The sequence below is a fragment of the Desulfovibrio sp. genome, from assembly GCF_034006445.1.
In the GTDB taxonomy this organism is placed as follows: Bacteria; Desulfobacterota; Desulfovibrionia; order Desulfovibrionales; family Desulfovibrionaceae; genus Desulfovibrio.
Genome location: NZ_JAVESS010000013.1, coordinates 1 through 57,357, shown reverse-complemented (window position 1 = coordinate 57,357; position 57,357 = coordinate 1). Strand labels below are relative to the sequence as shown.

Genomic DNA, 57,357 nt, shown 5'->3' with positions numbered 1-57,357 from the left:
CGTCAAACGGATATGCAGGCCGCTTTCTGCCGCTGAAGCGGCCAGAACGGCATTGACCTCGTCCTTGATCCAGGCCTGGACGTTTTCATTGCGCAAGGCCAGCAGTACGCCAGCCAGAAAGAACAGCAGCAAAAGCAGCACAAAGATCAGCCCGCGCCAGACCACAGCCCATATGCGGGCAATCCAGACGCGGGCAGCCGGGCCACGGTTGTTCTTGCTTCCGCCAGACCCTTTCGGCGTGCCCGGCCCCGTGTCGGCCACGCCAGAACCAGTCACGCCAGAACCAGTCACGCCAGATGCCGCCGCGCCAGAACCAGCTGCGCCAGAACCAGCTGCGCCAGAACCAACTGCAGCAGACGAACCGGCTCCGGCTCTGGAGCCGTCCGCCGTGGCGTCGGTCTGTGCGGAATGTGTGGGTGCGCTCGTCATCAGAAGGACTGCCCTATGCTCACGTAGATTTGTATGGGAGGATCGCCGTCCCTTGGTCGCAGGGGTGTGGCCACGTCCAGCCGCAGCGGCCCGATGGGCGTGAAATAGCGCAGGCCAATGCCCGCGCCCCAATCCATGTCGCCTATGATGCGTGGCACTTCGTCCCTGTAGACCATGCCGCCGTCCAGAAAGGGCACAATGCCCACATCATCGGTAACCTTGTAGCGCGCCTCAAGGCTGATTTCCTGAAAGGAGCGCCCGCCAAGGGGATCGCCGTTTTTGTCCTCCGGCCCCACGGACTGATAGGGGTAGCCGCGCACCGACCCCGCGCCGCCAGCGTAATAGCGCAGGCTGCCGGGAATGTTGCGCAGGGCCGCGCCGGACATGGCCCCGGCTTCAACCCTGCCCGCCAGGATCAGCTTGTCGTCGGGCCGTCCGTCTTTGTGAAAGGGCGCGTAGTAGCCGCTGGCTTCCAGCGAACCGGCCATGACCGTGAAGCTTTCGCCGTAAAAACCTGTGTTGGGGTTGGCCTTGACGGTGATTTCCGAACCGCTCGTGGGATTGAGGATATTGTTGCGGCTGTCGCGCCGCACGCTGGCCCTGGGGCCTATATATCCGTAAAACTGTTCGGACTTGCCGTTTTCCTTGATGGAGCCGCTCTGGCCTCCGGCACCGAGGCTGGCCCACCAGAAGCGCGAGACGCGCCGCTCCAGCGCGGCGGAGGCGCTGGCTGCCGTGCTTTTGTACGCCTCGGTATTTTCGCGCAGGGCCGAGCCGGACGCCAGCAGACGCTGCTCGCGCACAAGAAAGGCGGGCTTTTCAAAGGCCGCCTTGATGCCTTGAACCTGTGTGGCGATGGGGGCGCTGACCACGAGCTTTTCCCCATTGTCAAAAAGATTGCGGTGCTCCCAGAAACCTTCCACGCCAAGACCCGTATCCGTGTCATACCGGGCGCTGCCGCCCACGGAACGGAAGGGCAGTTCGGCCACGGTCACTTCCAGGGGCAGCACGGGCACGCCGTCCTTGTTTCTGGTGGGCGCGCCGTTGGCAGCGGCGCTATTTTTGGTCAGCAGCTCTTCCTGCGGGCGTATGTCCACAGAGCGGAAAAGCCCCAACCCGCGCAGGTTGTTGGCATAATCATCCACCAGTTCGGCGTCCCACGGCTCCTCGCCGGGAACCCAGAGGGCCAGCCTTTGCAGGTAGGCGGCGTTGACGCCCGCATTGCCCTTCACGTCAATGCGGCCCATGAGGGCTGGCGGGCCGGGATCAAGGGTGATGTCGGCGTTGACCTGGCGTTTTTCGGGGTCAAGCGTATAGCGCGACTGGGTCACTGACGCCAGGGGATAGCCCTGGGTACGCAGTTTTTCGGGCAAATCTTCGACGGCGTTCAACAGGGCGTCGGCCACCACGGGTTTACCCACGGCGACCCCCGGCAGGGTTGTGGGAAAGGACGGCGGCGGCAGGGTTTTGGTTTCCAGACCCCAAAAGCCCACTTCACGCTCGCGGGTCTTGAAATAGCCGGGCACATCGGGCGGCGGATCGTAGGTCACGCTGGCGCGGCCCAGCGTGTAACGCGGCCCGGCCGTAAGGGTGAGGGTCACGCGCACGGGCTTTGTCTCTTCGTCCAGAGCAAAGGCCGCTGTGCCTTCATAATAACATTGGGAGTGCAGAAGTTTGACGGCTGTTTCCACATCGGCGCGGGCGCGGCGTTCCAGGGCCAACGTGCTGTCGGGCGGCTCCTTGGCAAGCTGCTCCAGCTGGCTCACGGACTTCATCTTGCCTTCAAGGGAGGATGGCCCGTCCTTGACCTTGATGCGCAGGGTATAGGGCACAGGGTCGCCACGCCATGCGGCCTCGAGGGATTCCTGCTCTTTTTGCTCGTGGGGATCCTCGGTCTTTGCCGAAAGCAGGCCGCAGCCGGAAAGCTGCAGTAAGAGCAGCAACGCGCAAAGCGCGCGTAGCGGTGCAAGCCAGGGGGCTACGTACTTACCGGGGGAGCTTTGGGCATGGAGGGGCCGTGCGGGCCGCAGGGTTTTTATGCTGAATACACTGCACATACGTAACTATACGCTGTATGGATTTTCTTAGCAAGAAACATTCGCATATTGTATCGTTTTTATGAGTAATATTGCTGGGCTACGATGATATCAGGCCTCTGCGCCGCTTGGCAAAAGGCCTGCCCCCTGCTACTACTTGTACCGTGTGCGGCGTTGTATGAACGCGGCGTCGCCACCTTTGTTTCGGCTGTAATTTTACCGGAGAATGGATATGAACTACAATCTCTGCCTGCACATAGACAGCAAGGAACCCGCCATCCTGAAGCTGGTTCTGATGAATGCGAGCAACTACATCAAGGCCTTGCCCAACGAGAGCTATCAACTTGTGGTGGTGGCCAACGGCCCTTCCGCAATCCAGTTTCACAAGAGCAATGAAGAGTTCCGCGCCTTGGCCGCGCCCTTGCAGGAACAGGGGGTGCGCATCCGGGTTTGCGCCAATGCCTTGGCCAACAACAACATGACGCCCGAAGACCTCTGGCCCGGCTGCGAAGTCGTGCCTGCGGGACTGGTGGAAATAGTGCGTTTGCAGCGTGAGGGTTTTGCCTACATCAAACCCTAGACGGTGTCGTCACGAGCGCCTTTTAGGGAAACGCTGATTTATTCCGTTTGGCGGCGTTGCTTCTCTTTTTTTGAAGCAGTCGAGGACGGAAGAGTCCACTCCTGCTTCAAAAAAAGAGCGCCTTGCCAAACGAAATACCAGCGCGTTTCCAGGAGGCTCTTTAATCAATGCTTCCCCAGAGCAATTTCACGTTGAAATTGCTCTGGGGGATGCGGGCGTCTTGGAAGCATTGAGAATATACATTCTCAAGGGTTGCGGCACGCTCACAACGGGGTTTAAGCGCGCAGGGAATTGCGCAGGTAAATAGTAGTGCTGCCTTCATACATAGCGATGCTGTCCTGCCCCGTAAGGCGGTTCCCGCCAACGGTTCAGGCAAGCCCTGCGGGCAACAGCTGAAGCTACGCTTAGGCCTCCGTGCCCGGCGGCAGGGCGCGTTCAGGGCTGCCGTGGCGTTTTTCGCCCCAGAGCGGCGTATGTTTGCGTATGGAGATCCGGCTGTGGCCGGAAGGAGAAGTGCATGAGATTCTTTGCGGATATTCTGGATACCGTGCGGCGGCGCGGGCCTGTGGTGCACTGCATTACAAACTACGTCACCGTGAACGACTGCGCCAACATGGTTCTTGCCGCTGGCGGGTCGCCCATAATGGCCGACGACATTGCCGAAGTGGAAGATGTGGTGACTCTGGCGCAGGCTCTGGTCATCAATATAGGCACGCTCAACAGCCGCACTGTTGAGGCCATGATTGTGGCGGGCAGGCGCGCCAACAGCCTGGGGCGGCCCGTGGTGCTTGATCCTGTGGGCGCGGGCGCTACGGCCCTGCGTAACAGCGCTTTGCAAAGCCTGTTGCGTGAAGTGCGCTTTGCGGTCATCAAGGGCAATATTTCAGAGATAGGTTTTCTGGCCGGAGAGGACGCCAGGGCCAGAGGCGTGGACGCCGAGGACGCCTCCCTTGTGACCGAGGGCAGCCTCAAGGGCGCGTCCGACATGGCCAGGCGGCTGAGTGACAGCACGGGAGCCGTGGTGGTAATCAGCGGAGCCATAGATATTGTGGCCCATGCCCAGGGGGTGTGGACGGTGCGCAACGGGCATCCGCTCATGGCGCGCATCACGGGTTCGGGTTGCATGTCGGCGGCCGTCATCGGCTGTTGCCTTGGGGCTGCGCCCGAAGAAGCGCCCCAGGCCTGCCTGTGCGCTGTCAGCAGCATGGGCGTGGCAGGAGAAATTGCCGCTGAAGCTATGGTGGTTGGCGTCGGGGGCGGCACAGGCAGCTACCGCTCCCTGCTGATTGACGCCATGAGCATGCTGGACGGGCCAACGCTCACCTGCCGCGCCGACGTGAAAAACGGGTAGCGCAGGGCGGGCAGTGGAACCGCCCACTCGCCTCATGTTTTTTGCGCCTGTGTGCTGTCTACTCCAAGTGCTTTCTGTGCCCGATGTTTTCTTGCCCGATGCTTTCCGGGCCAGTGCACCTCTGGTGAACAATCTTTTACAACCGCCCGCCCGTCCAAAGCTTTGTTACACAAACATGCTCCGGCGAAGCAGCAAGAAATAGCAAAAAACAGCAATGACCAGCAATGAAAGCGGGCCGCCCTGTGGCGGCCCGCTTTCTGTCTGAACGGCATTATATCCGCGTGTCACGCCCGTTACGGCGGGTAGTTACGCAGCCGCTATACCAAGTGATAATAAAAGCTTTAGACAGTATCGTCACGAGATGAATTTCCAGTTATATCAAGGAGAACGAGCCTTTTATGCAGGGAGTGTACTCTGGTGGTACTCGACCGGAATAAAAGGTGAAGTTCGACGCAGAGATACCAGGAAAGGCGCTCGTGACGGCACTGGCTAGAGCATTTAACCTTTGAAAAAGTTAAATGCTCTAACGCTGCGCGAGAGTGCAGCGCGCCACAACGTGGCGTGGATTCTGCCGCAAATCGCATTTCCGGCAGAATGACCCCTTTGAAATGTGTAACATTTCAAAGGTAATCTGGTCTGGGGGGTGTGGGGGAGGAGACCCTTTTGCAAAAGGGTCCCTCCCCCACAAAGCATCTCAACGTGACAGCACTCCGCCGATGCCGGTCGGTTGTGCATCCCGTATTCCCCGCCTAGGCCCACAGGACGAGGCCCGTTTCAAGCGGCGAGGCCAGGTCTTTATGGAAGGGCATGATGCGAACGCCGTAGCGGTACTGTCCGCTGTGCGTGGGTATGTAGGTGGCAGAGTAGGTTTTGCCTCCATTGCCATTGTCCGAGGTGCGGGGTTCAAGCCGCAGTATTTCGGGTTTGTCAATGAAGTTGCCGTCAATGAGCGCGCGGCCGATGACAAGCTGGGCCAGGATTTCTTCGGGCTGCATTTCGCCGATGTCGATATGCAGACGAACGCTCACAGGCTCGCCGCAGATCATTGTATTGTTCTCCACGCCGCTGATGAGCATTTCCTCCACCTTGATGGTGCCGAACCGGGCGGGCAGGTCTTTTGCCCAGGCGGCAAGCTGGCGGCAGGCGGCCCAGTCGTTTTCGGCCAGCATGCTGCGGCGGCGTGCGGCCCGCAAATAGTACTGACGGATGTAGTCATTGAGCATGCGGTTGCTGCTGTACATGGCGGTAAGGCTTTTGAGGGAGCGCTTGGCCATGGCTATCCACTGTGTGGGCAGGCCGTTCTGGCTGCGTTCAAAGTACAGGGGCAGCACGGCATTTTCCAGCAGGCCGTACAGTGATTCGGCATCGATGTAGTCGTTCTGCTCGCTGCTGGGCAGTTCATTGGTGACCACGGGGCCGATGGTCCAGCCGTTTTGCCTGTTGTAGCCCTCGCACCACCAGCCGTCGGAGATGCTCAGGTTCACGCCGCCGTTGACGGGCAGTTTCATGCCGCTGGTGCCCGAAGCCTCGTGGGGGCGGCGGGGCGTGTTGAGCCAGACGTCGCAGCCCTGCGACATGAGCCGCGACACGGACAGGCTGTAGTTTTCGAGAAAGAAGATGCGCCCCAGAAAGCGTTGATCCTGGCACATGCGCATGACTTCCTGGATGAGGTTTATGCCTGCCTCATCCGCAGGGTGCGCCTTGCCGGAAAAGACCAGCACCACAGGGCGGTCGGGATTGTTGAGAATGCGCGCCAGGCGGTCGGGATCGGCAAAAAGCAGGGTGGCGCGCTTGTAGGGCGCAAACCGCCGGGCAAAGCCGATAATGAGTGTTTCCGGCTTGAGCAGGGCCTCCATATTCTTGCGGGTGTCGGGGTCCAGCTTGAAGCGCTGGGCAAAGACGGGAACCCGCTTGCGCAGGGCGTCGAGCAGGGCTTCTTTCTGGTTCTGGCGTGCAGCCCAGAAGGCTTCGTCGGGGATTCCGTCCACCTTGTCCCATGTATCAGCGCCGGGCTGGGACTGCATCCAGCCGGAGCCAAGGTGCTTGAGCAGCAACTCGTGCATCCAGCTGCCCACGTAGGAGGGGGTATGCACGCCGTTGGTGACGTGCCCTATGGGCGTTTCGGCCGTGGGCAGGCCCTTCCACAACTTGTTCCACATGTGGCGGGAAACGATGCCGTGCAGGCGGCTGACGCCGTTGGCCCAGCAGGAAAGGCGCAGGGCCAGCACGGTCATTTCAAAGGACTGGCTGTCGCCGCCCTCGATCTGCCCCAGTTTGACAAACTGCTGCCACGAAAGGTTCAGGCCTTGCGCCATGCCGGTGAAATAGCGGCCCATAAGTTCGAGAGAGAAGGCTTCGTTGCCCGCCGACACGGGGGTATGGGTGGTAAAGAGCGTGTTGGAGCGCACGCGCGTCATGGCTTCGTCATGGTCCATGCCCTGCGTCATGCAGTCGCGTACTCTTTCAAGCGCCATGAAGGCCGAATGCCCTTCGTTCATGTGGTAGACGCTGGGGATGATGTCCAGGGTCCGCAAAAGGCGCATGCCGCCCTGGCCCAGCAGAATTTCCTGCAGCAGCCGGGTTTCGCGGTTGGCCTCGTAGAGGCGGTCTGTGATGCGGCGGTCTTCATCGGTGTTGCGGGGGGTGTCCGTATCCATAAGGAAGAGGGTCACCCGGCCCACCTGCAGCCGCCACACGCGGGCGAAGAGGATGCGCCCCGGCAGTTCAAGCTGCACATAGATGTCTTCGCCAAAGGCATCCTGCATCTGCTTTATGGGCATCTGGGCAAAGTTGTTGATGGGGTACTGGGCCACCTGGCGACCGTTGGAATCGATCTCCTGCATGAAGTAGCCGCTCTTGTAGAGCAGGCCGATGCCTATCAGCGGCAGGGCCATGTCCGAGGCGGATTTGAGGTGGTCGCCGGAAAGAACGCCAAGGCCGCCGGAATAGATGGGTATGGACTCGTTGAGCCCGTATTCCGTGGAAAAGTAGACAATGGGGTGTTCGGGCGTCACGTCCTGACTGAGGGAGCGGATGGGTTCGGCCATATAGGCGTCAAAGCTCTCCATCACCCTGTGGTACATGTCCATGTATTCTTCGTTGGCCATGAGCTCCTTGAAGCGGGCGGGCCATGCCTCTTCAAGCATTCTCAGCGGATTGCGGCAGGCTTCCCACAACTGGGGGTTCAGGGCCATGAACAGGGCCTTGGCGTAGTCGTGCCAGCACCACCAGATGTTCTGGGCGAGTTCGCGCAGGCGGGCAAGCTCGCGGGGCACTTCGGCCACTGCCATGATGGGGCGCAGAAAGGGTGTGGCCGAGCAGGAGGCCGTGAGCACCCGTGTGAGCGCGCCGTGCCCTGCGTCGTGATCGGCGCGGGTTTCGGACTTGGTGAGAGCTATATTGAATGCCTTAACATAGTTATCGAAAAAATAACTCCAGGATGTTTTTTCGGCCAGGGCGCGGGCGTAACCGCGCCAGGAGTGCATGTCCTCGGCAGCGCAGGTGGCGGCAACAAGCACTTTTTCGTGCAGCACTTTGGCGCTCTGCTCAAAGTTCATGCCGCGCCGGGGCATGACGTAGACGCCCCTGTGATCCATGCCCTCTTCCTTCATCTTTTCCCTGGCCCACATGCCGAAGCCCGAAAGGTCGGTGGTGAGCGTGGGCACGGCCCAGGCCGCGCTTTCCTGCGGCGTATAGCCCCATGGCTCGTACCAGGAGGGGAAGAAGCCCACATCGCAGGCGGCCAGGATTTCTTCGTAGGGCATGTTCAAAAATCCGTCATGCCCGTCAAGCATGGCGGGCACAAAGATCACCTTGATGCGTCGCTCAGGACTGTTGTTGAGTCCGAGGCGGCGGCAGGCGCTGATAATGGGATCCTGCGGGGCGTTCCACACATAATGGGTGCAGATGAAGGGCTGGCCGTTGTCCGTTTCAGCCGGGTCGCCGGACACGGCCGCCGGGTTGACGCCCGTGTGGCCGCCCATGACCATGCAGAGCACCAGAATGGAGGTCTCGGTGCCGGACAGGTTGCGGTCGGCCTGGGCCAGGGCGTCCAGAAAGATGTCCACGCCCTTGTTGTGCATCTCGTAGCGGCCTGAAATGATGAAGATACGGGTGTGATCCGGCAGGGGGCCGCGCAAAAAGCGGCCTGCGGCTTCCATTATCTTTGCCCGCGAGGCCGAGGGCACGCTGCGGTCTTCGGAATAGTCGGGTATGACGCGCAGATCAAGACCGTTGGTGGTGATGACGTCGGGCTGGCGGCCCAGAAAGACCGTGGATTCCTCGCCGGTGATGGGGCTGACGGTGGTAAAGGCGTCGGCCTCGCGCGCGGCGGTGCTCTCCATGGACCATTTGGCCGTGATGTTCAGCGCCGCTGCTTCGTTGGCGGGATTGATGTTGCGCATGTTGCTGTAAATGTCGCGTCCGGTGGCGGCCAGGGCGCGGCCCAGCATGGTGGCGTGGGTGGTAAAGACCGTGCCCACCTCCGGCGCGAGCTTTTTGACCATGAGCAGGCCCGCGGCGCACATCCATTCATGAAAAAGGGCCACGCTGTGCCCCTGCATGGGCACCACACGGCTTTCGTGCACGGCGGCGATGACTTCACCGCAGGCCGCGGCGAACATGACGGGCTCAATATAGTCCCACCCGCCGGAGAGGGAATCCACGCCGTAGTTTTTCCACATTTCAAAGAGCAGCTGGTTGCTGGCATAGCGCTTGTCGAACTCCACCAGTATGACCTTGGGGCGTCCGGGTATGTTCCAGCGGCCCAGGCGGCATTTGAGGTCACGGGTGGCAAGACCTATGCGCAGGGAGTCCCAGGCGTGCTCGTCGGTTTCTTCAAAGCCGGGATTCTCTTTCAGGGCCGGGCCCAGAAGAAAGTAGTCTTCGCCGAAGTGCTCCACGGCCTGAAGGGCCTTGCTGGTGACGACAGAGTGAATGCCGCCCACCTTGTTGCAGACTTCCCAGCTCACTTCAAACAGGGTTACCAGGGAGGAATTGAAGTCCATGTCATCTCCTTGCTCAAGATATCAGTAAGGGCCACGACTGTGGGGGGTGGCCCTTTCATGTTGGGGGGCGTTCGAGTGCTGTTTCACTGGCCATATTAGAGCATTTTCGCATTGAGAATATCCATTCCCAATGCTTCCAAGACGCCCGCCCGGCGCGTGAACGCGGGCTGGCGGCAGGATGCGCAGGCGCTTGCCGTGAAGACGCTCACGCGGGACATCCCCGCAGATGAGCGCCGTCACGGGCGTGCCGTGGCCTTTGTGTGCTCTCAAGGTTGATCCGCTCCTGCGGGCGAAGCGGCGGGCTTGTTTTCTTTTGTGGTGGCCGTGCCCTTGGCGGCGGCTTTTTTCTTGCCCGCTGCAGTTTTTGGGTTTGGCTCCGTCTTTTTGGCAGGCTCTGCCTTTTTGGCTGGCACTGCTTTTGCGCCCGTCACGGGCTTTTTGCCCCCTGCTGTTTCCTTGCTGGACGCCTGTGCTTTGCCCGGCGCTTTTTTCGCAGTTTTGGGCTGCGTTTTGGGGCTTTGGCCTGTGCGGCTTTTTGCCGGGCCAGGCTTTACCGGGGCTGTTTTGGCCGGTGCAGCCTTGGCCGGGTCGGGAGCCTTTTGCTGTTCTTCAACGGCCTTGAGGCGCATTTCAAAGTCCGCCAGCACGTTCATGAAGGTGATGTAGGCGTCATAGGGGCTGCCAAAGGGGCTTGGCCTGTCCGGGGCCTCGCTGGAAAACCACTTGGTGGACATGTGGCGGAAGTGGTCGGCGGTCTGCAACCTGTCGAAATCGTGGCGCAGTTCGGCTGATCCGCTGCGATCCACCCGTGAGGCAAGGGCGTAGAGGGCGTGTATGGCGTCTTTTTGCATGTCGTTGCCAAGCCACGCGGTGAGGTCGCCGCTCTCGTCCTCCCAGGATATGAACTGGGGGATGTCCATCTTGCCCACAGGCTTGAATTGTTTGACCGCCATGGCGGGCGTGGCGAAGTGAAAATCATTGTGGGCCAGCAGGGCCTCCGGCAGGGCTTCCAGAAAGTCAAAAATGCCCGATTCCCTGCTGTGACGCAGGCCGAACACATGATAATCGTTGATGATATTGATGACATCGGCCGAATCGGCCAGGCCGTGGCACCAGGAGGCAAAGGTGTCGGCCGTAAGGGGCCATGCGGGCCAGGCCGTGTCGGAAAAACGCAGGCCTATGTCGTTGGAAAGGCTGGTGTTGCGCAGCAGCAGGCCAAGTTCCGGAGCGCTGACGGGCTGGTACAGGTAGTTGGCGCTGCGCCAGCCCAGCACCTGATCCGTGCCTTCGGCCAGCACGGCCTTGAAGCCGAGTTCGGCCACAGCGGCGGCGAGGTCGTTGTTGTACACGCATTCCGTATGCTTGAAGGTCACGGGCTTGACGCCGAAGAGCTTTTTCAGGCGGGACGCCTGTGCCTGCACCTGGCGGTCAAACTCCTGGCGGGAATAGAGAAAGGCCAGGGAATGCGGCGCGGTTTCGGCCACAAATTCCACGCAGCCCGTTTGCGCCAGGGCCGTAAAGCTTTCAAGCACTTCAGGAACGTACTGCTCAAAGAGGTCAAGGACTGTGCCCGAAATGGCGTAGGACACGCGAAAGTCCTTGCCGTAGCGGCGGATGAGCTTGAGCATAAGCTCATTGGCGGGCAGGTAGCACAGGCGTGCCGCGCGCAGCATGGCATCGCAGTTGTGGTCATCGTCTTCATAAATGGAATTCTGACCCATATCAAAAACCGTATAGCGGCGCAGCTGGTAAGGTTCGTGAACCTCATAGCACAGGCATATGGCTGTCATGAGCGACCTCCGTGTACGTTGTGGTAAATGGCCAGCAACTGGTCGGCGGCATTTTCCCAACGGATGGACTTCATTTCTTCGCGGCAGTTTTTCACCAGTTCAGCCGCCAGGCAGGGGTAGCGCAGAACGGCGCAGATTTTGTCGGCCATGTCGCGGGTATCCCAGAAATCGGCTTTAAGGGCGTGTTGCAGCACTTCGGATACGCCCGATTGACGTGAGAGCAGTACAGGAACGTCGTAGAGCATGGCCTCAAGGGGCGTTATGCCGAAGGGTTCGGAAACCGACGGCATGACGTAGAGATCGCTGAGGGCAAACATGCGGTCCACCTCCTCCCCCTGCAGGAAGCCGGCAAAGTGGAAGCGGCTGCCCATGCGCAACTGCCCGGCCCTGCGGATGAGGCGTGGCAGCATGTCGCCGCTGCCAGCCATGAAAAAGCGCACGTTGGGGATTTTTTGCAGCACCAGCCGTGCGGCTTCCATGAAATATTCCGGCCCTTTCTGAAAGGTGACGCGGCCCAGAAACAGCACGCGCTTTTCGTGCCGTATGCGCGGCGGGATGGGATAATGGCGCTGGGCCTCGTGGCGGGCCACGGCGTTGTGTACGACCATGACCTTTTCCGGGGGGATGCCGTAGCGTTCGATGACGGTTTTGCGGGTAAGGCGGCTCACGGCCACCACCACATCGGCGGCCAGCATGCCCGCCCGTTCAATGCCCGCCACCTGCTCGTTGATGTCGCTTCCGCTGCGGTCGTATTCGGTGGCGTGGATATGGACAACAAGGGGTTTGCCCGTGAGGGTTTTGGCCAGCATGCCCGCTGGATAGGTCATCCAGTCATGGGCGTGGATAACGTCAAAGTCTTCTTGAACAGCCAGGGCTGCGGAAAGGCGGCTGTAACGCAGCACCTCGTCCATAAGGCTGGGGCCGTATCCGCCTTGCAGCGAATAGGTGAAGGATCTGGATTGATGGGACTCTTCTTCCCCCGTCTGGCGCGGTGTCAGGCAATACGGCTCTCCCGCGCAGGTGCGGCCGCTGAGGCGGCCCAGTGCGCTGACGTAGTCCTGCGGGGTGAGATAGGGCATGAGCGGACTGTCCACCGGCAGGCAGCGTATGCCGTTGCGCCAGACTTCCTGTTGCGCCCAGTTCATGCGCTGTACCAGGTCTTGAGTGATGGGAGTTCCGGATGCCGAACGCAGACGCAGAAATTCCCCTTTCCCCTTGCTGTCGTCGATACGGGGCAGTACAAAGATTATTTCCGCTCCCCTGCGGGCCAGAGCCTGGGTCATGCCAAAGCAGGCCGTGCCCAGACCTCCGCTGATGTGAGGTGGGAACTCCCAGCCGAACATAAGCACTCGCATGTGTTCTCCCTCATGCGGCGGAGATTCTCCCGCCGGATTCAGCGGCCGTTCCTGTCGGCCGCCACAACTCTTCCCCGCTCCTGTTCGAACATTTCGCTTTAGGAAACGTTGATTTATTCCTTTTGGCGGACTTGCTTCACTTTTTTTGAAACAGTCGAGGACGGAAGAGTCCACTCCTGCTTCAAAAAAGGATCGCGCCTTGCCAAAGGAAATACCAGCTCGTTTCCTGGAGGCCCTTTAATCAGTGCTTCCTTATTGTGCCTGACGGCGAAGCAGTGTGGCCGTGCAGGCATGGTTTGCTATGTTTTTTTACGGTTGTGCTGCGTCCGGCGCGCACGCATGTTGTTTCTTGCAGCCTTCCAAAGCCATGCTCACGCGGCAGACCCCCGCCGTATCGCCAATGACGGGGTGGGCCATGCGGTGCGCCGCCAGTTTTTGCCAGCGCTCGTAGACTGCGGGAGCGGCTTTTTGCAACCGCAGCAAAAGGCGCAGGCATTCGGCCACACTCCAGGCCTGGGCGATGCAGCCATTGGGTTTGTACGGGGGCGAGCCGTCAAACACTTCAGATATGCTGCCAAGGCCCGCCTGGGAAATATGGTCGCAGTAGAGTGGCGTGAGCGTGTCCAGAAGCGCCATGGCCGCGCCGTCCACATCCCAGGCCGTGCGCAGCAGGGCGTCCGCGTAGTGCCCCAGCAGCCAGGGCCAGACCGTGCCCTGGTGGTAGGCCGCATCCCGGCTGGTCGGGCCGCCGTCGTACCGCCCCTTGTAGTGCAGGTCGTCCGGGGCCAGGGTGCGCAGTCCGTAAGGCGTGAGCAGTTTGTTGCGCACGCATTCCACCACCTGTGCCTGATAATCTTCAGCCAGCACGGGATGGGGCAGGGATACCGCGAAAATCTGGTTGGGCCGCACACTGGCGTCGAGTTTGCCGTTTTGCCAGACGTCGCCAAGGTAGCCCCCGCCGCCATAAACCCAGAAGCGCTGGAAAAATGCCGTGCGCATCTGGCGCAGAACCATGTCGCCCGCCAGGGGTTCCTCGCCAAAGCGCGCGGCAAGCTGATCCGCAAAGGCCAGGGTATTGTACCAGAGGGCATTGATTTCAACGGGGCAGCCCTGCCGTGGCGTCACGGGGGCATTGTTGGCCTGAGCGTCCATCCAGGTGAGCTGGGTGTGGGCGTTGCCTGCGTGCAGCAGGCCCTCGGCGTCCACATGAATGTCCAGTTGTCTGGCCCTGCCCTCGCCCGCGCGGTAGCCGGAAATGACCGCCTTGAGCGCGGGCCAGGCGTTTTCACGCACCCAGGCGAGATGCCCGGCGTCCACCTCAAGGCAGCTTTGCAGCGCAAAGGCGTACCACAGGGCGGCGTCCACGGAGTTGTAGGCGTGATCGCCCTGGGGCGAAAGCATGTTGGGGATGAGCCCGTCTTCCACATGCCTGCCCATTTCGGCCAGAACGCGCAGGCCAAAATCCGTACGGCCAGCATGAAAGGTCAGGCCCGGCAGGCTGATCAGCGTGTCGCGGCCCCAGGCGTCAAACCAGTGGTAGCCCGCCAGCACTTCGGGCCGTCCCGCAGGGGATTCGATGCAGAACTGGCGTCCGACCTGTCTCAGGTGCCCGGTGAGTCCGACGTTGGCCTTGTAGGCCTTGGTGCGCTCATGGCTGGCGGCGTCCCACATCTGGTGCAGGTCCTGCTCGCAGTGGCGTGTTCCCACCGCCAGATAGACGCAGCTTTCCGCGCCGTTGGCAAGGGGGGGCATGCCCACGTCCAGCACGCCCGGCATAAAGAGGTCTTCGCTGTAGGGAAAGCCGCGTTCACGCTCTTCAAGGTATTCCACATTACGGCACCAGTCCGGGCGTGGCGCGAAAGAATGCTTCTGGCTTGTCTGGCACTGGATGTAGAGCGTGGGCAGCCCTTCATAGGGAGTGATGCTGAAGCCGTCGGACAGTGGGGTGGTTTCTGCGCGCAGGTCGGGATTGGCGTGGGTAAGCTTGTGAAAATTGCGGTAGGCCAGCAGGGGGCGCAGGCGTAGCGTCAACGGTGGTACGGGGGTTGGCCCGCGCACGCTGAAGCGCATCAGGAGCAGGCTCTCCCCACGGACAAGCTGGATTTCGCGGCACAGGCGCACGTCGCCGACGCGGTAGACGCACTGCGGCCACTGATCCAGGCGGAATGCCTCAAGGTAGTCGTGGCCGTGAGGGTAGAGCGTGCCTGGGTGCTGGCGTGTGGAAAGCGTGAATTCCTTGCCGCCGCCCATGATGGACTCTTCAAGGGCAGAGAGCAGCACATGGCGGCCATAGGGCGTATTGACCGTAAGCAGGCCGTGGTACTTCCGCGTATTGCAGCAAAGGATGGTGCTGCTGGCGTAATCGCCAAGACCATTGGTGAGCAGCCATTCCTTGCGCAACGCCCTGCGGGTGTTCTGGCAGGCAGCCTTGTCAAAGCTGAACCGCATACAGCCTCCGGCGGTACGGGTGCTTATGGGAAGAGCGCTGCGTGAGGCGAGAGGGGGAGGCGAGGTCGCAGCGGGCCTGTATGAGACTGCTGAGGGTGTGGAACCGTGAGGCGGAGAAGGCCGTGCGGTCAGGGCGGAAAGAACACTTGCGGCAGCGCCTTGTCATGCAATGCCTTTGAATCGCCATGAGCAAGTTTCTGCCCGAAGCACGGCTGCGGCACACGCCGCGTACAGGGTGACTGCACCTTTCCTGCCTCTTTGGCATTTATCGTACCGCATGTTTTTATATCTGTCGAGTTTTACAGCTTTGCTTCAGAATTGCGGCAGAATCTGTACAGGCTGGATCGTCACTGGAGACCCGTTTGTTTGCGCGATTTTCGCCCGGAGTGGACAGGTTTTGTGAATATGCATTTGCAATGGTCAAGACACAGTTTTGCAGCGCGTAACAGTACAAATAACTTGTATTTACGCAGTATCAGGCGGCGTCTGCCCGCACAGCGGCCCACGCGCTGCAAAGGGGAAATGCCGGAGGCGCATTGCATGAACAATATATATTCATAAAGGTTGCGCCACGTTACGGTTGTGCAGTGTTATGGTTGTGGGCGCCTGTTACGGTACACGGTTGCGCGGCGCGGGCAGCCCTTTGCTGCTTGCGCGCTTTTACCGCGCAAGGGCTTCACCGTGGGGCTCATCCGCGCAAAGGATTCGATATCTGCCCTGCCAGCCGCGCCGCCGTATGGGCAACGCGCCGCAAGCCACGTCCAGCACGCAACGCCAGGGGAACGCGCCGCCGCCGTGCTCCTTACGGCCACCCCCAGGGGCATCCCTCAAAGCTATCCCCGGCTGTATCCGTAGGAATTGCGGGCAGAAAATCCGGGCTTTTTCTTTGTGACATTTTAGGGTATGCTATTTTGTTACTATCATCATCGCACAACGGACGGGGGATTTTATGAAAGCACTTGGTCGTTTGCTTGGGGCTCTGACCCTCACCCTGCTGGTGCCCGTGGCGGCTCTTGCCGGAGACGTCAAAATCGGTCTCATGTGCCCGCTCACGGGTAAATGGGCCTCTGAAGGGCAGGACATGAAGAACATCGTCAGTCTGCTGGCTGACGAGGTGAATGCCAAGGGCGGCATCAACGGCCGCCAGGTCAAGATTGTGGTGGAAGACGACGCGGGCGATCCGCGTACCGCCGCTCTGGCCGCGCAAAAACTGGCTTCGGCCGGAGTGGTGGCCGTTATCGGCACCTATGGCTCCGCTGTTACCGAAGCAAGCCAGAACATTCTGGACGAAGCCCAGCTGGTGCAGATAGGTACTGGCTCCACCAGCGTGCGCCTGACGGAAAAGGGCCTGCCCCTTTTCTTCCGCACCAGTCCCCGTGACGACGCGCAGGGCCGCGCTGCCGCCGCCGCCATTGTGAAGGGCGGTTACAAGGCTGTGGCGCTTTTGCACGACAATTCCTCCTATGCCAAGGGCCTGGCCGAAGAAACCAAGGCCATCCTGGACAAGGACGGCGTCAAGGTGGTCTTTTATGACGCTCTTACCCCCGGAGAGCGCGATTACACGGCCATTCTGACCAAGCTCAAGTCTGCCAAGCCCGATCTTGTGTTCTTCACCGGCTACTACCCCGAAACGGGCATGTTGCTGCGCCAGAAAAAGGAAATGGGCTGGCCCGTGCCCATGATGGGCGGCGATGCCGCCAACCATCAGGATCTGGTGAAGATTGCGGGCAATGAGGCGGCGGAAGGCTACTTCTTCATCAGCCCGCCCCTGCCGCAGGATATGGACACTGCCGAAGCCAAGGCTTTTCTTGACGCCTTCAAGGCCAAGTACAACACCGTGCCCGTTTCCGTATGGGCCGTGCTGGCTGGCGACGCCTTCAAGGTTATTGAAGCGGCCCTTGCCGCTGGCAATGACAAGCCTGAAGCCATCGCCGCATGGCTGAAAAACCTCAAGGGCATGCCCGGCCTTTCCGGCAGCCTTGGCTTTGACGCCAAGGGCGACCGCGTGGGCGAGTTCTATCGCACCTATGTGGTTGACGGTAAGGGCGTATTTATCTTGCAGCCCAAGTAAACTGGCCGTACAGTGTGCCCCGCGCCTGCGTTTCAGCGGCGCGAAAACAGTCAATACGTCATCAACGCCCGTGGCGGCGGCCCGATTTTTCCGGGCCGCCGCCCGGATGCGCCAATGGGGCCCGACCTGTGCGGCTCCAGCGGCGGAATCGCGCTCTTACCGGCGGGCCTCCCCGGCAACCGGAGCGTGGCAAGGGTACAACGCTTTATGGAACAGTTTTTACAACAGCTTTTGAACGGTCTTGCCGTGGGCGGCATCTATGCCCTGGTGGCCCTGGGGTACACGATGGTGTACGGCGTGCTGAAGCTTATCAACTTCGCGCACGGCGATCTCTTCACCATTGGGGCCTACCTTGGGCTGACCCTGCTTGTGAGCTGCAATTTTTCGGGCATGCTCAGTCCCATGCTGGCTGTGCTGGCCGTCTTTGTCATGGTCGCCCTGCTGGTGGCCATTATCGGCTTTCTTCTGGAGCGTACGGCCTACCGCCCCTTGCGGAACGCCAACCGCCTTTCCGCCGTGGTTTCGGCCCTTGGGGCCTCCATATTTTTTCAGAACGCCATCATGCTCATCTACGGCGCGCGCTTTTACGTCTACCCCGACTACCTCAGGCCCGACTTCACGGTGCATCTGTTCGGCCTGGCCGTTCCCGGCGTGCGCCTGCTGGTCATTGCGGCCAGCGTCATCCTCATGCTTGGCCTATGGGCTTTCATCCAGCGTTCGCGCACCGGCGCGGCCATTCGCGCTGTGGCCATTGACCCCGGCGCGGCCCAGCTTATGGGCATCAACGTGGATCGCATCATCAGCCTGGTCTTTCTTATCGGGCCTGGCCTTGGCGGCGCTGCCGGACTTATGGTGGGCATCTACTACGGGCAGATCGACTTTACCATGGGCTGGACGTACGGCCTCAAAGCCTTTACCGCCGCCATCCTGGGCGGCATAGGCAATATCCCCGGAGCCATGATCGGCGGCCTTCTGCTGGGCGTTATCGAGGCCCTGGCCGCTGGCTATATCGCCATCGCCTGGAAGGACGCCATCGCCTTCTTTGTGCTTATTCTCATTCTTATCATCCGCCCCACGGGCATTCTGGGCGAGCGCACGGCGGACAAGCTATGATGACAGAGCCCATCCGCATTGCCATCCGGGTCGCTCTGGCGGCCGTCATCTGCGCGCTGCCCCTCTTCAGCAACGCCTACTGGACAGACGTGTGCGTGAGCATAGGCCTTTACGCGCTGCTTTCGCTGTCGCTCAACATCATTCTGGGGCAGGCGGGGATCTTTCATATGGGGCACGCGGCCTTTTTTGCCGTGGGCGCGTATGTTACCGCCATACTGAACACCCTCTGCCATTGGCCCATATTCTGGACCATGCCCGTTGCCGGGGCGGCGGCGGCCCTCTTTGCCCTGCTGGTGGCGCGGCCCATCATCCATCTGCGCGGCGACTATCTGCTTATCGTCACCATTGGCATTGTGGAAATTGTGCGCATAGCCCTTATCAACGACGTTTTCGGCCTCACGGGCGGGGCCAACGGCATTTTCGGCATCAGCCGCCCCAGCTTTTTCGGCTTCAAGATAGTCAAGGGCATACAGTTCTACTATCTGGTGTGGGGCATGGTGGCCGTAAGCCTGCTGCTTTTCTACGGCCTGTGGCATTCACGCTTTGGCCGCGCCCTGAACTATATCAAGGAAGACGACGTGGCCGCCGAAGGCTGCGGGGTGAACGTCACCCAGTACAAGCTCATGGCCTTTGTGCTGGGCGCGTTCTGGGCGGGCATGGCCGGTACGCTCTATGCCGCGAAAATGACGACCATTTCACCGGAATCTTTCAGTTTTATGGAGTCCGTCATTATTTTTGCGGTGGTCATTCTTTCGGGCGGCAGCCAGATTGGCGTGCTTATCAGCGCCTTTCTTTTCATCGGCCTGCCGGAACTGCTGCGTGAGTTTTCCAATGCGCGCATGCTTATTTTCGGCCTGGCCATGATGATCATGATGGTGTGGCGTCCCCAGGGGCTGCTGCCCCCGCGCCGCCGTCGCTACCATGTGAAATCACTGATGGAAAACGAAAACGGTGACGGTTCCGGGCCTGGCCCCGGCAGCCCGGAGGCCGGATCTGCCCTTGCCGTTGAAAGCGACGTGCAGGCCGCTGGCGGGAGGCCCGCATGAGTCTTTTGCGCTTGCAGGAAATAACCAAGGTTTTCGGCGGTCTTGTGGCTGTCAACGACCTGACCTTCAGCGTGGAGGCGGGCAGCGTGGTTGGCCTCATCGGCCCCAATGGCGCGGGCAAGACCACGGTATTCAACTGCATCACGGGCAACTACTCGCCGGAGAAAGGGCGGATCTTTTTTGACGGCGAGCCTTTGGCCGGACTACGCCCCCACAAGGTGGTGGAGCTTGGCATAGCCCGCACCTTCCAGAGCATCCGCCTGTTCGGCAAGCTGTCAGTGCTGGAAAACGTCCTGGCCGGGCGGCATTGCCGCATGAAGTCGGGCATGCTGTCCTGTATGCTGCATTTGCCCTGGCAGCGCCGCGAGGAGCGCGCCGCCGTGGCCCGCTGCATGGAGGAACTAAACTTTGTGGGCCTGGCCGACCGCCATGCCGAAGCCGCCGGGGGGCTTTCCTACGGCAACCAGCGGCTGCTCGAAGTCGCCCGCGCCCTGGCCTCCGACCCGCGCCTGCTCATCCTTGACGAGCCCGCTGGCGGCATGAACGACCAGGAAACCGCTGCCCTTGTGGACACCATTGCGGCCATACGCGACAGGGGCATCACCGTGCTGCTCATCGAGCACGACATGCGTCTGGTCATGAAAATCTGTGAAAAACTGGTGGTGCTGGAGCACGGCACCATGATCGCCCAGGGCGAGCCGGAGGCCGTGCGCCGTAATCCGGCCGTGGTTGAAGCCTACCTGGGCGTCGAAGACGAGAAGTGGTAAGCCATGTCCCTGTTGCAACTGTCGAATATACGGGTCAGCTATGGCAGCGTCGAAGTGCTGCACGGCATTGATCTGCGGGTGGAAGAGGGCGAGATTGTCACCATCCTCGGAGCCAACGGCGCTGGCAAAAGCACCACCCTGCTTTCCATCAGCGGCCTTGTGCGGCCCTCGTCGGGCGAGATTCTTTTTGACGGGCAGGATTTGCTGCGTCTGCCAAGCCACAAGGTCGTGGGCCTGGGCATAGCCCAGTCGCCCGAGGGGCGGCGGGTTTTCGGCGTCATGAGCGTGCTTGAAAACCTGCGGCTGGGGGCCTTCTGCATTGAGGACAAAGCCCGCAAGGAACGCACCCTTGAATGGATATTCGATCTTTTTCCGCGTCTGCTTGAGCGCAAGGATCAGCTTGCTGGCACGCTTTCGGGCGGCGAGCAGCAGATGCTGGCCATAGGCCGGGCGCTCATGGCCGAACCGCGCCTTTTGCTGCTTGACGAGCCTTCCCTGGGGCTTGCGCCTTTGCTGGTGCGCTCCATATTTGAGACCGTGCGGGCCATCAACAAGCGCGGCGTCACGGTGCTGCTGGTGGAGCAGAACGCCCGCGCCGCCCTCAAGCTGGCATCGCGCGGCTATGTGCTTGAAGTGGGCAAGGTGGTTATGGAAGACAAGGCCCATAACCTGCTCAACAATGCCAGCGTGCGCGAGGCGTACCTCGGCGGATAAGACTGCGCGCGCATGGTTGCTCGTTGTCGCGTACAGTGCGTGGCGCTTTTTTTTGAAATACTTTGTGGGGGCGGGTTGGAATGCTTTGTGGGGGAGGGACCCTTTTGCAAAAGGGTCTCCTCCCCCACGCCCCCACCCCCTAAAACTTTTATTATGTTTTGGCATATTACAAAGTGCGTCCTGATTTGAGCCGGGGAGGCAGGGGGCGGGTTTTCCAGGCATCGCATCACCTTTAACGTTCATCTGCTCCAAGTCCGCAGTGATTCCCGCCCGCGCCTGAAGTGCCTGTTGGACGGCGTGCATGCCGGGTTCGCATCACCTTTGTTCATTTGAAAAGGCCCGTCCTGCGGTAAGGACGGGCCTTTTTTTTGTGCGATTGGGGCAGGCTGTCACTGGCTATTTGTTGACGTACTGGTCCAGCGGCTTCACCCGGTAACTGTTCACGGGCATCTGGTCTGTGGTCACATAGCCGGGCGCGGCGTTGATGAGATCAGGAATGCGGTTCACCAGGGTTGCGCATGTCAGTTCCACGGTGGCGGGCTGGGTGATGACCACCTGGGTGTCGGGCTCGCCCATGAGCGTCCAGTCGTTGCGGTCAACCTCATCCGGCGCGTAGACCTTGCCTATGCATTCGCTCTCGATGGTGACGCCTTCCTGCGTTTCGGTGGTGACCACTGCGGACATGCCTGTGGCGTATCCCGCAGGAATGGTCATGCCCAGGGTGGAAGACTTGAGTTCGCTGGAGTGGGTCATGGGCACGCATTTCTGTGTCTGCCCGGTGACCGTAAGGCCGAGCCGGGCCGCCAGCCAGCCGTTGACGTTCCACATATAGGAGGGCAGGAATTCGCCCTTTTCAATAAGGGCCTTGCGCTGGGATTCGGGGATGTTGTCCGCCGAGGCGATGTCCCTGTCAAAAGCCTCAAGGTCAAGGCCAGCGCCGTGCGCCTTGGCCAGGGCTATGCCGTAATCCTCCACATTATAGCTGGACTTGCCGCGAATTTTTCTGATGGTGTGCATGGCCCCGGCCAGGGTGGTAATGAGGTTGCCCCAGAACACATCCTGATAACCCGTGCCGCAGATAGTGCAGCCGTTCCTTTTGGCCAGCGCGTCAATTTCGCGGGTGAGGGCTGGCGAGGAGTTCATGGGGTAGATGGCTTCCTCGCAAATGGTGATGGCGTTGACGCCGCATTGGGCGCAGGTCATGAGGGGTACCCGAAGATCACGTAAAAGACTCATGGTGGTGACGAGGCAGGCGTCCGGTTTGAGCCGGGCCAGGGTTTGAGCCGCCTCGGAGGCGTCCTCCACAAGAATGCCCTTGTTTTCGCAGCCCATGATGGAGCCGATGTCACGCCCGATAACAGCCGGGTTCATATCAAAGGCGGCCACAATCTCCGCCCCTTTTTCGTATACGTAGCGCATGGAATATCGCGACATTTTTCCGCAACCATACTGGGCTATCCGTAGTGTGCTCATGGATTTCTCCTGGTTTGGAAATGGGGATTAATTGAAAACTATTTTCAAACTGAGCGTATCAACTCCACGGCCTAATGCAAGGTGGAACTGCTCTGTCACCTGTGAGCGCAAACGCCTTGGAAGATTAAAAGTTCTGTGTATTTAAATAGTTGTGAGGTGTAATGAATAGCAATAGACTTTGAGAATATTTTCTCAAAGTCTATGCTGTCACAGAAAAAAAGCAAGAGGGGCTTGTTTGATACAGGCGAGCCTGATGGCGTGGCCGACGACGTGGCCGATGGCGTGCTGATGGCGTACCCGATGGCGTACCCGACGGCGTGGTTACGTCGTTTTCGGGGCTTGTCCTGGGCGCAGGGCCACATACAGCCCTGCCACGATGGCCGCAGCGCCCATGACATCCTGCACGCCGATGGCAGTGCCGAGGAGCAGGGCGGAGAGCGCCAGTCCCGAAAGGGGGTTGAGCATGTTGTAGGAAGCGGCCATGGAGGGGCCTTGCGTACGTATGAGCAGCAGCCACAGCGCCATGCCCGCCAGGCTGACCACTACCAGCCACAGCAGCGCGGCCAGGGCGGGCCAGGTGATGTGCAAAGGGTTTGCCGTGGTCATGAAGGCGGCGGGGGCAAAGCAGAGCATGCCGCAAAGAGTCATCCAGAAGTTCAGCGAAAGCAGGGACAGGGCGTCATACTTGCCGCGAAAGAGCACTGCGCCAACCGAGAAGGCCAGCGTGGCGGCGATGGCCATGCCAAGCCCAAGGCCAGCGCCTTCGTGCAGGCCCGTAATGCCCACCATGACGACTACCCCGGCAAAGGCCACGGTGAGTCCCAGCAGTTTTCTTTTGTCAAAAGACTCCTGACCGCGCAGGGCCGCCAGGGCCATGGTCATGAAGGGCGCGCAGGAAACCACGATGACGACCCATGAGGCGGCCAGATAGCGCAGGGCGGAAAAACTCAGGCCCAGGTAGACCACGTTATTGAGCAGGCCAAGAAGCATCCCTGGCAGCATGGCCTGCCTGCCCTCTGGGCCAAGGAGCTTTTTGCCGCAAAACAGCAGAAGCACCAGCACGGTCAGTGTAAAACGGTAAAACAGGGTGGCGAACGGCCCCATTTCCATCACGACCACCTTGCCCGCGATGAATGCCGAACTCCATATGACGCTGAAAAACACGCCCACAGCGTAACGTCCCCACGGTGTACCGCTCGCGGGGGGCGCGGCCCAGGGCGGTGGCTGGGTTTTATCCTCGGTGTTCCGGGCCGGGGCGCTGCGGCGGTCTTGTGTTTGCCGCGCTGTGCCGTTTTTTTCAGACATGCGGTCTTTCCTGCCTGTGCCAGTACCTGGCCTGTGCGGTGCGGATTTTGGCGGTACTGCCATCGTGCTCCGCGTGCGGGCATGGCAGCTATGGCATGACTGCCGGAGGGGAAAGAAGCTGGCGGTCAGCGCGTTTTTTCGTTTGTGGTGAACATGCGCGCCAGTTTGCCGTGAAACACACGGCAAAATGCCTGGATGTGAAGGCTGAAAGGCTCGTCTTTTGTCCCGTCCATTCAGAACAGAAAAAGCCTTATAATATACTAAAATACAATAAAAGTTTTAGGGGGTGGGGGCGTGGGGGAGGAGACCCTTTTTAGAGCATTTAAACTTTGAAAAAAGTTAAATGCTCTAACGCTGCACGAGAGTGCAGCGCGCCACAACGTGGCGTGGATTCTGCCGAAAATCGCATTTTCTGCAGAATGACTACTTTGAAATGTGAAGCATTTCAAAGTAAATCTGGTCTAAGGAGGGTCCCTCCCCCACACAGCATTCTAACCTAACCAACCCTTACACTAAAATGCGTACAGCAAGCCAGCGCTGAAGGAATACGTTGTGGTGCGTTCCACCATGGGGCTGTCGGTAATCTCGTTGCCGAGAAAGAGCGCCTTGGCATTGGCAACGGCGCTCCAGTCCTCGGTGAGAATGACCCGCATGGTCAGCCCGGCATAGGGTGAAAACGTGCTTTCGGGGCTGTATTCCTTGAAGCCGCTGGCGCGGGATTCGCTGGAACTGATGCTGTAGTAATAGTCGTTGTAGTTGGTGTCCGTCCACTGCACGCCCACGGCGGGCGAGAACATGACGTTTTCGAAGCGCATGGGGTAGGCGTAGGCAACGTCGGCCTTGATGCCGTTGTTGACGCCCAGAATGTCTGTGGACACCGTGGCGGACGCCTGACCGTAGAGCGTGCGCAGCGTATAGTTCAAGCCGGCCATGAGTGTGGAATACCTGTCGTCCAGACGCTTCATCCTGCTGTTGTCGCTCCAGGAGGCATAGAAGTTCTGGGGCAGGTAGGACAGCTGGATGTTGAACTCCTGATAGTGATCCCTGTACACGTGCACGCCGCCGTCCAGGCCGCGCAGGTACAGCCACTTGCCCTCATAGCCAATAAGGGGAAGCGGAGAACCGAGGGAGTCGATGCCCTTGTATTCCGACGTGCGCAGGCTTGCGCCGAGGCCGGTGTTGAAGCCCCATTTGTCGCCCTGGGCGGCAGCGTCAGCGGGGTTTTCTTCCCAGGCTTCCTGAGCCGGAGCGGCAAAGGACGTGCCAGGGGTAATGGTCAGCAGCGTCAGCAGGGCCAGCAACGTCACCGAGGCCAGCCCGCCGAAGGATATACGTTTTTTCATTAAACTACCTTAGCCCCGGTCCTCCAGGGCAGCCACCGAAGGCAGTTTTTTGCCTTCAAGCAGCTCAAGGGACGCGCCGCCGCCTGTGGATATGTAACCCATGCGGTCGGCAAGTCCGTATTTTTCCACGGCAGCCACACTGTCACCGCCGCCAACGACCACAAAGGCCTTGGAATTGCCAAGATATTCGGCCAGGGCCTTGGTGCCGTCACCAAAGGGCTCGGTTTCGAACGCGCCCACAGGGCCGTTCCACACCACAGTGGCGGCCTTGGCCAGATACTTTTCATAGAGTGTCAGGGTTTCGGGGCCCACGTCCAGTATCATCTGGTCGCCGGGCACGTCGCCCACGGCGTGCAGCGAGGCGTGCTGGCCAGGGGCCAGTTCCTCGGCGGTGATCACGTCCATGGGCAGGGGAAGTTCCTTGTTGAGGGTCTTGGCCTGTTCCATAACTTTTTTGGCTTCAGGCACCAGATCTTCTTCGTACAGAGACTTGCCCACCATGTAGCCAGCCGCCGCCAAAAAGGTATTGGCGATGCCGCCGCCAAGGATAAGCACGTCCACCGTGTTCAGCAGGTTTTCGAGCAGGCCGATCTTGGTGGACACCTTGGCTCCGCCGATAATGGCGACCAGGGGACGGGCGGGATTGTCGAGCACTTTTTCAAAGGCCTGCAGTTCAGCCTGCAGCAGGGGGCCGGCGCACGCCACTTGCGCGGCGCGTACAGCGCCCTCGGTGGAGGCATGGGCGCGGTGTGCGGCGCCAAAGGCGTCCATCACATATACGTCGCCAAGGTCGGCCAGTTTTTGGGCCAACTGGGGATCATTCTTTTTTTCGCCGGACAGAAAACGCACGTTTTCCAGCAGAACCACCTGACCGGGCTGTACTTTGGCCTCGTCCAGCGTTTTTGCCAGCGTTACGGGCTGGCCAAGCTGCTTTTCAAGGCAGGCGGCCACGGGAGCCAGAGAAAACTGCTCGTCATACTGCCCTTCGGTGGGACGCCCCAGGTGCGAAAGCAGAATGACGCCAGCGCCTTTTTCCAGCGCCAGTTTGATGGTGGGCAGGGCAGCGCGGATGCGCTTGTCATTGGTGACCTCGCCGTCCTTCATGGGCACATTGAGGTCTTCGCGGATAACAACGGTTTTGCCTGTGAGGTCCAGGTCCTGCATGTTCTTTATAGGCATAGCGCGCTCCCTTTGTTGCTTGCAGATATTTCGTTGAGGCAACCGGCCCAGAGGGCCATGCGTGCATGAGGCGCGGGGGAGGCCAAGGCCAGACCCCCGCGCGAAACAGGGTCAGATGCGGCCCACTCAGATGCGGCCCATGAGGGCGCGGGCCTTTTCCAGAGCGTTGGTCACGGTAAAGCCGAGGCGTTCAAAAACCACCTTGCCGGGGGCAGATGCGCCAAAGCCTTCCATGCCGATGACCGCGCCGTCCAGGCCCACGTATTTGCCCCACCAGTCGCTGGCGGCGGCTTCAATGGCCAGGCGGGCGCGCACGGCGCGCGGCAGCACGCTTTCCTTGTATTCGGCGCTCTGGGCGTCAAACACTTCAGCGCAGGGCATGGACACGACGCGCGCCTTGCGGCCGTCGGCGGCAAGCTGTTCGGCGGTTTCAAGGGCCAGGCCCACTTCGGAGCCGGTGGCCATGATGATGATCTCGGGCGTGCCTTGGCAGTCGCGCAGCACGTATCCGCCACGGGCGATGGCCGCCACCTGCGCCTCGCTGCGCGGGCAGAAGGGCAGGTTCTGGCGCGAAAGGGACAGGCCGGAAGGCGTGTGGACGCTTTCCAGCGCGCAGATCCAGGCGGCGGCGGTTTCCACCGCGTCGCAGGGCCGCCAGAGGTTGAAATTGGGCATAAGCCGCAGCATGCCAAGCTGTTCCACGGGCTGGTGTGTGGGGCCGTCTTCGCCCACGCCGATGGAGTCGTGGGTCAGCACCCAGATTACACGGATGCCCATGATGGACGCAAGACGCAGGGCGTTCTTGGCCTGATCGGCAAAGGCCAGGAATGTTCCGGCGTAGGGGATGAAGCCGCCGTGCAGGGCAAGGCCGTTCATGATGGCGCTCATGCCGAATTCGCGCACGCCGTAGGAAATGTAGTTGCCCGTGTGCTCCTTCACGTCCATATGCACGGAGGAAGACGTATACGTGCCCACAGAGCCGGTGAGGTCAGCGGAGCCGCCCGCCAGTTCGGGCAGACGCGGCACAAGGTACTCAAGCGTTTTTTTGGAGGCAACGCGGGTGGCGATGCTTTCGCCCTTGCTGATGGCGTCCTGCAGGGCACCGGCGGCTATGGCGGCCCAGTCGGCGGGCAGCTTGCCCTGCATGCGACGGGTCAGTTCGGCGGCCAGTTGGGGATGGGCCTTGGCATAGGCGTCAAAGCGCGCGTTCCAGGCGGCTTCGGCGGCTTTGCCAGCGTCGCGGGCGCTCCAGGCCGTGTAGATGTCCTGCGGGATGGTAAAGGGGGCTTCGTGCCAGCCAAGGGCATCGCGCGTGGCGGCAATGCCGTCTTCACCCAGAGGGGAGCCGTGGCAGGAGGCAGAATCGGCCTTGGGCGAGCCAAAGCCTATGTGGGTATGGCAGATGATCAGGCTGGGGCGGGACGTGTCGGATTTGGCCTCGGCCAGGGCCTTGTCCAGAGCGGCAGCGTCGTGGCCGTCCACGGGGCCGATGACCTGCCAGTTGTAGGCGCGGTAGCGGGCGGCCACATCCTCGTTGAACCATCCGTCGATCTTGCCGTCAATGGAGATGCCGTTGGCATCGTACATGACAATGAGCTTGCCGAGGCCCCAGGTGCCAGCCAGGGAGCAGGCCTCGTGCGACACGCCTTCCATAAGGCAGCCGTCGCCCAAAAAGGCGTAGGTGTGGTGATCCACCACCGTATGCTCGGGCGTATTGAACTGGGCGGCCAGCATGCTTTCTGCCAGGGCGAAGCCCACGGCGGAGGCAATGCCCTGACCCAGGGGGCCAGTGGTCATTTCAATGCCCATGTGCGGCTCGTATTCGGGGTGTCCGGCGGTTTTGGCCCCCCACTGGCGGAAATTGCGAATTTCGTCCATGGGCAGATCATAGCCCGTGAGGTGCAGCAGGGCGTACAGCAGCATGGAGGCATGCCCGTTGGACAGGATAAAGCGATCGCGGTTGAACCACAGGGGATTGGCGGGATTGTGCCTGAATCCGTGCCGCCAGAGGGCCTCGGCCATATCGGCCATGCCGAGGGGTGCGCCGGGATGGCCGGAGCGGGCTTTTTCAATGGCGTCCATGGCAAGGGCGCGGATGGCGTTGGCGCACTGTCTACGGGTAGGCATGTTCATTCCTCTATTTTTGCTTGGGATGGGTATCGGCTGCAGGCTGACGCTGTGCGGCAGCCCGCACGGCGGGGCGTGGTTCGTGCCCGGCCAGGGGAGCCATAAAGGCAGCCAGACGCGCGTCGTAGGGTTTGTGCCCGAAAAAGGCCGAACCGGACACAAGGACGTCGGCCCCGGCTTCCACCAGCTGGGCCGTGTTTTCGGGGCATACGCCGCCGTCCACCTGAATGAGCACGTCCTCGCGGCCACAGGCGTCCAGCAGACGGCGGGCAGAGCGGATTTTGTCAAAGGTGGCCGGAATGAACGCCTGACCGGAAAAACCGGGGTTGACGCTCATGATGAGCAGCATGTCCATATCATCGACGAGCCAGCGTATGGCGCCGAGATCCGTGCCGGGATTCAGGGCCACGCCCGCCTTGCAGCCCATGTCGCGTATGGCCGAAAGGGTGCGCTGCGGGTGGCGGTCGGCCTCGGCATGGATGACCAGCATGTCGGCCCCCGCGTCTCTGAAATCGCGGATATAGCGGGACGGGTCCTGCACCATGAGGTGTACGTCAAAAAAAAGCCCGCTGCCAGGCCTGAGGGCCTTGATCAGCGGGGGACCAAAGGTAATGTTGGGCACATAGGCGCCGTCCATCACGTCAAGGTGCAGCCAGGAGATTCCGGCGGCTTCAAGAGCGTTCAGCTCTTCGGCCAGACGCGAAAAATCGGCGGAAAGCAGCGAAGGTGATAAAATCATGTGGGTATTCTGCTTGTTTTCACGAAGGCGGAATCTTGGCGATTTCTGCCGTCCGTGGTTGCCGCCTGTTCTTTGGCCGCAAGCGGTAAAAGTGTCGCAACGCCGTCAAACGGAATAAATCAGCGTTTCCCTAGAGCAGATTAACTTTGAGAATATACATTCTCAAAGTTTAAGACACGCTTACTTTGGCGTTTAACCGCGCAGATAAACTGCGCTTACGCCTCCGTAGCGAACGTCTGCTCACGCAGCCGTCAGAGCAATTTAAAAGTTAAATTGCTCTAGCCGCCGTTGAGCAGGCGGCGCACCGCCGTCAGTTCCCGTTTGAGCATGCGCATGAAATCCGGGTCAGGCACTGCGGCCACGCGCTCAGGCAGACTTTCGTCCACCACGGCGCTGCCTTGCAGCACACGGCGCGCGCCTTCAATGGTCATGCCCTGTTCGTGCAGCAATTGCCGTATGCGCCGCAAAAGGCCCACATGCTCCTCGGTGTAAAGGCGCTGCCCCTTACCCGTGCGCAAAGGCGCCAACTGGGGAAATTCCGTCTCCCAGAAGCGCAGCACATGGGTTTTGAGGTTGAGCAGTTCCGCAACTTCACCGATGCGGTAGGTTTTTTCGTCGTTGTGGTCCGGCATGGGGCCCCCTGACGTCCTCCAGAGCATTTTTCTGCCTACAGCGCAGCGACCTTGAGCGTCGTTGCCGCGCAAGCGCCAAGCGCCGGAAACATGGCCTCCATGCTCCGGCAGGCGAAAGAACAGTGGCGCGTACGGCGGGGCCACGACCTCGCAACGGCACGACGCCGTTAAACGGCCGTGTTCTAGATTTTGACGCCCAGCGCCGCTGCCAGAGACTGTGCCACTTTTTCCCTTTCCTTGTCCACTTCCGTGTCCTTGAGGGTACGGTCTGCGTGCCGGAACGTCAGGCGGAAGGTGAGGTTGCGCACGGCATCCTGACCTTCGGCGGCCTTGGGTTCAAAGCAGTCCACCAGCACGATGTCTTCCAGCAGGGGCAGGCCAAGGCCGCGCACATGGGCCGCGATGGCGCTGACCGTGAGGCCCTGGGCGGCCATGACCGTGATGTCGCGGCGCACCGGGGGGTACACGGGCAGGGGACGGAAGCGCACCTCGGCGGCGTCGTACAGTTCGCGCAGGATTTCCAGATTCAGTTCGGCCAGCCAGACGTCCTTGCGGGCGTGGAACTCTTCGGCCATGGCGGGCCGGATCCGGCCCATGACGCCAACAACGCGGCCGTCAACCGTGATCGCAACGCAGGGCAGCAAAAAGGGGTGCCCTTCCGCCAGGGTGCATTCCGGCGCGGGCAGGTGCAAAAAGCGCAGCAGGTTTTCAACAATGCCCTTGATGTCCGCGTAGTCCAGGTCGCCTTCGGCCTGGGGCCAGGCAGCGTCAAAGCGCGCGCCATAGAGCAGCACGCCCAGCATGCCTGTTTCACGGGCCGTGGTTTCGGAGGTGGCGTCCGCCTCAAAGATATTGGCCAGTTCAAAGAGGCGCAGCCCCTGAACCCCCTGGGCCAGATTGTTGCGCAGATCGTAAAGCAGGCCGGGGGCCAGGGCGGTGCGCAGGGCGTCCTGCTCCGCAGAAAGGGGGTTCATGATGGATATGCGCCCTTCGCGCGGCAGACCCAGGTGGTCCATATCCTTGTGGCCCACAAAGCTGTAGTTGACGGCTTCGTTGAGGCCAAGGCCAGCGCCCCAGTGCTTGAGGCGCGACCAGAAGCTGAAGCGCGATTCCGGCTCGCCCGCGCGGTCAAGATTGCCGGCCACGGCGGGCAGTTCGGGGGCAATGGTGTCAAGACCGTGTACACGGCCCACTTCTTCCACAAGGTCGGCCTCGCGGGTGAGGTCGGGCCGCCAGGACGGCTGGCTCACGTGCCACACGTCCGCAGAGGCGTCCACGGTGCAGCCCATGCCGGTAAGCACCTTCTGGTCAAATTCCGGGGTCAGATGGACGCCCAGCAGGGCGTCGGCGCGGGACGGGCGAAAGCTGATGTTGGCGGCTTTGAAGGGGCGCGGCTCGGCAATGGAAAGCCCGGGCTGCACAGTGCCGCCGCTGATGGCGGCCATCATGGCGCAGGCGCGATCCAGCGCCCAGACGCTGCGCTGCTGGTCGATGCCGCGCTCAAAACGGTAGGAAGCCTCGGACGAAAGGCCCAGGCGGCGCGACGTTTTGCGGATGGTGCCGGGACGGAACACGGCGCTCTCAAGAAAGACATTGCTGCTGGCATCGCCGATTTCGGTATTGAGGCCGCCCATGACGCCAGCCAGGGCCACGGCGCGCGAAGCGTCGCGGATGCAGAGATCCTGCGCGGTGAGGGCGCGTTCCTGACCGTCCAGGGTGGTGAACTTTTCGCCTTCCTGCGCGCGGCTGATCTCGATGCGGCCGCCTTCAAGCTTGTCCAGGTCAAAGGAGTGCAGGGGCTGGCCGCATTCAAAAAGAATGTAGTTGGTCACGTCCACAATATTGGATATGGGGCGGACGCCCACGGAGTGCAGGCGGTGGCGCATCTGCATGGGCGAGGGGCCGATTTTCGCGCCGGTGATGACCCGGCCGGAATAGAGCCAGCAGAGGTCGGGGTCTTTGATGTCAATGGGCACGAGGCGCTGGGGCGCGTTTTCGTCGATTTGCAGGGGCATGGCCGGGATCTGCAGCGGCAGGTCAAAGGCAAGAGCCGCTTCACGGGCCAGGCCCAGCACAGAAAGGCAGTCCGCCCTGTTGGGCGTGATGGAAATGTCCAGAACCTCACGGTCAAGGGCCAGCTGATCCACCAGGGGCTTGCCCACCACAAAGCTGTCGGGCAGCACCATAATGCCAGAATGGTCTTCGGTCAGCCCCAGTTCGCGCTCAGAGCAGATCATGCCGCAGGAGGGCGCGCCGCGCAGTTTGGCCTTCTTGATGACCATGCCGTCGGGCATGACCGTGCCCACAAGGGCCACAGGAACCTTCTGGCCTTCGGCCACGTTGGGCGCGCCGCATACGATGTCCAGCAGCTCGCCCTGGCCCGCGTCCACTTTGCAGATATGCAGGTGGTCGGACTCCGGATGATCCTCACAGGCTGCCACAAGCCCCACCACAATGGAACTGATGGAATCGTAGGGCCGCCGGATGTCTTCCAGCTCAAGGCCGAGCATGGTCAGGCGGTCACCCAGAGCTTCAGCCGTGCCTTCGTAAGGCGTAAATTCACGCAGCCATGAAAGTGAGAGCAGCATAGCATGTCCTGTTAGTGCGGGGCCGCGGGCCGCCGCGTTGGGCGTCATTGATGGTGTTCTGTACAAAAATCTGCGGGCCTTGAGCGCAAACGTCCTCTGGCCTGCCAGCCTTAAGCATTATTTAAGGAAGCACTCATTAAAGAGCCTCCTGGAAATGCGCAGTCTTTCGCCTGGCAAGGATTTTCAGAAAAAAACCTTGCAATGCAGTTACCTCATTTCATTCGTAAACTGCCTTAATTGAAACTCCAGGCTGGCGTAGTATCCTTGGGCGTCGGGTTCGGCAGGGGGCGGTCATGCTCCTGCATGCCCCTGTTGCCGTATGCTCCGGGGCCGGGCCTGCGCCTTGCGGGTTTTTCTTCCGGCTGTGAATCGGTGACGGTGTTGCCGTAGGCATCCGTATACCCCATGCCGCCTTCGGCGGTGCGGCTCACGTTTCTGCCAGGCAGGCCTTCCATAGGTTTGGGTCCGCCAGGCGGTTCAATGCCGGGATCGCGCGCATTGGAGGGCGATTTGGCCCAGGCCGTTCCCGCAGCGTCGTGCATATGCCCGGCGGGCCAGAGGCCGGGCGCAAGCGCCAGAAGCGTCGCAACCACGAAAGCCAGCACAGGGCCGCGCCGCCACAGGCCGCGCCGCCAGCCGCCAGACAGGACACGCCGCCACAGGCGGAGCAGGCCGTGCCGCCAGATGCCGGGCAGGCCGCGCAGGGGCGCGGTTTGCGGCTTGGCGGTACTGCGTGTGCTGTCGTGGCGCGGGAACATATGCCTGTCCTAAAGGATGAGTGGCCTAACGGGCGAACTGACCCAGAAAACGGGTGTCGTTCTCAAAAAACATGCGCAAATCGCCGATGCCGTACTTGAGCATGGTCACGCGCTCCACGCCCATGCCAAAGGCAAAGCCGCTGACTTCGGGATCATAGCCCACAGCCTCGAACACGGCGGGGTCCACCATGCCGCAGCCGAGGATTTCGACCCAGCCAGTGGTTTTGCATACCCGGCAGGGGGCGTCGCCAATGTGGCCCTTGCCGCCGCAGATGCAGCAGCTTATGTCCACCTCGGCCGAGGGTTCGGTAAAGGGAAAAAAGCTGGGGCGGAAGCGCACCTGGGTGTCGCCGCCGAAAATGGCGCGCACAAAGGCTGTGAGCGTGCCGCGCAGATGGGCCATGCTGATGCCTTCACCCACCATGAGTCCTTCAATCTGATGGAACATGGGGGTATGGGTGAGGTCGCTGTCGCGCCGGTAGACCTTGCCGGGGGCCACCACGGCCAGCGGGGGCTTGCGGTGCAGCATGGTGCGCGCCTGCACAGGGGACGTGTGGGTGCGCATGAGCACCTTGTCGGTGATGTACAGGGTGTCCTGCATGTCACGGGCAGGATGCTCCGGCGGCATGTTCAGGGCCTCGAAGTTGTAATAGTCGATCTCCACTTCGGGGCCGGACACGATTTCAAAGCCAAGACCCTTGAAAATTTCGCAAATCTCTTCCATCACCAGGGTGGTGGGATGCAGGGTGCCGCTCCATGGCGCACGGCCGGGAATGGAGGGGTCAAAGCGCTTGAGGGCTTCGGCCTCGCGCCCGGCTTCCAGGGCCTGTTTGCGGGCGTCAAACAGATCGTTGCAGCGCTCTTTGACGCTGTTGGCCGTCTGGCCCACGGCGGGGCGCTGTTCAGGCTCCAGCTTGGGAAGCTGGCTCATGATCTGGGCGATTCTGCCCTTGCGGCCCAGAAAGTCCACCCGCAGGGCTTCCAGCCCTTCCAATGAAGAAGCCTGATCCAGACCTTTTTCAAGCTCGGGGACCAGGCCTTCCAGTGCAGAAATCAGATCCATACGGATTCCCAAGGCCGCCTGCGCGGCGCTGACGTTGAATATTGCACAATTTGAAAAACAAAGGGCGTGGGCAGCGCATCGCACCGTCCACGCCCCGTATAGCATGCATGACCCTGCTCCCGCAAGCCAACCGGCGCACGGAGTTATCCGTACTGGCCAGCGCGGCCTGGAGCCTTGCTCCGGCGCGGGGAGCGCCAGCTCTGCGGCTTATTTGCCCAGAGCGGCTTTGGCCAGTTCCACGATCTTGGCGAAGTCGTCCTTCTTGTAGACGGCCAGGTCGGCGAGAACCTTGCGGTTCAGGTCGATGCCGGCGGTCTTGAGACCGTGCATGAAACGGCTGTAGGAAAGACCGCTCAGGCGGGCGCCAGCGTTGATGCGCAGGATCCACAGGGTGCGGAAGTCGCGCTTGCGCAGCTTGCGGCCCACGTAGGCGTACTGCAGCGAACGTTCCACAGCCTCACGGGCGGTGCGGTACAGACGGCTGCGGCCGCCACGGAAACCCTTGGCAGCGGTCAAATATTTTTTGTGACGGCGATGACCGGTAAGACCTCTCTTGACACGCATGGTGTAACCTCCTTCTCCCAACCAGGCGGAGGAATGCCCGTTGGGGGGTGTAAAGATCATCTGCCCTCTGGGAGGGGAGCGGATTGAACGTCAGTTGCGGCTCCGCACGCGCCGCGACGCTTGCGCGTCATAGGATTTTATCAATAATCCAGAGGCTTGAACCTTTGCCGCGTCTGATTAAAGACCAGCGGCATTTCGCTGCGGGCCGGGGCTTGCCAGTGCGCGCCCGACACGGCAGTGCCGTGTGTGGAGCGAGCCGTGGACGCCTGAGGCCGACGGCGAAAGAACGGGTCTTTAGCCGTTGGGCAGCATACGGCGCACTGCTTTTTCATTGGTCTGATCCACGGTGGTGGACTGACCAAGACGCATTTTGCGGCTGGCGGCCTTCTTGGTGAGAATGTGGCGCAGGTTCTGGCGACGACGCTTGAACTTGCCGCTGCCAGTCTGCGAAAAACGCTTGGCGGCGGAACGCCTGGTTTTAATCTTGGGCATGGCGTACTCCTTAACGAAAGCATATACCCGGCATGTCACAGGACGCACCAGGGGAAGGGCATAATGCCCCAAAGCGCCTCAGGGCGCAAGCGATAATGTCGGATGCCCCGGCAGCAAAAGCTACTTTTTGGGCACCAGCATCATTTGCAGGGTACGGCCTTCGGAGCGGGGTTCCTGATCAACCTTGGCGATGTCTGCCAGGTCCTGAACCACCCGTTCCAGAATGGACATGCCGCGATCCTTGTGGACAATTTCGCGGCCCCTGAAGAATACCGTTATTTTACAGCGGTCACCGTCTTCAAGAAAGCGACGGATGTGGCGGACCTTGGTTTCGTAATCGTGGTCGTCCGTTTTGGGGCGAACCTTGATTTCCTTGATCTGCACCACGGTCTGGTTCTTTTTGGCTTCCTGCTTTTTCTTCTGCTGCTCGTACTTGAATTTGCCGTAGTCCATGACGCGGCAAACAGGCGGCTCCGAGTTGGAAGAAACTTCAACGAGGTCCATGCCCGCTTCTTTAGCCAGGGCAATGGCCTCATTACGCTGCAAGATACCAAGCTGCTCGCCATCGGCAGCGATCACGCGCACTTCACGGGCGCGGATCATCTCGTTGCGACGCACGCTGTCTTGCGGCATGTCGCGGCGGAATCTCATATTAGGCGAAGCTATAGCGCATCCCTCCTTTTTTGAAAGGCTCTTCGGCGTCTGCGCGAATAAGCGCGGCGATTTCAGCCACAGACTTGAGCCCCAGGTTATCACCGTTGCGCAGGCGCACATTTGCGCCGCCCGCCTGCACTTCTTTTTCTCCTACAACAAGAATGTACGGCACTTTTGCCAGTTGCGCCTCACGCACCTTGAAACCCAGTTTCTCATTGCGCGTGTCTGCCTGGGCACGGATGCCCAGAGCTTTGAGTTCGTCACGCATGCTGGCGGCGGCTTCGTCGCCGGCATCGGTGACCGTGAGCAGGCGGGCCTGCTCCGGGGCGAGCCATGTGGGCAGGGCTCCGGCAAAATTCTCCACCAGGATGCCGATAAAGCGCTCAAGCGAACCCATGATGGCCCGGTGTACCATGACCGGACGATGGCGCTCGCCGTCCTGACCCACATAGGTGAGGTCGAAACGCTCGGGCAGGGTGAAGTCCACCTGTATGGTAGAACATTGCCATTCGCGGCCAATGCAGTCCAGCAGGCGCACGTCGATTTTCGGGCCGTAAAACGCGCCGTCACCCTCATTGATGGTGTAGGGCAGACCGGCTTTTTCCACAGCCTGCACAAGGGCGCTGGTGGCCATCTCCCACGCTTCATCCGTGCCTATGCTGCTCTCGGGCCGGGTGGACACAGCCACCTTGTACTCAAAGCCGAAAAGGTGCATGAGGTCGCGGATAAGGTGAATTACTTCAAGGATTTCGCCTTCAAGCTGTTCCGGCGCGCAGATGATGTGGGCGTCGTCCTGGGTGAACTGGCGCACGCGCAAAAGCCCGTGCAGCACGCCGCTTTTTTCGTGGCGGTGTACAACGCCAAGCTCGAAATAGCGCTGCGGCAGGTCGCGGTAACTGTGCAACTCGTTGCCGTAAATGAGCATGTGCGCAATGCAGTTCATGGGCTTGACGCCGTAGGCGTCTTCCTCAATCTGGGTGAAGTACATGTTCTCGCGGTAGTGGTCGTAGTGGCCGGACTTCTGCCACGTTTCCACGCGCAGAAGCTGCGGGCCCTGCACGATGTCGTACCCACGCTTGAGGTGTTCCTTGCGCCAGAAGTCCTCAAGAATGGTGCGAATGAGCATGCCCTTGGGCAGCCAGAACACCATGCCGGGGGCCACGTCTTCCTTGAAGGTGAAGAGCGAAAGTTCGCGTCCCAGCTTGCGGTGGTCGCGGCGTTTGGCTTCTTCCATCATCTTCAGGTACGCGGCAAGGGCTTTTTCGTCCGCAAAGGCCGTGCCGTAAATGCGCGACAGCATGCGGTTTTTTTCGTCGCCGCGCCAGTAGGCGCCAGCCACGCTCATGAGCTTGGAGGCTTTGGCAAAGCCCGTGTGCGGCACGTGCGGGCCACGGCACAGGTCTGCAAAATCACCGCAGGTATAGACCGACACCGTGTCGGCGTCGATGCTTTCAATGATTTCAACCTTATAGTCCTCGGCCATTGACTTGAAGCGCGCCACGGCATCGGCCTTGGACAGCACTTCATGGCTGAAAGGCTCGCGCGCATTGGCAATGCGCTGCATTTCAGCTTCAATGGCGGGAAAATCTTCAGTGGAGAAGGGCTTTTCAACGTCAAAGTCGTAGTAAAAGCCGGTATCAATGGAAGGCCCGATAGTGACCCTGGCAGCGGGGAAGAGTTTTTTTACCGCCGCGGCCATGACGTGCGCGGTGGAGTGGCGGATCATCTGCAAGCCCTCGGCCGAATCGGCGTACACGGGCTCAAGGCCATCACACCCGGCGGGAACCGGAGAAGAAAGATCAAGCAGGCCCTCAGCGCCGCCAAGCGCGCGGGCAGCCACAACGGCCTTGAACTTTTTGCCGCTCAAGGCTTTCTGGAGCACGGAGGCCACACTGTCGCCAGCCTGCCCCTCAACCATTTGCCCTTCCACACGGACTTCCATGAAAAACTCCTTAGCGTCGCCGAGGGCGCTGTCCGGCCAGACGAAAAGCCAAAACAAAATGGGGAGGTAAACCTCCCCACTGCGCCGATACCGGTCATTCGGCCATCTTTCGATAACCTGTGCTATGGGCGGGGCCAAGGCCGTCCGCCGTTAAGGGGAATCAACCCCAAAGTTTCTTTTGGTAGGAACGAACAGACTTGAACTGTTGACCCCTTCCGTGTCAAGGAAGTGCTCTAGCCACCTGAGCTACGCTCCTACATGAGGCAGAGGCTTATATAGCCACTCCTTACCCGCCCGTCAACAATTTTTTGTCCTTTTTCGCATTTTATTCGGACAATCCGCAGTGTTTGGCGTGACTTGCCCATACTTGCGCTATGACGAGCCCCTGGCGATGCGGCGCTCGCGCCGGACATTCAACGACGGCATGTGCAGATATGGGCCAACCGCCTGTGTTCGTGCATGCGCCGGAAATTCCGCACGCGGGCCATGACCATTTTCGCCCCGATTTATGCGTAAGCGCGTAGGCCGAAAATCCCGCGCGCGGGGCCACGACTGTTGCGGATATGTCAGGTTAGAGGTAACTATTCTGCCATAGAAGTGCATCCCGGCGAAAAGTCCGCACTGCCCGCATACGGGCAGTCTACGGCTTGGCAAGGTTTATGACAGGCAAACAGTCTGAAAACATAGGAATTTAGTATGGAAACCGACATGGGAATTGACATGGGAATTGGCATGGGAGTTATTCGGGCCATCTGCACCAGCGCAAAAAAAGGCACTGCCAAAAAGACCGTTCCGTCAGCCACCCTGGTGGTGGAGCACGGCATTGAGGGCGACGCGCATGCCGGCAAGTGGCACCGTCAGGTCAGTCTGCTGTCCTGGCAGGCTATTGAGGATTTCAAGGCCAGGGGAGCCATTGTTTCGCACGGCTGTTTTGGCGAGAACCTGATTGTGGACGGCATCGACTTCGCGGCCCTGCCCGTGGGCACGCGCCTGTCCTGTAACGAGGTTCTTATGGAAGTGTCGCAGATAGGCAAGGAATGCCACAGCCACTGCCAGATATTTCACACCATGGGGGATTGCATCATGCCCCGGCAGGGCGTGTTCGCCAAGGTTCTGCACGGCGGGCTTGTGCGGCCAGGTGACGAGATGCTCGTGCTGCCCGTTGGAAGAGAGGCTGGCGCGGACTACTAAGGGAGGCAGTTGTGCCCGCAGGGGCGTAAGCTGGCTAGGGCTGTGGAGAGTTTCAGTCTCTGCGTTTTTTGAGTGGTTGTGCAGAGCAGCCCCTTTATTGCGGCGTGTGTAAAAGTACATTGCCGTGATGCAAGGGGCTGCTTTTTTTATATGGAGGAACTCCCTAAAGCATCTGGCATTTTTAAATGACGCTGCTCTATATATTGTTGCTGAAATGCCCGTAAGCAAGCTCTATCTGCTTGCCTTTCCATGCATCAGCGGCGTTTTTTCTAAGCCCTGTCGGACCTGTTGCGGTCAGGCGGGTGCCAGAAGATGTGGGCTCACGTCTTCCCATTTCACCATTCAACAGTGATAGCTGAGGTCTATTTGTGCAAAGGGAAGTTGACATGCCCCTTGAAGTGGGGTTTCTTAATTTCCATAGTAGACTAGGTCAACTAGTAAGAACATCGTGCGCACACTCTTGAGGCTGGTTGCTACCAGAAGCTTGCGGTTGGATTGATATCTGGGTGTGCGCTTCTAGCGGTGAACCTCTGGGACGTTTTATTAAGAGGAGGGGACAACGTGGCAGCAAGGAGAAAAATGGCAACAGGCGCAAGCCTTCGCGGCATTTTTTCTGTTCTGACGCTTATGTGCGCCAGCGGAATTTTGATTCTGATGGCTGCAGGCTTGTCCGTGGCAGGCGAAGTCTGGCATGTTGGCACATGGAAGACCGCGCAGACTATACAGCCCTTTTTGTATGAAAAATATGCGTCGGCGACGAATCCCGGACTCAAGGTTGAAGTGCGCCCCTTCACCAATCCTGCCGATCAAAAGTCCGCACTGCTCGCGGGCAGTCTCGACATGACGGGCACTACGCTGGCGCTGGCCATTCAGGCCGCTTCACGGGGTGAGCCTGTTAAGCTTGTGGCAACGCTGGGCAACAAGTGCTCGGCGCTTGTGGTGGCCAAGGATGGGCCTATAAAAAGCGCCAGCGATCTCAAGGGCAAGCGCATCGCCTACGTTCCCGGTACAATGCACGAAATTTTGCTGCGTGAAGTGCTGCACCGTGAAGGTATTGACCCTGATCGCGACGTCACGCTCATGCGCATTGATTTTTTTGATATGGGCACTGCTCTTGCCAAGGGGAATGTGGACGCCTTTTTATCTGGCGAGCCCTTTCCCACGCAGGCCGTTATGCAGGGATACGGGCGCATTCTGGCCTATCCCTACTACGGCGACAGCATAGGGACCATCAACAGCGGCATGCTCATGCGCGAAGACTTTATACAGGCGCACCCGGACAAGGCCCTGCGGATGGTGGCCGCGCACAAGGCCGCCACTCAGGCTTTGGCTGCGGACAAAAAACTCTGGCTGGATACGGCAGCCAGTCTGTTCGGCGTCGACAGGGCACTGCTTGAAGCCTCTGCCGGCAATATCGAACTGGTTTGGGACATGGACGATGCGTTCATGCGCCAGTTGGCGGCATTGGGCGCGCGCATGAAAAGCCTCGGCATCATTGCCCAGGAACCGGATTACGCCAAGCTTGTTGACCGCAGCTTTGTGGATGCCCTGCGGGCTGATTCTGCCAATCATGAGTGATGGCAGGGGGGCGCGAATCCTGCCCTGGTGCCTTCCGCTTCTGTTGCTGGCGTTATGGTGGGGAGCCACGGCATTTCGATTGACACCGGAATGGCTGTTGCCTTCACCTGCGGGGGTGGCGCGCACCATGTTCGCATATGTGGCGGGAAATACATCCGTTCCGTACGGCGGACGCTTTTGGAGCGACGCTGCCGCAAGTTTGTGGCGTGTTGCCTGTGGATTCACACTGGCTGCCGTACCCGGTCTGGTTTTAGGGCTGTGGTCGGGCAGAAGCGCAACCATAGCGCGCCTGCTGTCTTTTTCCATCAACGGCGTCAAGTCCGTTCCCGGCATAAGCTGGCTGCCATTGGCGCTCATCTGGCTGGGAGTGGGCTTTATGACTACCGTCAGTCTTATCGCTCTGGCGGGGTTTTTTCCGATATATTTCAGTGCCGCAGCTGCGGCCGCGTCTGTGCCGCAAAACCTGATCAATGCGGGCCGCATGCTCGGTCTTTCACGCGTGAAGCTCTTTGCCAAGATGATCCTGCCGTGGAGCATGCCGCAGATATGCGCTGGTTTGCGGGTGGCGCTTGGCATGAGTTTCGCCTATCTGGTGCTGGGGGAACTTACCGGAGTGCCGGACGGCCTGGGCGCGCTTATTATGGATGCCCGCATGAATGGCCGTGTGGACGTGCTTTTGAGCGGCATTGTGCTCATAGCCGTGCTGGGGGGCATTTGTGACGGCCTGCTTGTCCGGTTTTTATCCAGACTGCCGGGTGTGGCGCGATGAAGGAATATTTCTGTTGCCGGGGCCTGCGGAAAAGTTATGGCCCGCATACAGTTTTGCCCGGCATTGACATAACGCTTGGGCAAGGCTCCATAACTGCGCTCATCGGGGCCAGCGGCTGCGGAAAAAGCACGTTTCTGCATGTGGTGGCAGGGTTTGTGCCGATGGACGCCGGGGCCATGCTGCTTGAGGGAACCCCCTGTGGTGAACCCGGCCCAGACAGGGTTATGGTATTTCAGGACGACGCGCTGTTGCCATGGCTGAATGTCAGGGAAAATGTGGAGTTTGGCCTGAAAACTGCGGGGATGGCTCCTGCGTTGCGGCAGGAGCGGGTGCGGCACATACTGATGCAGGTAGGGCTGGAGCCATGGGCCAATGCCTTGCCTTCGGAACTTTCAGGAGGGATGCGGCAACGTGTCGCATTGGCGCGCACACTGGTGCTTCGCCCAAAGCTTTTGCTTCTTGACGAACCCTTTGCCGCCCTGGACGCCATTACACGCTCGCGCATGCAGCGCCTGCTGGCGGATCTGCAAATCCAGACCGGTGTTACGGTGCTGCTGGTCACGCATGACGTTTCGGAAGTCTGCCTGCTGGCGGACACCATACACCTTATGGGAACTGGACGCGGTATTGTGGACACGTGGACGGTTGCAGCGCCCCGCCCGCGAGATCCCGATGATCCGGCCTTTTCGCAATTGAAAGTGCAAATCCGCGCCAAGCTGGAAGCCCTGGCTGACGACGGAAGAGTTTCGTGCAAAAAGTATAACCAGCAACCCATCGAAAACTACTAACTTACAAGTGGTATATGCAGAGGGGTAAGGTTACTTGAACTAAAGCTTGAGGGGTTTTAATGTCCACAATCACCTTTTCACCAATTTTGCACCCACTTTCCCAATCAATGGCCACCCAGTTTTCCCAATCCAAAATGGACATGCCAGTCTCCTTGCTGTTTTCGAGGGGAGCAAGTTTGGGGCAAAAAATCAAATTCCCGGATTCGTCAAAACGACGAATCCGGGAATTTCTTTGATATTGCTTGGTACCCGGAGCGGGACTTGAACCCGCACAGCCTCGCGGCCCAGGGATTTTAAGTCCCTTGTGTCTACCATTCCACCATCCGGGCAGATGTGATCTTGCAAGCGGCTGCCTGTGGGCAGTTATTCTTTATCGCGGGGTAGGGGGCTGGCCGGGGGGGCCGACATGTCGGCGGCTCCGCCTGTTTTCCAGGTTTTAAGCCCCTGCGGTGGCTCAAAGGGAACGGAGCGTTCCTCTTCCTGCCATTGTCCCGTGCGCAGCCAGTATATATGCAGGGAATTGAAGTCCTTGTCCAGACACAACAAGCGTCCCCGCACCCCTTCCGGCAGAAGGGTCGCTGTTTCGAAGGCGATTTTGCGGTATATGTAGAGCTTGTGCGCCTCAAAAACACACTGAAACATGAGCGCGTCGCCCTGCGGCGTGAAATCCAGGTGGCTGGCTCCCGCACGCAGCAGCAAATTTGTCATTGCGGCAGTGAGAGCTTCCTCCACTTCCAGCAGATCCTCATAGGTGAGGTCATCGTCATAGCTGAAGTGGCCAAAAAGTTCGCTGCGGTTTTTGTCCATTTCTTGCCTATACGGCAAAGGGCTTTCTTAGGGAAGCACTGATTAAAGAGCCTCTTGGAAGCGCGCAGTTATTTCGTTTGGCAAGGCGCGATCTTTTTTGAAGCAGGAGCGGACTCTTCCGTCCTCGACTGTTTCAAAAAAAGGGAAGCAACGCCGCCAAACGGAATAAATCAGCGTTTCCTTAGGCAATGCGCGGGAATACTGTCGCGACCGGAAGGAGAACGCCGATCTCATTGCGCAGTATTCCGCATGGTTCCGTTCTGGTCTTGCGCAAAAAAAATGGATAGACTGCAAAGGCATGCCCTGTGCGGCATGCGACAATTGCCTGCCCGGTCGCGCGGCAGTTGCAACCTGCCCCGTGCCAGTCTGGAGGATATATGCGCCTGATGGATCAAATCACCCTGTATTTCTGCCGCCTCGGCGTGGCCGGACTGGACCCCAAGGCTCCCGGCACCTGGGGCACGGCCATGGCCTGTCTGCTGGCCCCGTACATTTTTTTGCCGCTGCATTTCTGGCTGCGGCTGGCCGTGCTGGTCGTGCTGTTCTTTCTTGGGGCCGTGGCCGCGACCAGAGCGGAAACGCTGCTGGGGCGCAAAGATCCCGGCGAGGTCGTCATTGACGAACTGGTGGGCGTATGGCTGGTGCTGCTGCCTTTTCCCCAGCCCAGCTTTTTACTGGTGCTGGCGGCCTTTGTGCTTTTTCGCATCTTTGACATCGCCAAGCCCTGGCCGGTCAAGGCCTCGGAAAACTGGTTGCCCGCAGGCTACGGCGTCATGATAGACGACGTTGTCGCCGGGCTGTGGGCCTTGCTGTGCCTGAGCGTTCTGGCCTGGATGGGGCTTTCGTAAAGCAAAGGCAGCCGACTGGCTGCGAAAGGGAAGAGGGGGCGCGGCCACGGGCGGTTCAGCCACGTCAGGTGGCGGTAGAAAAGCCGCCGCGCCCGCTGCTACTTCATGCGGTAGGTGATGCGTCCGCGAGTGAGGTCGTAAGGCGAAAGCTCAACCTTTACACGGTCGCCGGGAAGGATGCGGATGTAGAATTTGCGCATTTTGCCGGAAATATGGGCCAGCACTTCGTGGCCGTTTTCCAGCTCCACGCGGAACATGGCATTGGGCAGGGCTTCCTGCACCACGCCGTCAACTTCTATGGAACCTTCTTTAGCCATGAGATCTCCGTAAAAAATGTTTGGGATAAACGGCGGTCAGCTTCACAAAAAAGCGGGCAAGTGTCAACCTGCGTGGTTGCTCACAAACCCGCCGGGCGCGTTTTAGCCCGTTGATGCCCATGCAGCGGCGTATTTGCACCGGCCACATGGGCATGAGTAATTTTTACTGGCCTGCGTAAATCTTTATTTACACGCTTTCAGGCGGTTGTTCCCGCCGCTGCGGGGCGGCTACTTTTTGGGCCTGCTTTTTCCGCCTTTGGTGGATTTGCCCTTGCCGGAGTTTGGCCCGGAATTTGACCCAGAACCTTGCCCGGAATTTGGCCCGTCCGGGCGGTTCAGCTCCACACGAATGTCGGGCTGCATTATGGGGGCCTGACGGCAAAGCAGCCACAAACCCACGGCTATGAGCGGAAGGCAGAGCAATTGCCCCATGGTCAGCCAGCCAAAAGCCAGGTAGCCCAGCTGGGCGTCAGGCACGCGCACAAATTCCACCGTAAAGCGGAACACGCCGTAGCCAAGGGCGAACAGGCCCGAAACGGCCCCGCGTTTGCGCGGTTTCAGCGAATAAATCCAGACCACGGTAAAAAGAACCAGGCCTTCCAGCAGCCCTTCGTACAACTGGCTGGGATGCCTGGGATAGGGGCCGCCGCCGGGAAAAACCACGCCCCAAGGGCTGTCCGTGACCTTGCCCCAGAGCTCGCCGTTGATATAGTTGCCCATACGGCCAAAGAACAGGCCCGGGGGCACCAGCGGGGCCACCAGGTCCGAGATGTCGAGAAACGAGCGATGGCGGGTATGCGCAAAGTACCAGAAAGCGCCAAGAACGCCGAGCAGGCCGCCGTGAAAGGACATGCCCCCGTTCCAGATGCGCAGTATCTCCATAGGATCGGATACGTAGACGGGCAGGTCGTAGAACAGCACATAGCCCAGGCGGCCGCCCAGAATGATGCCGATCATGACGCAGGTCAGCAGGTCGTCCACGTCGGCAGCGCGCCAGCCGGAATTGGGACGGGATGCGCGCCAGCGCCCCAGCCACCAGCCCAGACCAAAGCCCGCAAGATACATGAGGCCGTACCAGCGCAACTGAAGGTTGCCGAAACTGAGGGCAACGGGGTCGATATGAGGCAGGGTCATTAGTCCATGTCCAGTGCGTTGAATTCGCCGCTTTTGCCGCCGCGCTTGTGCAGCAGGCGCACCCGGCTGATAACTATATCGCGCTGCACGGCTTTGCACATATCATAAATAACGGCGGCAGCGGTTTGCGCGGCCACAATGGCTTCCATCTCCACGCCGGTGTTGCTGACGGTGCGGGTTTCAGCCTCAATGCGGATGCGCGGCGGCATCTGGCTCACATCAAAGCGTATGTCGGCAAAGCTGAGGTTGAGCGGATGGCACAGGGGGATAAGCTCCCCAACCCGCTTGGCGGCCATGATGCCGCCGATCTTGGCGCAGGTCAGCACATCGCCCTTGGGCAAGGCCACCTTGAGCAGCAGTTCGAGGGTGGCCGGGCTCAGCTCCACAACAGCCTCGGCAATGGCGACGCGTTCGGTGGCGGCCTTGTGCCCCACATCCACCATGGTCACGTTGCCCTGTCCGTCCAGATGCGAAAAGTTGGTATCCATAGCAATCCTCGACAGTTCTGGAGTTATTCCGGCATGGGCCATCCGGCTGCGCGCGCGCCGGGGTGTTATGGCGCGGCAGCAGGCCGCCCGCCGGACAAAATATTAGCGCAGCCCCATGATCCAGTCACGGAACGGGGGCGGAGAAGGCAGCCTCGGCTTTTGCCAGTGCGAGTCCTTGCCGCTGTCAGAAAAGCGCAGGCGCTCGCGCACAAGCCGCACGTCGCCCGGATTTTTGCCCTCATTCACAAGGGCTACGGATTGGCCCGGATCGGCGAGATCCAGTTCCACCATATATTTAAAAGGAACGTCGGCATTGGGACGGTGGGCAATGATGGCGCGCACCAAGGCGAGATCGCTGCCAAAGCGCAGGTCGTTAAACAGCGCGTAGGTGGGGCGCGTTTGGGCGGCCGGGCGGTCGCCTGCCGTGCCCGCCGGGGCTGTCGGCGTGGCCTGGGCGGAAGGGCCGTCCCCTGCCGCCGCATGGGCTTCTGCCGCATGGGCTTCCACTGGTGTAAAGTCATTTGCCAGCGGGCTTATGACCGGCAGCAGGGTGAAGTTGAAAAAGGCGTCAGCCGCCACGGACTGCCGGGCCAGTTCCGCCAGAAGTTCCGGCGGCGCGGCCCTGTGGGACGACGGTGCTGTGCGGGGCTGGCCCAGGGCGTTGAGTCCCTGACTGTGGACGATCCTGCCGTCGGGCCCGTCCGTTTCGTACAGGACGCGCCAGAACAGGGGGCCAAAGGCGTCGGGCAGCAGCACAACCTGCCGTACCGTCTGCCGCGTGGTTTGCCGCGTGGTTTGGGCTTCAGCGGTCAGGCGATCCTGGGTCTGGGCCGTATGCCAGGCATTGAGAGAAATACACAGCGCCGGATACACAAAAACCCAGGCCAGGCCCAGGCGCATGAGTCCCCGCTTGGCCCGCCAGCGCAGCACGGCCCAGAGCAGGGGCAGGGTCAGCAAAAGATCAATGATATACACGGCGTTAAGCCGCACCCTTTCGTGGGAAAAGGGCAGGTATATCATGGTGCCGTAGGTGGTGATGACATCCAGCCAGATGTGCAGCAGCACCATGCCGATCATGAACAGCCAGACCCTGGGGAAGTTCCAGTGCCCCGGCGTGGAGGATTTCCACAAAGGGCGCGCCAGCAGCGCCAGCAGCAGGCCCAGCAGCGGGGCCGCCGCCAGTGAGTGGGTGATGCCCCGGTGCAGGAGCAGAAATTCAAGGGGGGTGTGGCAAAGGGCCACGTCAATATCGGGGGAGGCAGAAGCGATGGCGGCCAGCAGCACGGCCCACCGTGTGGCGGGCCGGTTCGGCAGGGACAGCATGGCTACAGCGCCGCTGGCGGCATGTGTAATGGGATCCATAGATGGCTGCTACTGCTTGAAAGGACTGCGTTGTTTGGGCACGGCCCTGTAGGCCGGATCTTCAGGGCTGACGTCCTTGTCCAGACCGTGAATCGCGTTGAACTGCCGCAAACGCCATTGTTGCGTGTTGGCCATGATATCGGGCCTGTTTTGCAGGTAGAGCAACTGTTGTGTCCTGTTGGTGCCCGTGATGGGGTAGCGCATCTGGTCTTCGGCGTTTACGCCCAGAGGGGGCGTTTCACTGGCAGCAGATGTGCCCTCGCCGATGTCCTTGGGGCCGCACCCCGCCAGCAGGCCTGCAAGGGCAAGACTGCACAGCAAGGTGTAAAGCTTCAAACGAGGGGCGAACGCGCTGCTCATGCTTACAGTATAATCCCGCGCCGGACATACGGCAAGGGGAGGTTTTTTCGGGCCGGGCCGCATGCTTGTGCTTGCCATGCGGCGCATGTGGGACTATGCTACCGCCTTGATTACGCAACAGCGCGGCCAGCCGCGCATTACGAACTGGAGCAGCCATGCGAACCGCCCATTGCGGCATTACCCCTGAAGGATGGCCCTGCATCGGGCTTACGGGCTTTTCGGCTCTTGTGTTCGCCGCCCTGGGCTGGTGGCCTCTTGCTCTGGTTTTTCTGGCCCTGTGCTGGTTCAGCATGCATTTTTTTCGCGATCCCGAGCGTGTGACCCCGCAGGGGCCGGGTCTGGCCATAAGCCCCGCTGACGGCAAGGTTATTCGCATCGAGGAAAAACCCGATCCCTTCAGCGGTGAAAAGCGCCTGTGCATCAGCATCTTTATGAATGTGTTCAGCGTGCACGTGAACCGCTCGCCGGTGGCCTGCACGGTGGAAGATATACGCTATTTCCCCGGCGCGTTCGTCAACGCGGCCTTTGACAAGGCCGCCACGGACAACGAACGCTGCGCCTACAGCCTGCGCGACGATGGCGGAAAGCAGTGGACCATGGTTCAGATTGCGGGGCTTGTGGCCCGCCGCATAGTCTGCCGCACGGATATAGGCGACGTTCTTGAACGCGGGCAGCGCTATGGCATGATACGTTTTGGTTCTCGAGTTGACCTTTACATGCCTGAAGGGTATGTTGCTGCTGCGCAGTTGGGCCAGCAGGTCTTTGCCGGGCAGTGCATTGTTGCCCGAGCGGGACAGGAATAGTTTTTTACGCTCCGCTGCAGGAAAGATTCAGCGCAGTAATGGTGAAGAATGACCACAGAAAGTAAAAAGCCACGCAAGGGAGTATACCTCCTGCCGAACATGATCACGACGTTGAGCATGTTTCTTGGCTTTTTGTCTATGGTATGGGCAGGGCAGGGGCGTTTTGAGTCCGCCTGCATGGCCATACTGCTCTCTGCGGTTATGGACGGCCTGGACGGAAAGGTGGCCCGTCTCACCAATACGGCCAGCGAGTTTGGTGTTCAGTACGACTCCCTCGCCGATCTGGTGGCCTTTGGGCTTGCCCCGGCCATGCTGCTCTGGCAGTGGGAACTGCACGACTTCAACCGCATGGGCATTGCGGCGGCCTTTATCTACGCCGCCTGCGGAGCCTTGCGGCTGGCGCGTTTCAATGTCAGCACTGCCGCCACGGGCAAGCGTTTCTTTATCGGTCTGCCCATTCCGGCGGGCGGCTGCACCATTGTGACCTTTGTGTTTTTTGCCAGCATGTTTCCCGATGGTTTTCAGCCCATCAAACCCTACCTGGCCCTTTTGCTGGCCGTGGGCGTGGGCGTGTTGATGGTGAGCCGCGTGCGGTATTTCTCCTTCAAGGAGTATGACTTCCTTCGCGCGCATCCCATACGCACCATGCTGGTGTTCCTGCTTATCTTGTCCTCCGTCGTGTCCTTTCCGCGCGTCATGGGCTTCGTGCTCTGTGCCGTGTACATCGCCGGTGGCATCCTTTACACCTTTGTCATCCTTCCCCGCCGCGACCGTCAGCTACTACGCGCCCTATCGCCCCAGAGCGATTAAGGTTGCGTAACGGTTCGCCGCCCTTTGGGCGGAATGACGCTCCCCTGACCGCCGCCCTGAACGGTGGCCGTTATGCAAGAATATATAAACTTGCCATATCCAGAGGAGTATTGTCATGAATAACCGCGTCTTTTTTTTCGATACCACCTTGCGCGACGGCGAACAGTCGCCCGGCGCAACCATGAACCTGCAGGAAAAGTTGCGTCTGGCCCATCAGCTTGAGGTGCTTGGCGTGGACATTATGGAAGCGGGCTTTCCCGCCTCCAGCCCCGGCGATTTTGAATCCGTACAGCGCATCGCGGCCCAGGCCGGCGACATCCAGGTGGCCGGGCTTGCCCGCTGCGTGGCTGGCGATATCGACCGCTGCTGGGACGCCATCAAGGTCGCCAAGAACCCGCGCATCCACATCTTTCTTTCCACTTCTCCCTTGCACATGCAGCACAAGCTGCGCAAAGACCCCGCCGAAGTGCTGAAAATGGCTGTGGACGGAGTCAAACGCTGCGCGCAGCACACCAGCAATGTGGAATTTTCCTGCGAGGACTTTTCGCGTTCCGAGTCGGAATTTGTCTGCCGCGTCGTGGAGGCCGCCATCAATGCCGGAGCCACCACGATCAATCTCCCCGACACCGTGGGCTACGCGCAGCCAGCCGAATATGCGGCCCTTATCGATCATGTGATCCGCAACACGCCCAACAGCGACAAGGCCGTCTTCAGCGTGCACTGCCACAATGACCTGGGCCTTGGCGTGGCCAACACCCTGGCTGCGCTCAGGGTTGGCGTGCGTCAGGTCGAGGTGACCCTCAATGGCATTGGCGAGCGCGCTGGCAACACCTCCCTTGAAGAGGTGGTCATGAACCTGAGCGTACGCAAAGACTTCTTTGGCCTGGAGCACAATATCGTCACCGAGCAGCTTTACCCCTCGTGCCGCCTGCTTTCCATGACCATCGGCCAGCCCATTCCCACCAACAAGGCCATTGTTGGGGCCAACGCCTTTGCGCACGAATCGGGCATCCATCAGGACGGCATGCTCAAGAATCGCGAGACGTATGAAATCATGACGCCGCAGTCCGTGGGCCGCACCGAGAGCAATCTTGTCATCGGCAAGCATTCGGGCCGCAATGCCGTGCGCAACAAGTTCGAAAATATGGGTTATACGCTGGACGACGAGCAGCTCAATCTCGTGTTTGAAGCTGTGAAGCAGTTGGCCGACCGCAAGAAAACCCTGCACGACGACGACCTCATGGCCCTTGTGCAGGAAGAAGTGTACCGCATGCCCGACCGCTTCCGTTTGCGGCATGTGAGCGTGCAGAGTTCCGACGCGGGCGGCGTGCCGCCCACGGCTGCCGTTATTATGGATGTTGACGGCATCGAGAGCAGCAGCGCGGGCTTTGGTGTGGGGCCGGTGGATGCGCTGTTCAACGTCATTGCCGATATGGTGGGCCGCGAACCCCAGCTTGAGCAGTATGCCATCAACGCCGTTACCGGCGGTACGGACGCCCTGGGCGAAGTGACCGTGCGCCTGCGCGAAGGCGAATTCAGCGCAGTGGGGCGTGGTACGCACCCTGACATTTTTGTGGCCAGCGCCAGAGCCTACGTCAATGCGTTGAACCATCTTTTCAAAAAGGAAGAGGATGGGCCGCGCCTGCATTGCCAGCATGGCTAGAGCCTTTTGCCAATGAAATGAGTTAGCTGCTCTGCCAGGATTTTGCTGAAAATCCTGGCCGCGAAATGCGGGCAGACAGGTTTTTGTCTGCCGCATACGAGCATTTCAAGTGTTACATGCTCAAGCAGCGGCGACTCCCTGGCCTTTTCCGGGCTGGCGGCCTTCATGATCGCGTCATTGCGACTGCAGTCATACTGACGCGATCATCAAGCCCGCCGCCCGGTAAAAGGTGCAACCCGCACTACCGGAGGGCTGAAAGGGCAAACGCCAGCGCCTTTTTCATGCCGCCTTTATAAACATGTATCGGTGGAACCGTTTCAGGATAGAAAGGAGTTCAACATGGCTCAAACGCTTGCGCAGAAAATTTTGCAAGCTCATACGGACGAAGCTGTGGAGCAGGACGGGCAGATTGTTCAGTGCCGCGTGTCCATGGTGCTTGCCAATGACATTACCGGCCCGCTTGCCATCGAGTCTTTTCGCGGCATGGGCGCGAAAAAGGTTTTTGATCGCAACAAGATTGCCCTTGTCATGGATCACTTTACCCCGCAAAAAGATATCGATTCCGCCAATCAGGTGCTGATCAGCCGCAAGTTTGCCGAAGAACAGGGCATTGTTCACTACTATGAGGGCGGTGACTGCGGCGTGGAGCACACCCTCTTGCCCGAACAGGGGCTCGTGGGCCCCGGCGATCTGGTCATCGGGGCCGACAGCCATACCTGCACGTACGGCGGTATCGGGGCTTTTGCCACCGGCATGGGCTCCACCGACATTGCGGCGGCCATGGCTCTCGGCGAGACCTGGCTCAAGGTTCCGCCCACCATCCGCGTGAATATCCGGGGCCATATGCCCAAGTGGCTGCGCGGCAAAGACCTTATGCTCATGCTCATCGGCGCCATCGGCGTTGACGGCGCGCTGTACAAGGCCCTGGAATTCGGCGGCTCCGTGGTGGAAGACCTCTCTGTCGAAGGACGCCTGAGCATGGCCAACATGGCCATCGAGGCGGGCGGCAAGGTGGGCCTTTTTGCCGTGGACGCCAAAACCCGCGCCTACTGCGCCGAGCACAAGCGTCCCGGCGTGATGGACAATATGGCCGCCGACCACGGCGCGCACTATGATCGCGTGGTGGAGCTGGACGTCACGGGCAAGGAGCCTGTGGTGGCCTGTCCGCACATACCCTCCAATGTGAAGCCTGTGTCTGAAGTGCGCAACACTGCCGTGCAGCAGGTCATCATCGGTTCCTGCACCAATGGCCGCATCAGCGACATGCGCGACGCCGCCGAGATTCTGCGCGGCCGCAAGGTGGACAAGAGCGTGCGCTGCATAGTGCTGCCCTCCACGCCCACAGTGTGGAAGCAGTGCCTCAAGGAAGGCCTCATCGAGACCTTTATGGACGCGGGCTGCATCGTGGGCCCCTGCACCTGCGGCCCCTGCCTTGGCGGCCACATGGGCATCCTTGGCGACGGCGAACGCGCGGTGGCCACTACCAACCGCAACTTTAAGGGCCGTATGGGCAGCCTGAACTCGGAAGTCTATCTGGCCAGCCCCCTGGTGGCCGCAGCCACGGCCGTGACCGGCTTTGTGGCAGGGCCCGATCAGCTGTAGGCAGCTGTAGGCAGGCGTTCCCGCATGCCTTGCGGGGCGACGCCGTCAGGCTCAAGCCCGCGCCTGTCGCCCATGCCTGTCGCCCACGCCAGTCGCAGGGCAGGCCCGCAAGAAACAGAAAAACTCTTCTACGTCACGTTTTTTTGACAGGAAGGATCAGGAATATGAACTACAAAGGCAAGGCCCACAAAGTGGGCGAGCATATTGATACGGATGCCATCATCCCCGCGCGCTTTCTTGTGACCACGGATCCCCGGAAGCTTGGCGAAAACTGCATGTCCGGCCTTGAGCCATCCTGGGCCAAGCGCGTAAGCCCCGGCGACATCATGGTGGCCGGACGCAACTTCGGTTGCGGCTCCTCGCGTGAGCACGCGCCCATCGCCATCCTGGGCGCGGGCATGCCGGTGGTCATCGGGCACAGCTTTGCCCGCATCTTCTACCGCAACTCCTTCAATATGGGCCTGCTGCTCATGGAAGTGGGCGATGATGTGGACAAGATCAACGACGGCGACGAACTGGAAATTGACGCTGCCACAGGGCTTATCCGCGATCTCACCAATGGCGCTGAAATTACGTGTCCGCCGCTGCCTGCCTCCATGTCCAGAATTCTGGACAAGGGCGGACTTGTGAACTACGTGAAGGAAAGGATCGCCTGATCTTCCCTCTTTTTCCGCGCCTTATACAGATCTGGCGGCAGGCATAAGGCCGACGCACTGCACGATGACGCCATCGGAAACCCTGCCTGAGAAGGCTTCGGGCAGGGTTCCAGCCACGAAAAAGCCGCCGCAGAAAAGGCTGAAGTGCTACGGCCTGCAACTTTGCCACAAGGATATTGCATGAAAAAGACCATCTGCCTGTTGCCGGGTGACGGCATCGGCCCGGAGATTATCGCTCAGGGCGTCAAGGTTCTGGAAGCCACGGCCCAAAAGTTCGGCCATGAGTTTGTCTTTGATACCGCCCTCATCGGCGGCGCGGCCATTGACGGCGCGGGCGATCCCCTGCCCGAAGCCACGGTGCAGAAGTGCCGTGCCGCTGACGCCGTGTACCTTGGCGCGGTGGGCGGCCCCAAGTGGGACAACATGACGCCGGAACTGCGGCCAGAAAAGGGCCTTTTGCGTATTCGCAAGGAACTGGGGCTGTTCGCCAACCTGCGTCCTGCCATGCTGCTGCCCGAACTGGCCGGGGCCTGCCTGCTGCGGCCCGATATCGCCGCCAGGGGGCTTGATCTCATGGTGGTGCGCGAGCTCACGGGCGACGTCTACTTTGGCGAACCGCGCGGCATCGAGAGCCGCGACGGCCTGCGCACCGGCTATAACACCATGGTCTACAACGAAGAAGAGATCCGCCGCATCGCCTGGGTGGCTTTTGAAACGGCCCGCAAACGCCGCAACAAGGTCTGCTCGGTGGAAAAGAGCAATGTGCTGGAATGCTCCCGTTTGTGGAAGGAAGTGGTCATCGAGATGCACCGCGAATACGCGGATGTGGAATTGAGCCATATGTATGTGGACAATGCCGCCATGCAGCTGGTGCGCGACCCCTCGCAGTTTGACGTGATCCTCACCGGCAATATTTTTGGCGACATCCTTTCGGACGAAGCTTCGGTCATTACCGGTTCTCTGGGCATGCTGCCCTCGGCCTCCATGGGAGCCGACGGGCCGGGCCTGTTTGAGCCCATCCACGGCTCCGCGCCCGACATCGCGGGTCAGGATGTGGCCAATCCCCTGGCCACCATCCTCTCTGCCGCCATGATGCTGCGTCTGGGCCTCGATATGCCCGAAGAAGCCGAGCACATTGAAAAGGCCGTGCGCACGGCGCTGGCCGACGGTTTCCGCACCGCCGACATTATGGAGCCGGGCAAGGAACTGCTGGGCTGCAAAAACATGGGCGACAAGGTGGTGGAACGGCTGTAACAGCCCGTCCGTTCGTTCGTCCGTCCGTTCGTCCGTTCGGCCCTGTGGGACGACACGGGGTGATTAATTAGGGCGGTTCGCATGTTATTTTGGCATGCTTTGTGGGGGAGGGACCCTTTTGCAAAAGGGTCTCCTCCCCCACGCCCCCACCCCCTAAAACTCTTTAAACAGAAAGGCCCGCATCATGCGGGCCTTTCTGTCTGTTGCACTGTCGGCAACTGCAAGATGGACGGTCTGACTGTTATCTCGACGGGCATATGTCCGCCATGTCGCGTGTCTACCGCGGCAACCTTTTAATGGCCGCAAGCGCGTCCCGGCCCGTAGACCGCCCCCGGCCCGCTGCGTGGCAAATCTGCCATACGCCAGCTTACAGGAAGTTTTTCAGGGGCGACAGGGAAGTCTGGTGGAGGCTGGAAACCTGGGAAATCAGAGAAGACAGCGGGAGGCTGGAAGTCAGAGAAAGTCAGGGAGGCAGCGGCGGCGGGAATCAGGGAAGGCTGGGGGAATCAGTGCGGCCCGCCGCGTGGCAGGTCTGCCGGGCGATGCCTGCCCGCGTTCAGGGAACCATGCGGCGGTATTACGCCTCTTTTCCCTCGGCCTGACGGGATTCGCGGGCGCTCTGCTGTTCACTGGCGGTGAGTTCCGCATAAAAGACGCACTGGTTGCGGCCGCGCCGTTTGGCTTCATATGTGGCCATGTCGGCATGCTTGTACAAATCGGTAAAGGTGTGCCCGTCAGAGGGGTCGCAGGCAATGCCCACGCTGGCGGTCAGGGCGATGTCCTCATCATCATGGTTGCCGCATTGCAGGTGCAGTTGCTCGACAAGCACTGTGGCGCGTTCACGTATCTTGTGCTGGGGCATGGGTTCGGTGCAGAACACCAGGAACTCGTCGCCGCCGACACGGCCCACAATGTCCGTGCTGCGGAAGTTGCGCCGTATGATCTGGGCCATCTGATAAATGGCCTTGTCGCCCACCGCATGGCCGAACTTGTCGTTGATGCTTTTGAAATTGTCAAAATCTATCATGAACATGGCGAAAGCATCAGGCCCGAGATTATTGTGCAAACTCAAAAAGCGCGAGATGGCCTGCTCTGTGGCGCGCTTGTTGTGCATGCCGGTGGCGCTGTCGCGCGTGGCCTGCGTGCGCAGTCGCAGTTCAAGCTGTTTCTGCTTGTCGATGTCGGTAATGATCCCAATAATATAGATGGGTTTGCCCTGGGCGCTGATGAGGTTTGAAGCTTCGACGCGGTACCAGTGGTACAGGCCGCTGGCGTCACGCAGGCGCACCTCCACAAGAACCTTGCTTTTACGCAGATTGTTGTGAACGCTCTTTTGAAACTCTTTAAGAAGCTCCTTGTCGTCCTCATGAACGGGAATAAGCCCCGGCTCGGCTTCTGGCTCAAGGATGTTGAAAACCTTTCCAAAAGTCTGGATCCATTTGGCAGAACAGGAAAAATGCCCGCTGATAAGATTCTGCTCAAAGATGATGATGTCGTGCTGCTCCAGGATGAACTGGTAGCGCTCGTCAGAAATGCGCTTGGCCTGAACGGTTTCCTTATTGTGCGTGATGTCGAAAACAATGCTCTGAATGTAAGCCTGGCCCGACCCTGGCTGCACGAGCGAGCCTTTATGGTACAGCCAGACAAGGTTGCCGTTTTTTGCGGTGGTACGGTACTCCACATCAATGGGAATGCCGGCATCCAGTTGCTGCTGCATGGTGCGCAGCGCAGTTTCGCGGTCAGCTTCGTGGATGGACAGCGCAAAATTCTCTCCAAACCGTTGCGCGAATTCTTCCGGCCGATAGCCAAGCATTTTGAGAAAATTGGGGCTGATAAACTGAAAAGCGCCATGCAGGCCGGAGAACTTGATGACCCCCCCGGAAATGCTTGAGATGATGGAGCGGTAGTCCTCCTGCTGCTGGCGAATGGTGCGGTTGTCGCGCTGCAGAATGGTGATGATGAAAACCAGCACCAGAAGAGCCAGCACAGACATGCGCCAGGCCAGGGTGGAGGTGATGGTGTTCTGCCTGTCCACCAGATGGTCCACGACTTCTTCCGGTAGCAGGGAGACCACCTGCAAGCCATATTTTTCAAGGGGAATGTGCGTCAGGTAGTAGGCGTGATCGTCGTCCCTGATGAAGCGGTTGGGACGGTTGCCCGGATCTGCAAAAACAGCCAGCAGATGCTCCTGAAGCGAGGGCGGCAGGCCCTTTTCTTCCAGTTGCGGAAATGTCTGCTCAATGTCGTAGCCAGGGGCAACGGCCCAGAACAGCAAGCGCCCCTTGTCATCAAAAACCATGATACAGGTCTTGTCGCCAAAGGCCCTTGTGACAAGACTTTTTTTCATGATGCTGTTTTCAAACTCACCCAGAAGAATGGAAATAACCTTGCCGTCCCGAATCAGGGGCACAGCTATGGCCAGCTTGGCGCCATTGTCGTCTGAAATGGCGCCAAAACACGCCGTGCCGGTGAGCGCGCGGAGAAACAGCTCTTTTTTGCGGGTGCGCTCAAGGTCAAAGGCAGAGCCAATCTCGGAGCAGAAGCCCGTGCCGTCCAGCGCCACCAGGGCAAAATTTTTCAGGCCAGCGGCGCGCAACAGGGGGGCGTAGTGCTGCAGGCATTTGCTGGGCTGCGTGCAGGTATCCTGCGCCATGAAGCTGGCTATACTTTGCAGCTCGTTGAGCTGCAGATCAATATTCTGTCCAAATTCGTCAGCAGCACGTTGGCTCACTTCGGCAAGACGGGTGGTGATGTCCTGCGACAGGTGTCCCGTCGTTTCTCTGGTGTATTCGCGCACGATCACAAGCAGTGTTGCAAAAAACAATGCTATGCAGAGAACGGTTGCGAATGTGCTGCCTGGTTTGGCCATGAATATTCCTAGATGATACTAATCATTTTATCGTACTTTTTTTGGCTGTTAAAGGGAAGAGCACCCGCCCCCTTGTGAAAAAATAATCTGTCTGTGCGCCGCGCCTGTCGCGTTTTGACACCCTGAGACAAGGGCCGCATCGGCATGGTTACGCGGCGCTTGCCATAAGCACGCTTTTTTTAGATGCTGCCGGGCAGAGGAGATCATATGCAGAAATTGTCCGTAGCCCTGGTGGGCGGTGGTCTTGCTGGTTGTGAATGTGCCCTGCGGCTGGCCCGCAGCGGGCACGAAGTGGTTTTGTTCGAACAAAAGCCCCTCCACCGTTCCCCAGCACACGTCAATGACAATCTGGCCGAGCTGGTGTGCTCCAACTCTCTGCGGTCAGACGAACTGACCTCCGGCGTGGGGCTGCTCAAGGCCGAGATGCGTGCCCTGGGCAGCCGCTTTATGGAGGCGGCCGATGCCTGCCGCGTACCGGCGGGCAAGGCCCTTG

At 60.1% G+C, this 57,357-nt stretch carries 48 protein-coding genes and 2 tRNA genes (1 of these 50 only partly in view); 20 read left to right on the top strand and 30 right to left on the bottom strand.

The features are described from left to right. Together RBR41_RS10760 and RBR41_RS10755 are read right to left on the bottom strand one after the other, a co-directional pair. Positions 1–429 carry the 5' end (the start) of a translocation/assembly module TamB domain-containing protein gene (locus RBR41_RS10760; RefSeq protein ID WP_320352581.1) on the bottom strand. It extends 5,010 nt beyond the left edge of the window, so 429 of the gene's 5,439 nt are visible here — the first part of the coding sequence; its start codon is at positions 427–429; the stop codon falls past the left edge of the window. Next, the gene (locus RBR41_RS10755) at positions 429–2,372 is read right to left on the bottom strand and encodes an autotransporter assembly complex family protein (protein ID WP_320352580.1); all 1,944 of its coding nucleotides are present in this window, start codon (positions 2,370–2,372) and stop codon (positions 429–431) included. The genes RBR41_RS10760 and RBR41_RS10755 overlap by 1 nt, the downstream gene beginning before the upstream one ends. A 325-nt stretch (positions 2,373–2,697) precedes the next feature. Here RBR41_RS10755 and RBR41_RS10750 point away from each other — a divergent pair, with 325 nt between their 5' ends. Beyond that, the gene (locus tag RBR41_RS10750) at positions 2,698–3,045 is read left to right on the top strand and encodes a DsrE family protein (protein ID WP_320352579.1); all 348 of its coding nucleotides are present in this window, start codon (positions 2,698–2,700) and stop codon (positions 3,043–3,045) included. A gap of 517 nt (positions 3,046–3,562) precedes the next feature. Continuing rightward, positions 3,563–4,396 carry a hydroxyethylthiazole kinase gene (thiM, locus tag RBR41_RS10745; RefSeq protein WP_320352578.1) on the top strand — a complete coding sequence of 278 codons (834 nt, stop codon included), beginning with the start codon at positions 3,563–3,565 and terminating at the stop codon, positions 4,394–4,396. A 749-nt stretch (positions 4,397–5,145) separates the two neighbouring features. On the opposite strand, the gene glgP is transcribed toward thiM, so the two are convergent. Beyond that, positions 5,146–9,402 (bottom strand): alpha-glucan family phosphorylase, encoded by a 4,257-nt coding sequence (gene glgP, locus RBR41_RS10740; RefSeq protein ID WP_320352577.1) that lies wholly within the window; start codon positions 9,400–9,402, stop codon positions 5,146–5,148. Between the two features lie 111 nt (positions 9,403–9,513). Here glgP and RBR41_RS10735 point away from each other — a divergent pair, with 111 nt between their 5' ends. Next, positions 9,514–9,678 carry a hypothetical protein gene (locus RBR41_RS10735; RefSeq protein ID WP_320352576.1) on the top strand — a complete coding sequence of 55 codons (165 nt, stop codon included), beginning with the start codon at positions 9,514–9,516 and terminating at the stop codon, positions 9,676–9,678. On the opposite strand, the gene RBR41_RS10730 is transcribed toward RBR41_RS10735, so the two are convergent. The 3 genes from RBR41_RS10730 to RBR41_RS10720 form a co-directional block, all read right to left on the bottom strand. Beyond that, entirely contained in the window at positions 9,669–11,192 is a 1,524-nt protein-coding gene (locus RBR41_RS10730; RefSeq protein ID WP_320352575.1) for a glycoside hydrolase family 57 protein, read from the bottom strand. The two genes, RBR41_RS10735 and RBR41_RS10730, sit on opposite strands and share 10 nt — an antisense overlap. Beyond that, on the bottom strand, positions 11,189–12,547 hold the full coding sequence (locus RBR41_RS10725; protein WP_320352574.1) for a glycosyltransferase: 1,359 nt from the start codon (positions 12,545–12,547) through the stop codon (positions 11,189–11,191). The genes RBR41_RS10730 and RBR41_RS10725 overlap by 4 nt, the downstream gene beginning before the upstream one ends. Positions 12,548–12,856: 309 nt before the next feature. Further along, positions 12,857–14,995 (bottom strand): amylo-alpha-1,6-glucosidase, encoded by a 2,139-nt coding sequence (locus RBR41_RS10720; protein ID WP_320352573.1) that lies wholly within the window; start codon positions 14,993–14,995, stop codon positions 12,857–12,859. A gap of 949 nt (positions 14,996–15,944) precedes the next feature. Here RBR41_RS10720 and RBR41_RS10715 point away from each other — a divergent pair. The 5 genes from RBR41_RS10715 (at position 15,945) to RBR41_RS10695 (ending at position 20,706) form a co-directional block, all read left to right on the top strand. Continuing rightward, positions 15,945–17,066, top strand: coding sequence for a branched-chain amino acid ABC transporter substrate-binding protein (locus RBR41_RS10715; RefSeq protein ID WP_320352572.1), 1,122 nt, complete (start codon positions 15,945–15,947; stop codon positions 17,064–17,066). Positions 17,067–17,273: 207 nt separating this feature from the next. Continuing rightward, entirely contained in the window at positions 17,274–18,179 is a 906-nt protein-coding gene (locus RBR41_RS10710; RefSeq protein WP_179980791.1) for a branched-chain amino acid ABC transporter permease, read from the top strand. Next, complete coding sequence (locus RBR41_RS10705; protein ID WP_320352571.1) at positions 18,176–19,225, top strand: branched-chain amino acid ABC transporter permease; 1,050 nt, start codon at positions 18,176–18,178, stop codon at positions 19,223–19,225. Before RBR41_RS10710 ends, RBR41_RS10705 begins: the two co-directional genes overlap by 4 nt. Beyond that, on the top strand, positions 19,222–19,992 hold the full coding sequence (locus RBR41_RS10700; RefSeq protein ID WP_320352570.1) for an ABC transporter ATP-binding protein: 771 nt from the start codon (positions 19,222–19,224) through the stop codon (positions 19,990–19,992). Before RBR41_RS10705 ends, RBR41_RS10700 begins: the two co-directional genes overlap by 4 nt. Positions 19,993–19,995: 3 nt before the next feature. Continuing rightward, positions 19,996–20,706 (top strand): ABC transporter ATP-binding protein, encoded by a 711-nt coding sequence (locus RBR41_RS10695; protein WP_320352569.1) that lies wholly within the window; start codon positions 19,996–19,998, stop codon positions 20,704–20,706. A 396-nt stretch (positions 20,707–21,102) separates the two neighbouring features. Here the strand turns inward: RBR41_RS10695 and RBR41_RS10690 are convergent, their stop codons facing one another. From RBR41_RS10690 to RBR41_RS10620, 15 genes are all read right to left on the bottom strand, one after another. Then, positions 21,103–22,179, bottom strand: a complete 1,077-nt coding sequence (locus tag RBR41_RS10690; protein ID WP_320352568.1) for a dihydrodipicolinate reductase — start codon at positions 22,177–22,179, stop codon at positions 21,103–21,105. Positions 22,180–22,500: 321 nt separating this feature from the next. Then, on the bottom strand, positions 22,501–23,484 hold the full coding sequence (locus RBR41_RS10685; protein ID WP_320352567.1) for a DMT family transporter: 984 nt from the start codon (positions 23,482–23,484) through the stop codon (positions 22,501–22,503). A 512-nt stretch (positions 23,485–23,996) separates the two neighbouring features. Further along, positions 23,997–24,827: a MipA/OmpV family protein gene (locus tag RBR41_RS10680; RefSeq protein WP_320352566.1), complete on the bottom strand. Its 831-nt coding sequence runs from the start codon at positions 24,825–24,827 to the stop codon at positions 23,997–23,999. A 9-nt stretch (positions 24,828–24,836) separates the two neighbouring features. After that, positions 24,837–26,006 (bottom strand): phosphoglycerate kinase, encoded by a 1,170-nt coding sequence (locus RBR41_RS10675; protein ID WP_320352565.1) that lies wholly within the window; start codon positions 26,004–26,006, stop codon positions 24,837–24,839. A 126-nt stretch (positions 26,007–26,132) separates the two neighbouring features. Next, positions 26,133–28,133 (bottom strand): transketolase, encoded by a 2,001-nt coding sequence (tkt, locus tag RBR41_RS10670; RefSeq protein ID WP_320352564.1) that lies wholly within the window; start codon positions 28,131–28,133, stop codon positions 26,133–26,135. Positions 28,134–28,143: 10 nt separating this feature from the next. Continuing rightward, entirely contained in the window at positions 28,144–28,872 is a 729-nt protein-coding gene (gene rpe / locus RBR41_RS10665; protein WP_320352563.1) for a ribulose-phosphate 3-epimerase, read from the bottom strand. A 278-nt stretch (positions 28,873–29,150) separates the two neighbouring features. Next, entirely contained in the window at positions 29,151–29,504 is a 354-nt protein-coding gene (locus RBR41_RS10660) for a MerR family transcriptional regulator (RefSeq protein ID WP_320352562.1), read from the bottom strand. 182 nt (positions 29,505–29,686) lie between these two features. Continuing rightward, positions 29,687–32,092 carry a phenylalanine--tRNA ligase subunit beta gene (pheT, locus tag RBR41_RS10655; protein ID WP_320352561.1) on the bottom strand — a complete coding sequence of 802 codons (2,406 nt, stop codon included), beginning with the start codon at positions 32,090–32,092 and terminating at the stop codon, positions 29,687–29,689. A gap of 233 nt (positions 32,093–32,325) precedes the next feature. Further along, entirely contained in the window at positions 32,326–32,850 is a 525-nt protein-coding gene (locus RBR41_RS10650) for a hypothetical protein (RefSeq protein ID WP_320352560.1), read from the bottom strand. A gap of 25 nt (positions 32,851–32,875) precedes the next feature. Further along, positions 32,876–33,913, bottom strand: a complete 1,038-nt coding sequence (gene pheS, locus RBR41_RS10645; protein WP_320352558.1) for a phenylalanine--tRNA ligase subunit alpha — start codon at positions 33,911–33,913, stop codon at positions 32,876–32,878. A gap of 207 nt (positions 33,914–34,120) precedes the next feature. Continuing rightward, complete coding sequence (gene rplT / locus RBR41_RS10640) at positions 34,121–34,477, bottom strand: 50S ribosomal protein L20 (RefSeq protein ID WP_179980803.1); 357 nt, start codon at positions 34,475–34,477, stop codon at positions 34,121–34,123. Between the two features lie 294 nt (positions 34,478–34,771). Continuing rightward, a complete protein-coding gene (gene rpmI, locus RBR41_RS10635) occupies positions 34,772–34,969 on the bottom strand; it encodes a 50S ribosomal protein L35 (RefSeq protein WP_179980804.1) in 198 nt (65 codons plus the stop codon). 120 nt (positions 34,970–35,089) lie between these two features. Continuing rightward, positions 35,090–35,620 (bottom strand): translation initiation factor IF-3, encoded by a 531-nt coding sequence (gene infC / locus RBR41_RS10630; protein ID WP_320352556.1) that lies wholly within the window; start codon positions 35,618–35,620, stop codon positions 35,090–35,092. A 1-nt stretch (position 35,621) separates the two neighbouring features. Further along, on the bottom strand, positions 35,622–37,565 hold the full coding sequence (gene thrS, locus RBR41_RS10625; RefSeq protein ID WP_320352555.1) for a threonine--tRNA ligase: 1,944 nt from the start codon (positions 37,563–37,565) through the stop codon (positions 35,622–35,624). Positions 37,566–37,744: 179 nt separating this feature from the next. Continuing rightward, positions 37,745–37,821 (bottom strand) — tRNA-Val (locus tag RBR41_RS10620). A 440-nt stretch (positions 37,822–38,261) separates the two neighbouring features. On the opposite strand from RBR41_RS10620, the gene RBR41_RS10615 reads away from it, so the two are divergent. The 4 genes from RBR41_RS10615 (at position 38,262) to RBR41_RS10600 (ending at position 41,891) form a co-directional block, all read left to right on the top strand. Continuing rightward, positions 38,262–38,756: an MOSC domain-containing protein gene (locus RBR41_RS10615; RefSeq protein ID WP_320352554.1), complete on the top strand. Its 495-nt coding sequence runs from the start codon at positions 38,262–38,264 to the stop codon at positions 38,754–38,756. Between the two features lie 579 nt (positions 38,757–39,335). Next, positions 39,336–40,334, top strand: a complete 999-nt coding sequence (locus tag RBR41_RS10610; protein WP_320352553.1) for an ABC transporter substrate-binding protein — start codon at positions 39,336–39,338, stop codon at positions 40,332–40,334. Positions 40,335–40,461: 127 nt separating this feature from the next. Continuing rightward, positions 40,462–41,103, top strand: coding sequence for an ABC transporter permease (locus RBR41_RS10605; RefSeq protein ID WP_320352552.1), 642 nt, complete (start codon positions 40,462–40,464; stop codon positions 41,101–41,103). A gap of 53 nt (positions 41,104–41,156) precedes the next feature. Further along, a complete protein-coding gene (locus RBR41_RS10600; RefSeq protein ID WP_320352551.1) occupies positions 41,157–41,891 on the top strand; it encodes an ABC transporter ATP-binding protein in 735 nt (244 codons plus the stop codon). A 1-nt stretch (position 41,892) separates the two neighbouring features. On the opposite strand, the gene RBR41_RS10595 is transcribed toward RBR41_RS10600, so the two are convergent. From RBR41_RS10595 to RBR41_RS10585, 3 genes are all read right to left on the bottom strand, one after another. Then, positions 41,893–42,033 (bottom strand): hypothetical protein, encoded by a 141-nt coding sequence (locus RBR41_RS10595; RefSeq protein ID WP_320352550.1) that lies wholly within the window; start codon positions 42,031–42,033, stop codon positions 41,893–41,895. A gap of 101 nt (positions 42,034–42,134) precedes the next feature. Continuing rightward, positions 42,135–42,220: transfer RNA gene (locus RBR41_RS10590), tRNA-Leu, on the bottom strand. Positions 42,221–42,254: 34 nt separating this feature from the next. After that, positions 42,255–42,698, bottom strand: a complete 444-nt coding sequence (locus tag RBR41_RS10585; protein WP_320352549.1) for a hypothetical protein — start codon at positions 42,696–42,698, stop codon at positions 42,255–42,257. Positions 42,699–43,075: 377 nt separating this feature from the next. On the opposite strand from RBR41_RS10585, the gene RBR41_RS10580 reads away from it, so the two are divergent. After that, on the top strand, positions 43,076–43,546 hold the full coding sequence (locus RBR41_RS10580; RefSeq protein ID WP_320352547.1) for a phosphatidylglycerophosphatase A: 471 nt from the start codon (positions 43,076–43,078) through the stop codon (positions 43,544–43,546). A 98-nt stretch (positions 43,547–43,644) separates the two neighbouring features. Here RBR41_RS10580 and infA read toward each other — a convergent pair whose 3' ends face one another. The 5 genes from infA to RBR41_RS10555 all read right to left on the bottom strand — a co-directional run bounded on the left by infA (position 43,645) and on the right by RBR41_RS10555 (position 47,207). After that, entirely contained in the window at positions 43,645–43,863 is a 219-nt protein-coding gene (gene infA / locus RBR41_RS10575; protein ID WP_006008898.1) for a translation initiation factor IF-1, read from the bottom strand. A 228-nt stretch (positions 43,864–44,091) separates the two neighbouring features. Beyond that, on the bottom strand, positions 44,092–44,997 hold the full coding sequence (gene lgt / locus RBR41_RS10570) for a prolipoprotein diacylglyceryl transferase (RefSeq protein WP_320352544.1): 906 nt from the start codon (positions 44,995–44,997) through the stop codon (positions 44,092–44,094). Beyond that, positions 44,997–45,485 carry a cyclic pyranopterin monophosphate synthase MoaC gene (moaC, locus tag RBR41_RS10565; RefSeq protein ID WP_320352543.1) on the bottom strand — a complete coding sequence of 163 codons (489 nt, stop codon included), beginning with the start codon at positions 45,483–45,485 and terminating at the stop codon, positions 44,997–44,999. The genes lgt and moaC overlap by 1 nt, the downstream gene beginning before the upstream one ends. 102 nt (positions 45,486–45,587) lie before the next feature. Then, entirely contained in the window at positions 45,588–46,847 is a 1,260-nt protein-coding gene (locus tag RBR41_RS10560) for a metal-dependent hydrolase (protein WP_320352542.1), read from the bottom strand. A 9-nt stretch (positions 46,848–46,856) separates the two neighbouring features. Further along, complete coding sequence (locus tag RBR41_RS10555) at positions 46,857–47,207, bottom strand: chemotaxis protein (RefSeq protein WP_320352541.1); 351 nt, start codon at positions 47,205–47,207, stop codon at positions 46,857–46,859. Between the two features lie 155 nt (positions 47,208–47,362). On the opposite strand from RBR41_RS10555, the gene RBR41_RS10550 reads away from it, so the two are divergent. The 6 genes from RBR41_RS10550 (at position 47,363) to leuB (ending at position 53,995) form a co-directional block, all read left to right on the top strand. Next, positions 47,363–48,010: a phosphatidylserine decarboxylase family protein gene (locus RBR41_RS10550; RefSeq protein ID WP_320352540.1), complete on the top strand. Its 648-nt coding sequence runs from the start codon at positions 47,363–47,365 to the stop codon at positions 48,008–48,010. Positions 48,011–48,058: 48 nt separating this feature from the next. After that, positions 48,059–48,820: a CDP-diacylglycerol--serine O-phosphatidyltransferase gene (gene pssA, locus RBR41_RS10545; protein ID WP_320352539.1), complete on the top strand. Its 762-nt coding sequence runs from the start codon at positions 48,059–48,061 to the stop codon at positions 48,818–48,820. 115 nt (positions 48,821–48,935) lie between these two features. After that, positions 48,936–50,483: a 2-isopropylmalate synthase gene (locus RBR41_RS10540; RefSeq protein ID WP_320352538.1), complete on the top strand. Its 1,548-nt coding sequence runs from the start codon at positions 48,936–48,938 to the stop codon at positions 50,481–50,483. Between the two features lie 339 nt (positions 50,484–50,822). Further along, a complete protein-coding gene (locus RBR41_RS10535) occupies positions 50,823–52,085 on the top strand; it encodes a 3-isopropylmalate dehydratase large subunit (RefSeq protein ID WP_320352537.1) in 1,263 nt (420 codons plus the stop codon). Between the two features lie 164 nt (positions 52,086–52,249). Further along, positions 52,250–52,741 (top strand): 3-isopropylmalate dehydratase small subunit, encoded by a 492-nt coding sequence (gene leuD / locus RBR41_RS10530; protein WP_320352536.1) that lies wholly within the window; start codon positions 52,250–52,252, stop codon positions 52,739–52,741. 180 nt (positions 52,742–52,921) lie between these two features. Further along, positions 52,922–53,995 (top strand): 3-isopropylmalate dehydrogenase, encoded by a 1,074-nt coding sequence (leuB, locus tag RBR41_RS10525; protein WP_320352535.1) that lies wholly within the window; start codon positions 52,922–52,924, stop codon positions 53,993–53,995. A gap of 577 nt (positions 53,996–54,572) precedes the next feature. On the opposite strand, the gene RBR41_RS10520 is transcribed toward leuB, so the two are convergent. Beyond that, positions 54,573–56,864 (bottom strand): diguanylate cyclase, encoded by a 2,292-nt coding sequence (locus RBR41_RS10520; protein WP_320352534.1) that lies wholly within the window; start codon positions 56,862–56,864, stop codon positions 54,573–54,575. A gap of 207 nt (positions 56,865–57,071) precedes the next feature. Between RBR41_RS10520 and RBR41_RS10515 the strand changes: the two genes are divergently transcribed. Then, a partial coding sequence (locus RBR41_RS10515) for an FAD-dependent oxidoreductase (RefSeq protein ID WP_320352533.1) occupies positions 57,072–57,357 on the top strand: 286 nt, incomplete at its 3' end.

What these genes read in the sequence shown, in the direction of transcription:
- RBR41_RS10750 (WP_320352579.1), top strand. Translation starts at nt 2,698, where the DNA reads ATGAACTACAATCTCTGCCTGCACATAGACAGCAAGGAACCCGCCATC.
- thiM (WP_320352578.1), top strand. Translation starts at nt 3,563, where the DNA reads ATGAGATTCTTTGCGGATATTCTGGATACCGTGCGGCGGCGCGGGCCT.
- glgP (WP_320352577.1), bottom strand. Translation starts at nt 9,402, where the DNA reads ATGGACTTCAATTCCTCCCTGGTAACCCTGTTTGAAGTGAGCTGGGAA.
- RBR41_RS10730 (WP_320352575.1), bottom strand. Translation starts at nt 11,192, where the DNA reads ATGACAGCCATATGCCTGTGCTATGAGGTTCACGAACCTTACCAGCTG.
- RBR41_RS10725 (WP_320352574.1), bottom strand. Translation starts at nt 12,547, where the DNA reads ATGCGAGTGCTTATGTTCGGCTGGGAGTTCCCACCTCACATCAGCGGA.
- RBR41_RS10720 (WP_320352573.1), bottom strand. Translation starts at nt 14,995, where the DNA reads ATGCGGTTCAGCTTTGACAAGGCTGCCTGCCAGAACACCCGCAGGGCG.
- RBR41_RS10715 (WP_320352572.1), top strand. Translation starts at nt 15,945, where the DNA reads ATGAAAGCACTTGGTCGTTTGCTTGGGGCTCTGACCCTCACCCTGCTG.
- RBR41_RS10710 (WP_179980791.1), top strand. Translation starts at nt 17,274, where the DNA reads ATGGAACAGTTTTTACAACAGCTTTTGAACGGTCTTGCCGTGGGCGGC.
- RBR41_RS10705 (WP_320352571.1), top strand. Translation starts at nt 18,176, where the DNA reads ATGATGACAGAGCCCATCCGCATTGCCATCCGGGTCGCTCTGGCGGCC.
- RBR41_RS10700 (WP_320352570.1), top strand. Translation starts at nt 19,222, where the DNA reads ATGAGTCTTTTGCGCTTGCAGGAAATAACCAAGGTTTTCGGCGGTCTT.
- RBR41_RS10695 (WP_320352569.1), top strand. Translation starts at nt 19,996, where the DNA reads ATGTCCCTGTTGCAACTGTCGAATATACGGGTCAGCTATGGCAGCGTC.
- RBR41_RS10690 (WP_320352568.1), bottom strand. Translation starts at nt 22,179, where the DNA reads ATGAGCACACTACGGATAGCCCAGTATGGTTGCGGAAAAATGTCGCGA.
- RBR41_RS10685 (WP_320352567.1), bottom strand. Translation starts at nt 23,484, where the DNA reads ATGTCTGAAAAAAACGGCACAGCGCGGCAAACACAAGACCGCCGCAGC.
- RBR41_RS10680 (WP_320352566.1), bottom strand. Translation starts at nt 24,827, where the DNA reads ATGAAAAAACGTATATCCTTCGGCGGGCTGGCCTCGGTGACGTTGCTG.
- RBR41_RS10675 (WP_320352565.1), bottom strand. Translation starts at nt 26,006, where the DNA reads ATGCCTATAAAGAACATGCAGGACCTGGACCTCACAGGCAAAACCGTT.
- tkt (WP_320352564.1), bottom strand. Translation starts at nt 28,133, where the DNA reads ATGCCTACCCGTAGACAGTGCGCCAACGCCATCCGCGCCCTTGCCATG.
- rpe (WP_320352563.1), bottom strand. Translation starts at nt 28,872, where the DNA reads ATGATTTTATCACCTTCGCTGCTTTCCGCCGATTTTTCGCGTCTGGCC.
- RBR41_RS10660 (WP_320352562.1), bottom strand. Translation starts at nt 29,504, where the DNA reads ATGCCGGACCACAACGACGAAAAAACCTACCGCATCGGTGAAGTTGCG.
- pheT (WP_320352561.1), bottom strand. Translation starts at nt 32,092, where the DNA reads ATGCTGCTCTCACTTTCATGGCTGCGTGAATTTACGCCTTACGAAGGC.
- RBR41_RS10650 (WP_320352560.1), bottom strand. Translation starts at nt 32,850, where the DNA reads ATGTTCCCGCGCCACGACAGCACACGCAGTACCGCCAAGCCGCAAACC.
- pheS (WP_320352558.1), bottom strand. Translation starts at nt 33,913, where the DNA reads ATGGATCTGATTTCTGCACTGGAAGGCCTGGTCCCCGAGCTTGAAAAA.
- rplT (WP_179980803.1), bottom strand. Translation starts at nt 34,477, where the DNA reads ATGCGTGTCAAGAGAGGTCTTACCGGTCATCGCCGTCACAAAAAATAT.
- rpmI (WP_179980804.1), bottom strand. Translation starts at nt 34,969, where the DNA reads ATGCCCAAGATTAAAACCAGGCGTTCCGCCGCCAAGCGTTTTTCGCAG.
- infC (WP_320352556.1), bottom strand. Translation starts at nt 35,620, where the DNA reads ATGAGATTCCGCCGCGACATGCCGCAAGACAGCGTGCGTCGCAACGAG.
- thrS (WP_320352555.1), bottom strand. Translation starts at nt 37,565, where the DNA reads ATGGAAGTCCGTGTGGAAGGGCAAATGGTTGAGGGGCAGGCTGGCGAC.
- RBR41_RS10615 (WP_320352554.1), top strand. Translation starts at nt 38,262, where the DNA reads ATGGAAACCGACATGGGAATTGACATGGGAATTGGCATGGGAGTTATT.
- RBR41_RS10610 (WP_320352553.1), top strand. Translation starts at nt 39,336, where the DNA reads ATGGCAACAGGCGCAAGCCTTCGCGGCATTTTTTCTGTTCTGACGCTT.
- RBR41_RS10605 (WP_320352552.1), top strand. Translation starts at nt 40,462, where the DNA reads ATGTTCGCATATGTGGCGGGAAATACATCCGTTCCGTACGGCGGACGC.
- RBR41_RS10595 (WP_320352550.1), bottom strand. Translation starts at nt 42,033, where the DNA reads ATGTCCATTTTGGATTGGGAAAACTGGGTGGCCATTGATTGGGAAAGT.
- RBR41_RS10585 (WP_320352549.1), bottom strand. Translation starts at nt 42,698, where the DNA reads ATGGACAAAAACCGCAGCGAACTTTTTGGCCACTTCAGCTATGACGAT.
- RBR41_RS10580 (WP_320352547.1), top strand. Translation starts at nt 43,076, where the DNA reads ATGCGCCTGATGGATCAAATCACCCTGTATTTCTGCCGCCTCGGCGTG.
- infA (WP_006008898.1), bottom strand. Translation starts at nt 43,863, where the DNA reads ATGGCTAAAGAAGGTTCCATAGAAGTTGACGGCGTGGTGCAGGAAGCC.
- lgt (WP_320352544.1), bottom strand. Translation starts at nt 44,997, where the DNA reads ATGACCCTGCCTCATATCGACCCCGTTGCCCTCAGTTTCGGCAACCTT.
- moaC (WP_320352543.1), bottom strand. Translation starts at nt 45,485, where the DNA reads ATGGATACCAACTTTTCGCATCTGGACGGACAGGGCAACGTGACCATG.
- RBR41_RS10560 (WP_320352542.1), bottom strand. Translation starts at nt 46,847, where the DNA reads ATGGATCCCATTACACATGCCGCCAGCGGCGCTGTAGCCATGCTGTCC.
- RBR41_RS10555 (WP_320352541.1), bottom strand. Translation starts at nt 47,207, where the DNA reads ATGAGCAGCGCGTTCGCCCCTCGTTTGAAGCTTTACACCTTGCTGTGC.
- RBR41_RS10550 (WP_320352540.1), top strand. Translation starts at nt 47,363, where the DNA reads ATGCGAACCGCCCATTGCGGCATTACCCCTGAAGGATGGCCCTGCATC.
- pssA (WP_320352539.1), top strand. Translation starts at nt 48,059, where the DNA reads ATGACCACAGAAAGTAAAAAGCCACGCAAGGGAGTATACCTCCTGCCG.
- RBR41_RS10540 (WP_320352538.1), top strand. Translation starts at nt 48,936, where the DNA reads ATGAATAACCGCGTCTTTTTTTTCGATACCACCTTGCGCGACGGCGAA.
- RBR41_RS10535 (WP_320352537.1), top strand. Translation starts at nt 50,823, where the DNA reads ATGGCTCAAACGCTTGCGCAGAAAATTTTGCAAGCTCATACGGACGAA.
- leuD (WP_320352536.1), top strand. Translation starts at nt 52,250, where the DNA reads ATGAACTACAAAGGCAAGGCCCACAAAGTGGGCGAGCATATTGATACG.
- leuB (WP_320352535.1), top strand. Translation starts at nt 52,922, where the DNA reads ATGAAAAAGACCATCTGCCTGTTGCCGGGTGACGGCATCGGCCCGGAG.
- RBR41_RS10520 (WP_320352534.1), bottom strand. Translation starts at nt 56,864, where the DNA reads ATGGCCAAACCAGGCAGCACATTCGCAACCGTTCTCTGCATAGCATTG.